The 57,671-nt window shown below is 58.2% G+C and carries 51 protein-coding genes and 2 riboswitches (2 of these 53 only partly in view); of the genes, 28 read left to right on the top strand and 23 right to left on the bottom strand.

The features are described from left to right. From HFD97_RS10360 to HFD97_RS10305, 12 genes are all read left to right on the top strand, one after another. Nucleotides 1-1,652, top strand: the 3' portion of a protein-coding gene (locus HFD97_RS10360; protein ID WP_167431443.1) for an MdtB/MuxB family multidrug efflux RND transporter permease subunit. The gene continues 1,471 nt to the left of window position 1, outside the view; only the last 1,652 of its 3,123 coding nucleotides appear in the window; the start codon falls outside the window, past its left edge; its stop codon occupies nt 1,650-1,652. Then, nucleotides 1,649-4,723, top strand: coding sequence for a multidrug efflux RND transporter permease subunit MdtC (mdtC, locus tag HFD97_RS10355; RefSeq protein WP_167431442.1), 3,075 nt, complete (start codon nt 1,649-1,651; stop codon nt 4,721-4,723). Before HFD97_RS10360 ends, mdtC begins: the two co-directional genes overlap by 4 nt. A gap of 52 nt (nt 4,724-4,775) precedes the next feature. Further along, nucleotides 4,776-6,182 (top strand): MFS transporter, encoded by a 1,407-nt coding sequence (locus HFD97_RS10350; RefSeq protein ID WP_167431441.1) that lies wholly within the window; start codon nt 4,776-4,778, stop codon nt 6,180-6,182. Further along, on the top strand, nt 6,179-7,564 hold the full coding sequence (baeS, locus tag HFD97_RS10345) for a two-component system sensor histidine kinase BaeS (RefSeq protein WP_167431440.1): 1,386 nt from the start codon (nt 6,179-6,181) through the stop codon (nt 7,562-7,564). The genes HFD97_RS10350 and baeS overlap by 4 nt, the downstream gene beginning before the upstream one ends. 6 nt (nt 7,565-7,570) lie before the next feature. Then, nucleotides 7,571-8,278, top strand: coding sequence for a two-component system response regulator BaeR (gene baeR / locus HFD97_RS10340; protein ID WP_009089220.1), 708 nt, complete (start codon nt 7,571-7,573; stop codon nt 8,276-8,278). A 123-nt stretch (nt 8,279-8,401) separates the two neighbouring features. Continuing rightward, nucleotides 8,402-9,781 (top strand): tRNA 5-hydroxyuridine modification protein YegQ, encoded by a 1,380-nt coding sequence (yegQ, locus tag HFD97_RS10335; RefSeq protein WP_167431439.1) that lies wholly within the window; start codon nt 8,402-8,404, stop codon nt 9,779-9,781. Nucleotides 9,782-10,003: 222 nt separating this feature from the next. Then, nucleotides 10,004-10,903 (top strand): lipid kinase YegS, encoded by a 900-nt coding sequence (yegS, locus tag HFD97_RS10330; protein ID WP_167431438.1) that lies wholly within the window; start codon nt 10,004-10,006, stop codon nt 10,901-10,903. Between the two features lie 201 nt (nt 10,904-11,104). After that, a complete protein-coding gene (gene manD / locus HFD97_RS10325; protein ID WP_009089214.1) occupies nt 11,105-12,319 on the top strand; it encodes a D-mannonate dehydratase ManD in 1,215 nt (404 codons plus the stop codon). A 10-nt stretch (nt 12,320-12,329) separates the two neighbouring features. Then, complete coding sequence (locus HFD97_RS10320) at nt 12,330-13,340, top strand: Zn-dependent oxidoreductase (protein ID WP_167431437.1); 1,011 nt, start codon at nt 12,330-12,332, stop codon at nt 13,338-13,340. 80 nt (nt 13,341-13,420) lie between these two features. Next, nucleotides 13,421-14,704 carry an MFS transporter gene (locus HFD97_RS10315; protein ID WP_167431436.1) on the top strand — a complete coding sequence of 428 codons (1,284 nt, stop codon included), beginning with the start codon at nt 13,421-13,423 and terminating at the stop codon, nt 14,702-14,704. A gap of 65 nt (nt 14,705-14,769) precedes the next feature. Then, entirely contained in the window at nt 14,770-16,236 is a 1,467-nt protein-coding gene (locus HFD97_RS10310) for a mannitol dehydrogenase family protein (RefSeq protein WP_167431435.1), read from the top strand. Nucleotides 16,237-16,336: 100 nt separating this feature from the next. Then, nucleotides 16,337-17,023, top strand: a complete 687-nt coding sequence (locus HFD97_RS10305) for a GntR family transcriptional regulator (protein ID WP_046102212.1) — start codon at nt 16,337-16,339, stop codon at nt 17,021-17,023. 57 nt (nt 17,024-17,080) lie between these two features. Here the strand turns inward: HFD97_RS10305 and thiD are convergent, their stop codons facing one another. From thiD to HFD97_RS10285, 4 genes are all read right to left on the bottom strand, one after another. Then, the gene (gene thiD / locus HFD97_RS10300; protein ID WP_167431434.1) at nt 17,081-17,881 is read right to left on the bottom strand and encodes a bifunctional hydroxymethylpyrimidine kinase/phosphomethylpyrimidine kinase; all 801 of its coding nucleotides are present in this window, start codon (nt 17,879-17,881) and stop codon (nt 17,081-17,083) included. Further along, on the bottom strand, nt 17,868-18,665 hold the full coding sequence (gene thiM / locus HFD97_RS10295; protein WP_185155347.1) for a hydroxyethylthiazole kinase: 798 nt from the start codon (nt 18,663-18,665) through the stop codon (nt 17,868-17,870). The genes thiD and thiM overlap by 14 nt, the downstream gene beginning before the upstream one ends. Nucleotides 18,666-18,699: 34 nt before the next feature. Then, nucleotides 18,700-18,796: riboswitch (TPP riboswitch) on the bottom strand. A gap of 225 nt (nt 18,797-19,021) precedes the next feature. After that, a complete protein-coding gene (locus tag HFD97_RS10290) occupies nt 19,022-19,351 on the bottom strand; it encodes a DUF1493 family protein (protein WP_167431432.1) in 330 nt (109 codons plus the stop codon). Then, nucleotides 19,345-19,803: an STM2901 family protein gene (locus HFD97_RS10285; RefSeq protein WP_167431431.1), complete on the bottom strand. Its 459-nt coding sequence runs from the start codon at nt 19,801-19,803 to the stop codon at nt 19,345-19,347. The genes HFD97_RS10290 and HFD97_RS10285 overlap by 7 nt, the downstream gene beginning before the upstream one ends. Nucleotides 19,804-19,981: 178 nt before the next feature. Then, nucleotides 19,982-20,078, bottom strand: a riboswitch (TPP riboswitch). Nucleotides 20,079-20,382: 304 nt separating this feature from the next. On the opposite strand from HFD97_RS10285, the gene HFD97_RS10280 reads away from it, so the two are divergent. After that, nucleotides 20,383-20,580, top strand: coding sequence for a hypothetical protein (locus HFD97_RS10280; RefSeq protein ID WP_072052741.1), 198 nt, complete (start codon nt 20,383-20,385; stop codon nt 20,578-20,580). Nucleotides 20,581-20,679: 99 nt separating this feature from the next. Continuing rightward, nucleotides 20,680-21,639 (top strand): AEC family transporter, encoded by a 960-nt coding sequence (locus HFD97_RS10275; RefSeq protein WP_167431430.1) that lies wholly within the window; start codon nt 20,680-20,682, stop codon nt 21,637-21,639. Nucleotides 21,640-21,702: 63 nt separating this feature from the next. On the opposite strand, the gene ahpF is transcribed toward HFD97_RS10275, so the two are convergent. Continuing rightward, complete coding sequence (ahpF, locus tag HFD97_RS10270; RefSeq protein WP_009089198.1) at nt 21,703-23,271, bottom strand: alkyl hydroperoxide reductase subunit F; 1,569 nt, start codon at nt 23,269-23,271, stop codon at nt 21,703-21,705. Between the two features lie 71 nt (nt 23,272-23,342). Beyond that, nucleotides 23,343-23,906 (bottom strand): alkyl hydroperoxide reductase subunit C, encoded by a 564-nt coding sequence (gene ahpC / locus HFD97_RS10265; protein ID WP_009089196.1) that lies wholly within the window; start codon nt 23,904-23,906, stop codon nt 23,343-23,345. 234 nt (nt 23,907-24,140) lie between these two features. Between ahpC and HFD97_RS10260 the strand changes: the two genes are divergently transcribed. After that, nucleotides 24,141-24,596: a GNAT family N-acetyltransferase gene (locus tag HFD97_RS10260; RefSeq protein WP_150028856.1), complete on the top strand. Its 456-nt coding sequence runs from the start codon at nt 24,141-24,143 to the stop codon at nt 24,594-24,596. Here the strand turns inward: HFD97_RS10260 and apbC are convergent. Then, nucleotides 24,593-25,705, bottom strand: coding sequence for an iron-sulfur cluster carrier protein ApbC (gene apbC, locus HFD97_RS10255; RefSeq protein ID WP_009089192.1), 1,113 nt, complete (start codon nt 25,703-25,705; stop codon nt 24,593-24,595). The genes HFD97_RS10260 and apbC overlap by 4 nt on opposite strands. Nucleotides 25,706-25,880: 175 nt before the next feature. On the opposite strand from apbC, the gene metG reads away from it, so the two are divergent. From metG to sanA, 6 genes are all read left to right on the top strand, one after another. Beyond that, nucleotides 25,881-27,914: a methionine--tRNA ligase gene (gene metG, locus HFD97_RS10250; protein WP_046102221.1), complete on the top strand. Its 2,034-nt coding sequence runs from the start codon at nt 25,881-25,883 to the stop codon at nt 27,912-27,914. 206 nt (nt 27,915-28,120) lie between these two features. Then, complete coding sequence (locus HFD97_RS10245) at nt 28,121-28,513, top strand: CidA/LrgA family protein (protein ID WP_046102222.1); 393 nt, start codon at nt 28,121-28,123, stop codon at nt 28,511-28,513. Next, nucleotides 28,506-29,198, top strand: a complete 693-nt coding sequence (locus HFD97_RS10240) for a CidB/LrgB family autolysis modulator (RefSeq protein WP_167431429.1) — start codon at nt 28,506-28,508, stop codon at nt 29,196-29,198. Before HFD97_RS10245 ends, HFD97_RS10240 begins: the two co-directional genes overlap by 8 nt. A 120-nt stretch (nt 29,199-29,318) precedes the next feature. Further along, a complete protein-coding gene (cdd, locus tag HFD97_RS10235; protein ID WP_140922987.1) occupies nt 29,319-30,209 on the top strand; it encodes a cytidine deaminase in 891 nt (296 codons plus the stop codon). A 268-nt stretch (nt 30,210-30,477) separates the two neighbouring features. Further along, nucleotides 30,478-32,175 (top strand): NAD-dependent malic enzyme, encoded by a 1,698-nt coding sequence (locus HFD97_RS10230; RefSeq protein WP_046102224.1) that lies wholly within the window; start codon nt 30,478-30,480, stop codon nt 32,173-32,175. A 135-nt stretch (nt 32,176-32,310) separates the two neighbouring features. Next, a complete protein-coding gene (gene sanA, locus HFD97_RS10225; RefSeq protein ID WP_058956707.1) occupies nt 32,311-33,030 on the top strand; it encodes an outer membrane permeability protein SanA in 720 nt (239 codons plus the stop codon). A 519-nt stretch (nt 33,031-33,549) separates the two neighbouring features. On the opposite strand, the gene mglC is transcribed toward sanA, so the two are convergent. The 7 genes from mglC to HFD97_RS10190 all read right to left on the bottom strand — a co-directional run bounded on the left by mglC (nt 33,550) and on the right by HFD97_RS10190 (nt 41,788). Next, nucleotides 33,550-34,560, bottom strand: a complete 1,011-nt coding sequence (mglC, locus tag HFD97_RS10220; RefSeq protein WP_009089178.1) for a galactose/methyl galactoside ABC transporter permease MglC — start codon at nt 34,558-34,560, stop codon at nt 33,550-33,552. Nucleotides 34,561-34,579: 19 nt separating this feature from the next. After that, complete coding sequence (gene mglA / locus HFD97_RS10215) at nt 34,580-36,100, bottom strand: galactose/methyl galactoside ABC transporter ATP-binding protein MglA (RefSeq protein ID WP_046102225.1); 1,521 nt, start codon at nt 36,098-36,100, stop codon at nt 34,580-34,582. A 68-nt stretch (nt 36,101-36,168) separates the two neighbouring features. Next, on the bottom strand, nt 36,169-37,164 hold the full coding sequence (gene mglB / locus HFD97_RS10210; RefSeq protein ID WP_009089175.1) for a galactose/glucose ABC transporter substrate-binding protein MglB: 996 nt from the start codon (nt 37,162-37,164) through the stop codon (nt 36,169-36,171). Nucleotides 37,165-37,471: 307 nt separating this feature from the next. Continuing rightward, a complete protein-coding gene (gene galS, locus HFD97_RS10205; protein ID WP_009089173.1) occupies nt 37,472-38,512 on the bottom strand; it encodes an HTH-type transcriptional regulator GalS in 1,041 nt (346 codons plus the stop codon). A 147-nt stretch (nt 38,513-38,659) separates the two neighbouring features. Further along, a complete protein-coding gene (gene yeiB, locus HFD97_RS10200; protein WP_167431428.1) occupies nt 38,660-39,820 on the bottom strand; it encodes a DUF418 domain-containing protein YeiB in 1,161 nt (386 codons plus the stop codon). A 50-nt stretch (nt 39,821-39,870) separates the two neighbouring features. Then, nucleotides 39,871-40,536: a GTP cyclohydrolase I FolE gene (gene folE / locus HFD97_RS10195; RefSeq protein WP_167431427.1), complete on the bottom strand. Its 666-nt coding sequence runs from the start codon at nt 40,534-40,536 to the stop codon at nt 39,871-39,873. A 124-nt stretch (nt 40,537-40,660) separates the two neighbouring features. Continuing rightward, nucleotides 40,661-41,788: a YbfB/YjiJ family MFS transporter gene (locus HFD97_RS10190; RefSeq protein WP_167431426.1), complete on the bottom strand. Its 1,128-nt coding sequence runs from the start codon at nt 41,786-41,788 to the stop codon at nt 40,661-40,663. A 117-nt stretch (nt 41,789-41,905) separates the two neighbouring features. On the opposite strand from HFD97_RS10190, the gene HFD97_RS10185 reads away from it, so the two are divergent. From HFD97_RS10185 to fghA, 3 genes are all read left to right on the top strand, one after another. Continuing rightward, nucleotides 41,906-42,817 carry a LysR family transcriptional regulator gene (locus HFD97_RS10185; RefSeq protein WP_033736177.1) on the top strand — a complete coding sequence of 304 codons (912 nt, stop codon included), beginning with the start codon at nt 41,906-41,908 and terminating at the stop codon, nt 42,815-42,817. A 91-nt stretch (nt 42,818-42,908) separates the two neighbouring features. Continuing rightward, nucleotides 42,909-44,033, top strand: a complete 1,125-nt coding sequence (locus HFD97_RS10180; RefSeq protein WP_009089162.1) for an S-(hydroxymethyl)glutathione dehydrogenase/class III alcohol dehydrogenase — start codon at nt 42,909-42,911, stop codon at nt 44,031-44,033. A 12-nt stretch (nt 44,034-44,045) separates the two neighbouring features. After that, nucleotides 44,046-44,888 carry an S-formylglutathione hydrolase gene (gene fghA, locus HFD97_RS10175; RefSeq protein ID WP_111208537.1) on the top strand — a complete coding sequence of 281 codons (843 nt, stop codon included), beginning with the start codon at nt 44,046-44,048 and terminating at the stop codon, nt 44,886-44,888. 71 nt (nt 44,889-44,959) lie between these two features. Here the strand turns inward: fghA and HFD97_RS10170 are convergent, their stop codons facing one another. The 5 genes from HFD97_RS10170 to HFD97_RS10150 form a co-directional block, all read right to left on the bottom strand. Further along, entirely contained in the window at nt 44,960-45,748 is a 789-nt protein-coding gene (locus tag HFD97_RS10170) for an ABC transporter ATP-binding protein (protein WP_046102230.1), read from the bottom strand. Next, nucleotides 45,748-46,824: an iron ABC transporter permease gene (locus HFD97_RS10165; protein ID WP_167431425.1), complete on the bottom strand. Its 1,077-nt coding sequence runs from the start codon at nt 46,822-46,824 to the stop codon at nt 45,748-45,750. Before HFD97_RS10165 ends, HFD97_RS10170 begins: the two co-directional genes overlap by 1 nt. A 306-nt stretch (nt 46,825-47,130) precedes the next feature. Then, the gene (locus tag HFD97_RS10160; RefSeq protein ID WP_167431424.1) at nt 47,131-48,597 is read right to left on the bottom strand and encodes an amino acid permease; all 1,467 of its coding nucleotides are present in this window, start codon (nt 48,595-48,597) and stop codon (nt 47,131-47,133) included. A 116-nt stretch (nt 48,598-48,713) separates the two neighbouring features. After that, the gene (yieE, locus tag HFD97_RS10155) at nt 48,714-49,580 is read right to left on the bottom strand and encodes a DNA-binding transcriptional regulator YeiE (RefSeq protein ID WP_009089154.1); all 867 of its coding nucleotides are present in this window, start codon (nt 49,578-49,580) and stop codon (nt 48,714-48,716) included. Nucleotides 49,581-49,598: 18 nt separating this feature from the next. Further along, nucleotides 49,599-49,964, bottom strand: a complete 366-nt coding sequence (locus HFD97_RS10150) for a YkvA family protein (protein WP_167431423.1) — start codon at nt 49,962-49,964, stop codon at nt 49,599-49,601. Nucleotides 49,965-50,070: 106 nt separating this feature from the next. On the opposite strand from HFD97_RS10150, the gene HFD97_RS10145 reads away from it, so the two are divergent. Together HFD97_RS10145 and nfo are read left to right on the top strand one after the other, a co-directional pair. Next, on the top strand, nt 50,071-51,123 hold the full coding sequence (locus HFD97_RS10145) for a YeiH family putative sulfate export transporter (RefSeq protein ID WP_167431422.1): 1,053 nt from the start codon (nt 50,071-50,073) through the stop codon (nt 51,121-51,123). Nucleotides 51,124-51,174: 51 nt separating this feature from the next. Next, nucleotides 51,175-52,020 carry a deoxyribonuclease IV gene (nfo, locus tag HFD97_RS10140; RefSeq protein ID WP_150028865.1) on the top strand — a complete coding sequence of 282 codons (846 nt, stop codon included), beginning with the start codon at nt 51,175-51,177 and terminating at the stop codon, nt 52,018-52,020. A 112-nt stretch (nt 52,021-52,132) separates the two neighbouring features. Here the strand turns inward: nfo and fruA are convergent, their stop codons facing one another. The 4 genes from fruA to HFD97_RS10120 form a co-directional block, all read right to left on the bottom strand. Further along, on the bottom strand, nt 52,133-53,851 hold the full coding sequence (gene fruA / locus HFD97_RS10135; RefSeq protein ID WP_046102236.1) for a PTS fructose transporter subunit IIBC: 1,719 nt from the start codon (nt 53,849-53,851) through the stop codon (nt 52,133-52,135). 16 nt (nt 53,852-53,867) lie between these two features. Then, nucleotides 53,868-54,806: a 1-phosphofructokinase gene (gene fruK, locus HFD97_RS10130; protein ID WP_167431421.1), complete on the bottom strand. Its 939-nt coding sequence runs from the start codon at nt 54,804-54,806 to the stop codon at nt 53,868-53,870. Continuing rightward, complete coding sequence (fruB, locus tag HFD97_RS10125; RefSeq protein ID WP_009089143.1) at nt 54,803-55,933, bottom strand: fused PTS fructose transporter subunit IIA/HPr protein; 1,131 nt, start codon at nt 55,931-55,933, stop codon at nt 54,803-54,805. Before fruB ends, fruK begins: the two co-directional genes overlap by 4 nt. Before the next feature lie 271 nt (nt 55,934-56,204). After that, the gene (locus tag HFD97_RS10120) at nt 56,205-56,459 is read right to left on the bottom strand and encodes a YkgJ family cysteine cluster protein (protein ID WP_009089140.1); all 255 of its coding nucleotides are present in this window, start codon (nt 56,457-56,459) and stop codon (nt 56,205-56,207) included. 163 nt (nt 56,460-56,622) lie between these two features. On the opposite strand from HFD97_RS10120, the gene yeiP reads away from it, so the two are divergent. Both yeiP and HFD97_RS10110 read left to right on the top strand, forming a co-directional pair. Next, a complete protein-coding gene (gene yeiP, locus HFD97_RS10115) occupies nt 56,623-57,195 on the top strand; it encodes an elongation factor P-like protein YeiP (RefSeq protein WP_009089138.1) in 573 nt (190 codons plus the stop codon). Nucleotides 57,196-57,268: 73 nt separating this feature from the next. Next, a protein-coding gene (locus HFD97_RS10110; RefSeq protein WP_167431420.1) for a GTP-binding protein crosses the window boundary here: on the top strand, nt 57,269-57,671 show its start. Its footprint extends 572 nt past the window's final position; only the first 403 of its 975 coding nucleotides appear in the window; its start codon is at nt 57,269-57,271; its stop codon lies beyond the right edge, outside the window.

Here is a 57,671-nt window from a genome sequence, read left to right as displayed (position 1 = left end):
CGCCGATGATGTGCGCCAGAATGCTGAGCGCAGAGTCGCTGCGCAAACAGAACCGTTTCTCCCGGGCCAGTGAAGCGATGTTTGACCGCATCGTGGCCGTTTACGGTCGCGGCCTGAGCCGGGTGCTGAATCATCCCTGGCTGACGCTGTCGGTGGCGCTGGGCACGCTGGTTCTGACCCTGGTGCTCTGGATGGTCATTCCCAAAGGCTTCTTCCCGCAGCAGGACAACAGCATTATTCAGGGTACGCTGCAGGCTCCCCAGTCCGTTTCCTACGCCAGCATGGCGCAGCGCACCCGCGACGTCGCCTCAGTCATCATGAAAGATCCGGCGGTGCAGAGCCTGACCTCCTTTGTCGGCGTGGATGGCACCAACGCCTCGCTGAACAGCGCGCGGCTGCAGATCAACCTGAAACCGCTGGATGAGCGCGACGACCGCATTCCTGAAATCGAGCAGCGCCTGCAACAGCAGGTCAGTCAGCTGCCGGGCGTCCAGCTGTGGCTGCAGGCGGTGCAGGATCTCACTATCGATACGCAGGCGAGCCGCACCCCCTATCAGTTCACGCTGCAGTCGGGTTCCCTGTCGTCGCTCAGCACCTGGGTGCCCGCCCTGCTGAACCGGCTCAGAACCCTGCCGCAGCTGCGCGATGTCAGCAGCGACTGGCAGGATCAGGGGCTGGAAGCCTACGTCAATGTCGATCGCGACAGCGCCAGCCGCCTCGGCATCAGCATGGCGGATGTCGATAATGCGCTCTATAACGCCTTCGGCCAGCGGCTGATCTCTACCATCTACACCCAGGCCAATCAGTATCGCGTGGTGCTGGAGCAGGACAATCACGCCACGCCGGGCCTGCAGAGCCTGGACGCTATTCGCCTGAACAGCACCGACGGCGGCAGCGTGCCGCTGAGCGCCATTGCCCGCATCGAACAGCGCCATGCGCCCCTCAGCATCAGCCATCTCGACCAGTTTCCTTCGGCGACCTTCTCTTTTAATGTCGCTGACGGCTACTCGCTGGAAGATGCGGTGAAAGCGGTGTCGCAGGCTGAAGCAGAGCTGGGGATGCCGGCTGAGATGATGACCCAGTTCCAGGGCAGCACCCTGGCGTTCGAAGCGGCGCTGAGCAGCACCGTCTGGCTGATTGTGGCGGCGATTGTCGCGATGTATATCGTGCTGGGTGTGCTCTATGAGAGCTTCATCCACCCCATCACCATCCTCTCCACCTTGCCCACGGCCGGTGTCGGCGCGCTGCTGGCACTGATGCTCAGCGGTAACGAGCTGGATATTGTGGCGATCATCGGCATCATCCTGCTGATCGGTATTGTGAAAAAGAACGCCATCATGATGATCGACTTTGCGCTGGCGGCCGAACGTGAACAGGGGATGAAACCCTATGACGCCATCTATCAGGCCTCACTGCTGCGCTTTCGTCCGATTCTGATGACCACGCTGGCGGCCCTGCTGGGTGCGCTGCCGCTGATGCTCAGCACCGGGGTCGGCGCGGAACTGCGTCATCCGCTGGGGATTGCGATGGTCGGCGGCCTGATTCTGAGTCAGGTGCTGACGCTGTTCACCACGCCGGTGATCTACCTGCTGTTTGATCGCCTGGCGCACGCCACCCGCCGCCGCTTCGGCCGCACGGAGGCCGCAGAGTGAAGTTCTTTGCCCTGTTTATTCACCGGCCCGTCGCCACCACCCTGCTGACGCTGGCCATTGCGCTGGCCGGAATTCTGGGGTTCCGGCTGCTGCCGGTTGCCCCGCTGCCGCAGGTCGATTTTCCGGTGATCGTCATCTCCGGCTCGCTGCCGGGGGCCTCACCCGAGATCATGGCGTCGTCGGTCGCCACGCCGCTGGAGCGGTCGCTGGGACGTATCGCGGGCGTCAGTGAAATGACCTCGATGAGCTCGCTGGGCAGTACCCGCATCATTCTGGTGTTCGATTTCGACCGCGACATCAACGGTGCCGCGCGCGACGTGCAGGCTGCGCTGAACGCGGCGCAAAGCCTGCTGCCGACCGGCATGCCCTCACGTCCGACTTACCGCAAAGTGAACCCCTCTGATGCGCCGATTATGATCATGACGCTGACCTCGGATACCTACAATCCGGGCCAGCTCTACGATTATGCCTCGACGCAGCTGGCGCAGAAGCTGTCACAGATTCAGGGGGTCGGCGACGTTACCGTGGGGGGCAGTTCGCTGCCCGCCGTGCGCGTGGCGCTGAATCCGCAGGCGCTGTTTAATCAGGGTGTCTCGCTGGATGCGGTGCGCACCGCCATTTCCGACGCCAACCAGCGCCGCCCGCAGGGCGCAGTGGATGATTCACAGCAGCGCTGGCAGTTGCGCACCAATGACGCGCTGCAGACCGCCCGCGAGTATCAGCCGCTAATCGTGCATTATAAAAATGGCGCGGCGGTGAAGCTGTCTGATGTGGCGACCGTGGAAGATTCCGTTCAGGACGTACGCAACGCCGGGATGTCACGCGGTAAACCGGCCGTGCTGCTGCTGATCCGCAAAACCCCTGACGCGAATGTCATTGAGACGGTTGACCGCATCCGTGCCGAGATGCCGCTGCTGCATGAGGTGATCCCGGCCGCCATCGACCTGCAGATTGCCCAGGATCGCTCCCCTACCATCCGCGCCTCGCTGCATGAAGTGGAGCAGCCGCTGTTAATCGCCGTCGGGCTGGTGATTCTGGTGGTGTTCGTGTTCCTGCGCTCCGGGCGCGCCACGCTGATCCCCGCCATCGCCGTGCCGGTCTCGCTGATTGGCACCTTCGCGGCCATGTACCTGTGCGGCTTCAGCCTCAACAACCTGTCGCTGATGGCGCTGACCATAGCTACCGGCTTTGTGGTGGACGATGCGATCGTGGTGCTGGAGAACATCGCCCGCCATGTGGAAGCGGGTATGAAACCGCTGGCCGCCGCGCTGAAGGGCGTGCGCGAAGTGGGCTTTACCGTGCTGTCGATGAGCCTGTCGCTGATTGCGGTTTTCCTGCCGCTGCTGATGATCGGCGGGCTGATTGGCCGGTTCTTCTCGGAATTTGCCATTACCCTGTCGGTGGCGATCGCCATCTCGCTGGTTATTTCGATCACCCTGACGCCGATGATGTGTGCGTATCTGCTGAAGCCTCACGCGCCACGCAGCCAGCCGCGCCGGCGCGGTGCAGGTCGGCTGCTGATGGCGATTCAGCAGGGCTATGGCCGATCGTTAAGCGTGGTGCTGAATCATGCGCGCTGGGTGCTGCTGCTCTTTTTCGCCACGATTGCCCTGACCGGCTGGCTGTTTGTCTCTATCCCGAAAACCTTTATGCCGGAACAGGATACCGGGCGACTCGCCGGGTTTATCTCCGCCGACCAGAGCATCTCGTTTCAGGCGATGCGCAGTAAGCTGCAGGATTTCATGGAGATCGTCGGGGCCGACCCGGCGGTGGACAGCGTGGTGGGCTTTACCGGCGGCATGCGCACCAACAGCGGCTCCATGTTTATCTCCCTGAAACCGCTCTCTGAGCGGAAAGAGAACGCCCAGGCGGTTATTGCCCGGCTGCGCGACAAGCTGGCGAAAGAGCCGGGTGCCAGCCTCTATCTGAATGCGGTGCAGGATCTGCGCGTCGGCGGCCGGGAGTCGAACGCCGGATACCAGTATTCGCTTCTGTCGGACGATCTCGACGCGCTGCGCACCTGGGAGCCGAAAATCCGTCAGGCGTTCTCTGCCCTGCCGCAGCTGGCGGATGTGAACTCCGATCAGCAGGATAAAGGCAGCGAGATGGCGCTGACCTACGATCGAGAAAGCATGGCCCGTCTGGGTATCGATGTTTCCGAAGCCAATGCGCTGTTAAATAACGCTTTTGGCCAGCGGCAGATCTCCACCATCTACCAGCCGCTTAACCAGTACAAAGTGGTGATGGAGGTGGATCCGCGCTATACCCAGGATATCAGTGCCCTGTCACAGATGTTTGTGATAAACAGCGAAGGCAAAGCGATTCCGCTGTCGTGGTTCGCCCACTGGCAGCCCGCCAATGCCCCACTGTCGGTGAACCATGAAGGGCTGTCGGCCGCCTCGACCATCTCGTTCAATCTGCCGGAAGGGGTTTCGCTGTCACAGGCCTCTGACGCGATTGAGCGCACCATGACCGCGCTGGGCGTGCCTTCCAGCGTACGCGGCAGCTTTGCCGGCACGGCGCAGGTGTTTCAGCAGTCGCAAAGCAGCCAGCTGTGGCTGATGCTGGCGGCGATTGCCGCGGTCTATATCGTGCTGGGGATCCTCTATGAGAGCTATGTGCATCCGCTGACGATCCTTTCCACACTGCCTTCGGCGGGCGTGGGCGCGCTGCTGGCGCTGGAACTGTTTGATACGCCCTTCAGCCTGATTGCCCTGATTGGTATCCTGCTGCTGATCGGTATCGTGAAAAAGAACGCCATCATGATGGTCGATTTTGCGCTGGAAGCTGAGCGCAACGGCCAGCTCAGCGCACGGGATGCCATTTTCCAGGCGTGTCTGCTGCGCTTCCGGCCGATCATGATGACCACACTGGCGGCGCTGTTTGGCGCGCTGCCGCTGGTGTTATCCAGTGGCGACGGGGCGGAACTGCGTCAGCCGCTGGGGATTACCATTGCAGGGGGTCTGGTGATGAGCCAGTTACTGACGCTCTACACCACGCCGGTGATCTACCTGATGATGGATAAGCTGCGGCGCAGAAAGCGGTCGCGGTCAGCCGCACCGCAGACGTAACGCCTGGGGCTGCGGCAGGCCACCGGGCAGATCGGCTGAATCGGGGGAAGGGATGAGTACGCAAAGCACTAACGTCCGCTGGCAGCTGTGGATTGTCGCCATCGGCTTTTTTATGCAGACGCTGGACACCACCATCGTGAATACGGCTATTCCGGCGATGGCGCACGATCTGGGCGTCAGTCCGCTGCACATGCATGCGGTGATCGTCTATTACGTCCTCACCGTGGCGGTGATGCTGCCGGTCAGCGGCTGGCTGGCGGATCGCTTTGGCGTGCGCAACATCTTCTTCAGCGCGATCCTGCTGTTCAGTCTGGGATCGCTGCTGTGTGCCCTCTCCGGCACGCTGAATCAGCTGGTGCTGGCGCGGGTGGTTCAGGGGATTGGTGGTGCCATGATGGTGCCGGTGGGGCGACTGACGGTGATGAAAATCGTTCCGCGTGAGCAGTATATGGCCGCCATGACCTTTGTCACCCTGCCCGGCCAGATTGGCCCGCTGCTGGGCCCGGCGCTGGGCGGGGTGCTGGTCGAATATGCCAGCTGGCACTGGATCTTCCTGATCAATATCCCGGTCGGCATCGCCGGCGCGATTGCCACCCTGATGCTGATGCCCAACTACAGCATGCAGACCCGCCGCTTCGATTTTGCCGGTTTTTTTCTGCTGGCCGCCGGGATGGCGACCCTGACGCTGGCGCTGGACGGTCAGCGCAGCAGCGGCGGCTCCGCCCTGCTGCTGGGTGCGATGATCCTCGCGGGCCTGTTCTCGCTGCTGTTCTACCTGATGCACGCGCGCGGCAATGATAACGCGCTGTTCAGCCTGAAGCTGTTTGATAACCGCCTCTACGCTATCGGCCTGCTGGGCAGTTTTACCGGCCGTATCGGCAGCGGCATGCTGCCCTTTATGACGCCCATCTTCCTGCAGCTCGGCATGGGCTACAGCCCGTTCCACGCCGGTCTGATGATGATCCCGATGGTGCTGGGCAACATGGGGATGAAGCGTATTGTGGTGCGCATCGTTAATCGCTATGGCTACCGCAACGTGCTGGTGATGTCGACCGTGGCGCTGGCGCTGGTGGTGCTGCTGTTTCCGCTGGTGGCGATCCTGGGCTGGGTCTGGCTGCTGCCGCTGGTGCTGTTTCTTCAGGGCATGGTCAACGCCATTCGCTTCTCCTCGATGAACACGCTGACGCTGAAAGAACTACCGGACACGCTGGCGTCGAGCGGAAACAGCCTGCTGTCGATGATTATGCAGCTGTCGATGAGTATTGGCGTCACCGTCGCCGGGCTGCTGCTGGGCGCCTTTGCTCAGGAGGGCGCAGCCAACAGCGCAGCAGAACATCAGATGTTTATTTACACCTACCTGTGCATGTCACTGATTATTATCCTGCCCGCGCTGATCTTCTGGCGCGTTCCGCCGCAGGTGAGCAGTAACGTCGATTTGCGACGCCGGAGAAAACAATGAGAGTTAACCTGCGCCTGGGGATCGGGGCCAAACTGTTTATGGCGATTTTCGCCACCTGCATGCTGGTACTGATTACCATGCACTGGGGAGTCCGCCTCAGCTTTGAGCATGGCTTTGTCGACTATATCAAGCGCGGCAATCAGCAGCGCCTGAGCCTGCTCGGCGATGCGCTGGCCGATCAGTATGAGCAGCACGGCAACTGGGATTTTCTGCGCCAAAACGACCGCCTGGTGTTCACCATGCTGCGTTCGCTGGAGCAGAATCCGGGCAACAGTCAGCTGCCGCCGCATGGCTGGCGCACCCAGTTCTGGATCCTCGACCAGCAGTACAGGGTGCTGGTCGGGCCGCCCACGCCGGTGCCGCCCGAGGGCACGCGACGCAACATCACCACCAGCAACGGTAAGGTGGTCGGCTGGGTTATCGGCTCCCCGCCGGAGCGGCTGACGCGCAGCACCGACATTAACTTCGATCAGCAGCAGCGCCGCACCAGCTGGATTATCGTTGGCCTCTCGACGCTGCTGGCGGCGCTGGCCACCTGGCTGATGGCGCGCGGGCTGCTGGCCCCGGTCAAACGGCTGGTCGACGGCACCCATCATCTGGCCGCGGGCAACTTTGCCACCCGCGTCGAAGTCAGCAGCCGGGATGAACTGGGCCAGCTGGCCGGTGACTTTAACCTTCTCGCCAGCTCGCTGGAGAAAAACGAAAGCATGCGCCGCGCCTTTATGGCGGATATCTCCCATGAGTTACGCACGCCGCTGGCCATTCTGCGCGGTGAACTGGAAGCGATGCAGGATGGCGTGCGCAAACTGACGCCGGAAGCGATCGCATCGCTGCAGAGTGAAGTGGTGGTGCTGACCAAGCTGGTGGATGACCTGCATCAGCTGTCGCTGTCGGATGAGGGTGCCCTGGCCTACCGCAAACAGGCGACCGACCTGGTGCAGCTGCTGGAAGTCACGGCGGGCAGCTTTGCCGAACGCTACCGCGCGCATGGCCTGACGTTAAAGCTGAACCTGCCCGATGATGCTCCCTTCTTCGGCGATCCCGATCGCCTGATACAGCTCTTCACTAACCTGCTGGAGAACAGCCTGCGCTACACCGACAGCGGAGGCCGGGTTGAGGTGACGCTGAAGTATCAGGCTCCGCACTGGCGGGTAGAGTTTGATGACAGCGCGCCGGGCGTGGATCGTGAACATCAGGCGCAGATTTTTGAACGCTTCTTCCGCACCGAAGGCTCCCGTAATCGGGCCAGCGGCGGATCGGGACTCGGCCTCGCCATCTGTAAGAACATTGCCGACGCGCACGGCGGTGATATCTCTGCGTCGCACTCTGATTTAGGTGGACTGAAAATCGCGCTACACTTGCGCTATGTTCCCCTTGCGTAGACGCTTATGAGCCTGGAAAACCACGACCCGCTGATTCTGGTGGTCGAAGATGAGCCCAAACTGGCGCAGCTGATGATCGACTATCTGCACGCCTCCAATTACCGCACCCATCACATCGCCGACGGCAACGGCGTGCTGGATTATGTGCGCCAGACCCCACCCGACCTGATGCTGCTGGACCTGATGCTGCCGGGCACCGACGGTTTAACGCTGTGCCGGGAAATCCGCCGTCATTCGGAGCTGCCGATTATTATGGTCACCGCCCGCACCGAGGAGATCGATCGGCTGCTGGGGCTGGAGCTGGGTGCCGATGACTATATCTGCAAACCCTTCAGCCCGCGGGAAGTTGTCGCGCGGGTTAAGACCATTCTGCGCCGGGTAAAACGTTCGGCGGAAGAGCCGCAGAGCAGTTCACTGCTCAGAGTCGATGAGAGCCGCTTTTCGGCCAGCTGGCGTGATAAACCGCTCGATTTAACCCCGGCCGAGTTTCGTCTGCTGAAAACCCTGTCGCTGGAACCGGGCAAGGTCTTTTCGCGCGAGCAACTGCTCAACCATCTCTATGATGATTACCGCGTGGTAACCGATCGCACCATCGACAGCCATATCAAGAATCTGCGGCGCAAGCTGGAGAATCTCGACAGCGAGCAACCCTTTATCCGTGCCGTCTACGGCATGGGCTATCGCTGGGAAGCGGATGCCTGTCATTTGATCTAGTTTGATCCCGATCAATTTACTTCCCTTTTCTCACTGCCTACAATTCCGCACCTTTTGCAGGGCTTCACGGCCCTGCCTCTGCCGCCTCTGGCGGCATACTGACCTGACATCAGTGAGAACCCCATGAAACCTGAACTGCTCTCCCCCGCCGGGACGCTGAAAAACATGCGTTACGCCTTCGCCTTTGGTGCCGATGCCGTCTATGCCGGTCAGCCGCGCTACAGCCTGCGGGTGCGTAATAATGAATTTACCCACGAAAATCTCGCGCTGGGCATCAACGAAGCGCACGCGCTGGGCAAAAAATTCTACGTGGTGGTCAACATCGCGCCGCACAACGCCAAGCTGAAAACCTTTATTCGTGACTTAACGCCGGTGGTGGCGATGCAGCCTGATGCGCTGATTATGTCCGATCCGGGTCTGATTATGCTGGTGCGTGAGGCCTTCCCGGCGATGCCGATCCACCTCTCAGTGCAGGCCAATGCGGTCAACTGGGCCACGGTGAAGTTCTGGCAGCAGATGGGGCTGAGCCGGGTGATTCTGTCGCGCGAGCTGTCGCTGGAGGAGATCGCCGAAATCCGTCAGCAGGTGCCGGAGATGGAGCTGGAAGTCTTTGTTCATGGTGCGCTCTGTATGGCCTATTCCGGTCGCTGTCTGCTCTCCGGCTATATGAACAAACGCGATCCGAACCAGGGCACCTGCACCAACGCCTGCCGCTGGGAATACAAAGTGGCGGAAGGCCAGCAGGATGAGGTGGGCAACATTGTCGGCATCCACCAGCCGGTGACGGTGCAGGAGGTGATGCCAGCGCTGGGCATCGGTCAGCCGACCGACAAGGTGTTCCTGCTGGAAGAGAAGATGAAACCTGGCGAAGTGATGAGCGCGTTCGAAGATGAGCACGGCACCTATATCATGAACTCGCGGGATCTGCGTGCGGTGGCACATGTGGAGCGGCTCAGCGAGATGGGCGTCCATTCGCTGAAGATTGAGGGGCGCACCAAGTCCTACTACTACTGCGCGCGCACCGCCCAGGTGTATCGCCGCGCGATTGACGATGCCGCCGCGGGAAAACCCTTTGATGCGTCACTGCTGCTCACCCTGGAGGGTCTGGCACATCGCGGTTATACCGAAGGCTTTCTGCGTCGTCACACTCACGACAGCTACCAGAACTATGAGCAGGGCTTTTCCGTCTCCGATCGTCAGCAGTTTGTGGGCGAGTTTACTGGCGAACGCCGGGGCGAATGGGCCGAAGTGGCAGTAAAAAATAAGTTCATGCTGCACGACAGCGTGGAGATCATGACGCCCGACGGCAACCTGCAGTGCCAGCTCGATGCGCTGCAGGACAGCCGTGGCGAACCCGCCGACGTGGCACCGGGTGACGGTCATCGCGTCTGGCTGCGGGTGCCTGAGGCGGTGGATCTGCACTTTGCGCTGCTGCTCCGTAACTTCGATCACGGCGAAGATACCCGGGCGCCTCATAATCGTTTACCAACGGAAACAAATTGATGAAATCAGAACAGGATCACAGACCCCTGCGCCGGGCTGCTTTATAGTCCCGCCTGCTGCTAACGAGTAACAACAAACGGCAGATTTACCAGGAACCACCTCATTTACCCGCCCGGCTCCCCCGTGCGGGTTTTCTTTTTTCATGCTTTCGCCAATAATCTGGTGCTGGAAGCTGTGTTATACCTTCCCCCTCCTACTCTGTAGATCATCAAGGAACGCACAATGGACAATAAACCGCTTACGCTGCTCATCCTGAATGGGAAAGGCGCCGGTAATGACGATCTGCGCGATGCTATCACGACCCTGCGGGAAGAAGGCTTTGAGATTGCGGTGCGCGTCACCTTTGAGAAAGGCGACGGCGATCGCTATGTCAAAGAGGCGATTACGCTGCGGGCTGCTACCGTCGTTGCCGGTGGCGGCGATGGCACCATCAACGAAGTTGCGACGGCGCTGGCGGCTTCGGAAGCGGAACATCGCCCGGTGCTGGGCATTCTGCCGCTGGGCACCGCCAACGACTTTGCCACCAGCGTCGGCATCCCGGAAGAGATGGAGCCGGCACTGCGGCTGGCGATTCAGGGCAAAGCGAGTGCCATCGATCTGGCCCGGGTCAACCAGAGTCACTACTTCATTAATATGGCGACTGGCGGCTTCGGCACCCGGATCACCACAGAAACCCCGGAAAAGCTGAAATCGGCGCTGGGGGGTGTCTCCTACTTTATTCACGGCCTGATGCGCATGGACACGCTGAAACCCGATACCTGTGAGATCAGCGGTCCCGATTTTGCCTGGCAGGGTGATGCGCTGGTGATCGGCATCGGAAACGGGCGTCAGGCAGGCGGCGGACAGCGACTGTGTCCCTCTGCCCTGATTGACGACGGGCGGCTTGATGTCAGCATCGTCACCGCGCAGGAGCTGCTGCCGACCCTGTTCCATTCCCTGACCGGCGATGATGACAATCCCGGCATCGTCACCACGCAGCTGAAATCGCTGACGATCCGCTCGCCTCATGAGATGACCTTTAACCTGGATGGTGAACCGCTCTCCGGACGCGAATTTGTGATTGAGGTAATGGCAGGCGCGCTAAGCTGCCGTCTGCCTCCGCAGTGTGCCTTACTCTCCTGATGCTGAGGGGGCAGTGCCCCCTTTTTGTTTCTCCCTCCCCTCCTGATGTTACCTTTATTAACATACGCCCCTGTTTTCACACGCTTTTTCTGGCAATAAAAACAGCATGTGACTGGCTTCACAACTCTTTCCTTTTAACTTGTATGGTAGTATTAATGCGCGTACGTTTTCATCATCGAAGGCTGACTCAAGGCAAACAGGATGAAGATTGTAAAGGCAGAAGTATTTGTAACCTGCGCAGGCAGAAACTTTGTCACCGTCAAAATCACCACCGATCAGGGTCTGACCGGCATTGGTGATGCAACCCTCAATGGCCGGGAACTGCCGGTCGCCTCCTACCTGAAAGATCATGTCTGCCCGCAGCTGATCGGCCGCGATGCGCATCAGATCGAAGACATCTGGCAATACTTCTACAAAGGGGCCTACTGGCGTCGTGGCCCGGTCACCATGTCTGCGATCTCGGCGGTCGATATGGCTCTGTGGGATATCAAAGGCAAAGCGGCCAACATGCCGGTTTATCAGCTGCTGGGCGGCGCCTCCCGCACGGGCGTGATGGTCTATTGCCACACCACCGGTCACTCCATCGATGAAGTGATGGATGACTACGCGAAGCACAAAGAGCTGGGCTTTAAGGCGATTCGCGCCCAGTGCGGCGTTCCGGGCATGAAGACCACCTACGGCATGGCGAAAGGGAAAGGACTGGCCTATGAACCGGCGACCAAAGGTAACTGGCCGGAAGAGCAGCTCTGGTCAACGGAAAAATACCTCGATTTCACCCCGAAACTGTTCGCCGCGATCCGCGATAAGTTCGGTTTCGATGAGCATCTGCTGCATGACATGCATCATCGTCTGACGCCGATTGAAGCGGCGCGCTTTGGCAAAAGCGTGGAAGATTATCGTCTGTTCTGGATGGAAGATCCGACGCCGGCTGAGAATCAGGAATGCTTCCGCCTGATTCGCCAGCACACCGTCACACCGATTGCGGTGGGCGAAGTGTTCAACAGCATCTGGGATTGTAAGCAGCTGATTGAAGAGCAACTGATCGACTATATCCGCACGACCATTACCCACGCGGGCGGCATTACCGGCATGCGGCGTATCGCTGATTTTGCATCGCTCTATCAGGTGCGCACCGGCTCACACGGCCCCTCTGACCTCTCCCCGATCTGCATGGCCGCGGCGCTGCACTTCGACCTCTGGGTGCCCAATTTCGGCGTGCAGGAATATATGGGCTTCTCTGAGCAGATGATGGAGCTGTTTGACGCCAGCTGGACCTTTGACCAGGGCTATATGCATCCTGGCGACAAGCCGGGCCTCGGCATCGACTTCAACGAAAAACTGGCGGCGAAATATCCCTATGAACCCGCCTATCTGCCGGTCGCCCGTCTTGAAGATGGCACCCTCTGGAACTGGTAAGGAGACCGTTATGAAAAGCGTTGTGATTGAAGAACCGGGCAGGCTGGTCGTCGCTGAACGTCCCCTGCCGCAGCCTGCGCCAGGGGAAGTCCGGGTGAAGGTGGCCTATGCCAGCATCTGCGGCTCTGATGTGCATATCTGGCATGGCCATAATCCCTTTGCGAAATACCCGCGGGTGATTGGTCACGAATTTTTCGGCGTGATCGATGCGGTCGGTGACGGTGTTGATACTGGCCGACTGGGTGAACGCGTTGCCGTCGATCCGGTGGTGAGCTGCGGCAGCTGCTATCCCTGCTCGGTGGGCCGCCCCAACGTCTGCACCACGCTGCAGGTGACGGGCGTGCATCGTGACGGCGGTTTCAGTGAGTATGCGCTGACACCGGCAAACAATGCCTGGCGCCTGCCGGACACCATTCCCGGCCAGCTCGCCAGTCTGGTCGAGCCGTTTACCATCGCGGCCAATATCACGGCCTTTCTCAGGCCGCAGCCGGACGACGTGGCGCTGATTTATGGTGCTGGCCCGATGGGACTGACCGCGATTCAGGTGCTGAAAGGCGTCTATAAGGTGAAAAAGATGATGGTGGTGGATCGGCTGCCGGAACGTCTGGCGCTGGCTGAACAGAGTGGTGCCGACCAGCTGTTCGACAACAGCGCGATCCCGCTGGCAGCGCAGCTGGAGGGCGTGCAGCCCACGCTGATTATTGATGCGGCCTGCCATCCCGCCATTCTGGCGGAAGCCGTCGCACTCGCCTCACCGGCGGCGCGTATCGGCCTGCTCGGCTTCTCCGGTGAACCCTGCAGCCTGACCCAGCAGAGCCTGACCAGTAAAGAGCTGTCGCTGTTTACCTCACGTCTGAACAGCAACCGCTTTCCGCAGGTGATCGACTGGATAGAAAAAGGGTTAATCCAGCCGGAAAAACTGGTCACACACACTTTCCCCCTGCAGGAGATTGAGCGCGCGATGACCCTGTTCGAAAAAGATCCGCGCACCTGCTGCAAAGTGATCCTGCAGATGGGGTAATGCGTTGCTGAACACCAGGTGTCCTGAGCCAGCGTTCGCGCTGGCACACTTAAAAAGAGAAAACAGATCACGGAGTTTTTATGTTCAAGAATCTGCGCTGGACCCTCGTTTTACTGCTGTTTCTGGTTTACATGATCAATTACCTCGATCGTGTCGCGCTCTCCCTGACGGTTCCGCTGGTTGAAAAAGATCTGGCAATCAATGCAGAGCAGTTCGGCATGATTTTCGGCAGCTTTTTCTTTGGCTACGCCCTGTTCAACTTTGTCGGCGGCCTCGCCACCGACCGCTTTGGCCCTAAGATTGTGCTGGCCGTAGCGGTGGCCGCGTGGTCCATCTTCTGTGGTATGACCGCGCTGGCCTCCGGCTTCTGGTCGCTGCTGATCCTGCGCGTGCTGTTCGGCATGGCAGAAGGCCCCATCTGCTCCTCCGCTAACAAAGCGATTAACGGCTGGTTCCCGAAAAAACAGGCCGCAACGGCCATGGGCTTACTGAGTGCCGGGTCGCCGCTGGGCGGTGCCGTCGCCGGTCCGATTATTGGCTATCTGGCCCTGGCTTACGGCTGGCGTCCGGCGTTTGTGATTGTCTGCTGCATCGGGCTGGTCTGGATGACATTCTGGCTCTTCTTCGCGGCGGACAATCCGGCGAAGAGCAAGCGCGTCACTGAAGAAGAGCGGCTGCTGATCGAACGCCTCAAGGCGACCAGCCCGAACGATGAGGTAGACCTGTCAGAAACGGCTCATCCGTTTGGTTACTACCTGCGCCAGCCGATTATCCTGGTCACGGCATTTGCCTTCTTCTGCTACAACTACATCCTGTTCTTCTTCCTGAGCTGGTTCCCGGCCTATCTGGTGCAGGCACACGGCCTGGATATTAAATCGATGAGTATCACCACCATGATCCCGTGGATCGTTGGTTTCGTCGGCCTGGCGCTGGGCGGCTGGATCTCCGATAAAATCTTTAACATCACCGGCAAGCTGTTGTTGTCACGCAAAATTGTGCTGGTGGTCTCACTGCTGGCCGCGGCAATTTGCGTGGCGCTGGCGGGTACGATAAAAGAGGTCGTGCCTGCCGTGATTATGATGTCGGTATCGATTTTCTTTCTCTACATCACCGGCGCGATCTACTGGGCCATCATTCAGGATGTGGTACATAAGAGTCGCATCGGCAGCATCAGCGGCTTCATCCATCTGACAGGCAGCCTCTCCGGCATCATCGGGCCGATTGTCACCGGCTTTATTGTTCAGCACACCGGCAAATTCGACAGCGCCTTCGTGCTGGCCGGTTGTGTCGCCGCGCTGGGCGCCTTCCTGGTCTTGTTTGTGATTCGCAGTCCGAAAACCCAGGACAAACCGGTTTCGGTCTGAGTGTTGTTCCGCTAACAGAACGCTGACTGGGGCGCTGAGCGCCCCGCTTTTCAAAAGGACGGATTATGTTACAGATTGATCGCCTGCCTGCTGAGGTTAAACGCCCCTCCTACGACCGCAGCAAACTGAAGACACGCATGGTACACATCGGTTTTGGTGCCTTTCACCGCGCACATCAGGCGATGTGCAGCGACAGGCTGGCCGAAGAACAGGGCAGCGACTGGGGCTACTGTGAGGTCAATCTCATGAACAGCACCGGACTGATTACGGCGCTGCGCCAGCAGGACCTGCTCTACACCCTCACTGAGCTGGCGGATGGGTCTCAGCAGACCCGGGTGATCGGCGTCATCACCAGTGCCCTGAAAGGCGACAAAGACGGTATCGAAGCTGTGATCAACGCCATGAGCCAGCCGGATATCGCCATCGTCTCCATGACCGTGACCGAAAAGGGTTACTGCCATCTGCCCGCCAGCGGCAATTTAAACAGCGATCATCCTGATATCGTCCATGACCTGCAGAATCCGCAAGCCCCCCGCACGGTGCCCGGTGTGATTCTGGCGGCGATCCGCCGTCGCCGCGAGCAGGGATTACCGCCCTTCACCGTGATGTCCTGCGACAACATGCCGGAGAATGGGCATGTGACCCGCAATGTAGTGACCCAGCTGGCGGAGCGTCAGGATCCTGCGCTGGCAGAGTACATTCAGCAGCACATCACCTTCCCCTCCACCATGGTGGACCGCATCGTTCCGGCCATGACCGACACCGCACTGGCCGCGCTGTACAAGCGTCTGGGATGTGAAGATCCGGTCGCGATTGAAGCAGAACCCTTCTTTCAGTGGGTGATAGAAGATAACTTCGTTAATGGTCGCCCGGCGTGGGAGAAAGCGGGTGCGGAACTGGTCAGTGATGTACTGCCCTATGAAGAGATGAAACTGCGCATGCTGAATGGCAGTCACTCTTTCCTGGCCTACCTCGGCTTTCTGGCGGGGTATGAGTACATCAGCGACTGTGTGGCCGATCCCCATTTCCGCGCCGCCGCCCGTTCACTGATGATTGATGAACAGGCCCCGACGCTGCGCACCCAGAGCGTGGATCTGAATGCCTATGCCGATTCGCTGATCGCCCGCTATGAAAACCGTGCGATTAAACATCGCACAGGGCAGATCGCCACTGACGGCACACAAAAACTGCCGCAGCGCCTGCTCGACAGTCTGCGCTGGCACCTGCAGCGTGGCAGCCGCTGCGACCTGCTGCTGCTTGGCGTCGCGGGCTGGATGCGCTATGTGGGCGGCGTTGATGAACAGGGCCAGCCGATTGAGATCCGTGATCCGATGCAGAAAAAACTGGCGGAGTGTGTTGCCGCCAGCGAAGAGGGTGAAGCGCGCGTGCGGGCGCTGCTCGCCCTGCGCGAAGTGTTTGGCGATGATTTGCTGCAGAACGACGACGTGGTCGCCCGACTGACGGCCTGGTATCAGCAACTGACCAGCCAGGGCGCGCGTGCCACAGTGCATCAGTGCCTGAATCGCGGCTGAAGGCGGGACAATAAAGCGCTGGCGCAGACGCAGCGTGCTGATTAGACTGACACTTTGCCAACGCGCTGGCGTCTGCCAGCCGTAATAGGGATATTGCTGCATGTCGAGCGCCTATACCATTACCACCAGCGAACCGGTTAATCAGCAGATTTACCGTTATCTGCGCAAAGATATTGTCACCTGCGCGATTCAGCCAGGTTCGCTGCTCTCTGAAAAAGAGGTCTCCGCACGCTTCAGCGTCTCACGTCAGCCGGTGCGCGAAGCGTTTATCAAGCTGGCGGAAGCCGGACTGGTACAGGTATTGCCGCAGCGCGGCACGTTCGTGCGTAAAATCTCCGCTAAGCGGGTTGCGGATGGCCGTTTTATCCGTGAGGCGGTGGAAGTGTCGGTGGTTCGTCGTGCCGCGCTGGAGATTGGTGATTCGGCGCTGATGACGCTGGAGCACAATCTGCAACTGCAGCGGATGGCGGCGGAGCGGCATGACAGCCAGGCGTTCCTCACGCTTGACGATGAGTTTCATCGTCTGATCGCGGAAAGCATTGACTGCAAGCTGGCCTGGGAAACGGTCGAGAATATCAAAGCGACGATGGATCGGGTGCGCTTCCTGACGCTGAGTGAAGTCTCACCGCCGGAAAAGGTCATTGAGCAGCATGAAGAGATTTATGCCGCGCTGAAACAGCACGATGCCGATGCCGCCGAAGCGGCCATGCGTCATCACCTGCAGGAGATGATCTTCTCCATCACCCCGATTGCTGAGCGCAACAGCGCCTGGTTTGAAGCCCCCTGAATCCCTCGCGAGGGTTCCCGCCTCGCCTGATTATCCGGGCGAGACGGGCAGTCTCTCTTACCACCATTGATGAAAATGGTGAACCGGCCCGATGCCCTTGCCGACCTCCAGCGAATCCGCCTGCATCAGCGCCTGCTGCAGCCAGTTTTTCGCTTCCTCAATCGTCGTCTCCCATCCGCCATGACGCGGACGCAAGGCGGCCAGTGCCGCCGACAGTGTGCAGCCGGTGCCATGCGTATGACGGGTCTTCACGCGCGTTGTACTGAACCGCTGCTCTGCCGATGGCGTAATCAGCCAGTCGGGACTCTCCGCCGCTGTAAGATGCCCTCCTTTCATCAGCACAGCCTGACAGCCCAGCGCCAGCAACGCCCGCCCCTGTTCGCGCATCTCTGTCTCATCGGTGGCAATGGCGCAACCCAGCAGGGCCGCTGCCTCTGGCAGGTTCGGAGTGATCAGCGAAACCTGCGGCAGCAACCGCTCACGAACGCTGGCAACGGCGTCCGGTGAGAGCAGCGCATCACCACTTTTCGCCACCATCACGGTATCCAGTACCACAAAAGGGATCGCCGCCTGCTTCAGCCGCGCCGCCACCTGCTCCACGATAGCCGTTTCTGACAGCATGCCGATTTTCGCGCTGTCGATACGCACGTCATTCAGCACAGAATCGAGCTGGGCGGCGACAAAGTCCGGTTCGATGCGATAAACAGCCTGCACGCCCTGCGTATTTTGTGCCACCAGCGCAGTGATGACGCTGGTGCCGTAAGCGCCCAGCGCCGAGAACGTTTTCAGATCGGCCTGGATGCCTGCGCCACCACTGGGGTCGGTGCCGGCAATGGTCAGGGCATTAATGCGTTTCATGATCGCCCTCCAGGGTCCAGAGTGCATCCAGAAAAGCCGTAGCAAAGCTGCCCGGCCCATTCGCCTGCCCCGCAGCCTTTTCACCGGCTGTCGCCATCACCTGACAGGCCGCGGCAATATTCAGCAGGCCATCGCCGGGCAGCGCGCTGAACCCGGCCACCACCGCCGAGAGCGCACAGCCGGTTCCCACGACCCGCGTCAGCATGGGAGAGCCGCCACGAATGGCAAAAGTGCGCTGACCATCGGTTGCGTAGTCCACTTCACCGGTGACGATGACCCGCGTGTTCCACTCTTTCGCCAGCTGCCGCGCCGCGTCGAGCGCCGCATCTGCCGGGTGCAGCGTATCCACGCCGCGTCCGCCACTGGCCTGCTGCGCCAGCGCCAGAATCTCTGACGCATTGCCGCGTATCACCGCCGGTTGCTGACTTAATAATTGCTGGCAGAAGTCGCTGCGCAGCGTCAGGGCACCGACAGCGACCGGATCGAGCGTCCAGGGCGTGCCCGCCTCCCGCGCCGCGTTAACCGCTGCCTGCATCGCCCGCTGACGCTCGCGCGTCAGCGTCCCGACGTTAATCAGCAGGGCATCCGCAAAGCCGCTGAACTGTGCCGCTTCGTCAGCATCGATCACCATCGCGGGTGACGCATTGAGTGCCAGCAGGACGTTGGCGGTAAAGTTCTGCACCACGTCATTCGTCATGCAGTGCACCAGCGGTGACTGACGGCGAAAGGTGTGCAGAAGGTGCGCGAACTGCGCGGCAGAAAGGTGTTGAGATGGCTGTATCATCGTAGCTCCCAACCGGCGGACAAGAAGGCGAATGCGGTCAGGCATCAGACTTCCCTACGCTGGCATTATCCAGATCAGGTAATACGGGTATTTCTCAGCCTTCACAAAGAAGGGCACCCCGAGTCATGAAGAGTGAATCTCTATACTTTTTGCAAGATTAGGGGAAGTTACTCGCAGACGCAAGCGCGCCCTTCCGGTTACCACTTCTTCGCACGGTACCCCAGCTTTACCCCACCACCGAAAAGAAAAAAGAGCCGTTAAGCTCCTTTGTGATATACCCCACGCCCACCGGAATTCACTTTTGTGTTCTGCTTATACCTGCGCTGAAGTGAAGAAAAGGGAGGCGTTTTATCCTCCTATTCGTACAACCATCTTCCAGCTTTAGCTGACTGGATAAACATATTAATGGTGAAGTCTGGTACATCAACAGGCTCAGGCTTTTTAAACGGGTTCCATGAGAAATTCACCTCGGGGTAGTAGGCTTCGAGATGGAAATCCGACATATCAACGTTAAACTCTTTCGAATACTCTTCCACCAACTCTTCAACATCATCCAGATCAAGCTGCACATCAAAATGAATATTCGATTCTGGCGTGTAAGTATCGTGTTTCTTTTTTCTGAACAGGTAAGTACCACTACGGATAGTGAACATCTCGATCACACGTTTCTCGATATCATCTACCATAACTTATCATCACCTCGGACAATGGTGTTGTATTCAGTGATCGAGTAGTAGATGATCTGCGACATATCAGCTACAAGAATCACCTCACCTAATAGAGGAATTGTTCGCCCTACCCACGTTCCAATCTTCCTCACCATCCTTCGCTTTACAGTCCATGGAGTATAACCGCCAATCCACGTAGGCATCTCCAAACCAAACGGGAACATTCTGTTTCCAAATACCCGCCGTACACCTTTCGATAGTCTGGAGGTGCCAGGGATAGCCGTACCCGGTTTAGTCCGTGTAGTCTGGTCATTCATACCAGCATAGAGCGCATAGACAGCAGCGATATCCTTGATACCGAACTGATCAGCAGTATTGAAAACAAACACCATAAAAAAGAGTTCGGTGGCGGTAAGGTTTGAACGCCCCGCATAAAAGTATGTTCCATTCACTTCCTCAACCGTGTCCATGTCTCAATCCTTATGACCCTGCATGTATTGCAATCACAACGGCTGATTTATATACCGCTGAATGAATCGTTACTGCGCCTTTTTTAAGGTGTGCAGAAGTGATTTTACCTCATGAAAAAACCCTTTATGTACCGTAAGTGCATTACGTATGGACAATAAGAGAGTCAATCTCATAATAAGCAGGCTGAACACAGATGCCTACGCTGGCATTATCCAGAGCAGGTAATACGGGTACTTCTCAGCCTTCACAATGAAGGGCACCCCAGTCGAATTACGGTTTGCAGCATAGGCAAGCTGTCCTCTGAAAGCAGGCAACAGCCGCCAGCGAAATGACCGGAACGGAACCTTACGCATGATCCCGATCAACGTTCCATAGTGCAAAAAAAGGCTTAATGCTGCGGGCCTCAGGGATACCTCTTAAGAGGTACTCCTGCTGTCAGGCCTGATGGGTCCTGGCCATCGCTCGGACTCTGACCATTTCATAATAATTAACCTGCGCGAAACACCGTTGTAAAAAACACTTTATTTCATGGAGTTATCGACTCCTGAAGCGGAACTTCATACTACTCAGGATGTATGATGCGATTGTCAGCGCTTATTCCTCACCGCCATCGATGGCAGGATGTTCAGATCGAACGTCAGGGTGCCATCGCCCCTAATGGCCGGCATTACCTTTCCACCTATATTTCAGCCCGTTGTGCGGGCTGCGGCGAAACCATCCATCGTGTTTATTACCGGGACATCAGTGACCAGCAGGCGCGTCGCTGGTTAGGCTGACAGCCCGCCCGACGGCCGGTTCCAAAGCAGGGAGGAGTTAACAGTTAGTTAGCGATTTGTTAGTCTGGTAACTATCCATGATTTACCCAGACGCCTCTTATGCCACTGCTGTTTGAAAGCCTGAGCCATCAGATTTACCTGTCAGCCCCGCTGTTTATCCTGATCCTGCTGGGATATGGTCTGACACGCTTCGGAAAATGGCCTGCCAGCATCAGCGAAGGCATGAACCGCTTTGTGTTTAACGTTGCGCTGCCCTGCATGCTGTTTCGGGTGATGAGTACCTTCTCGCAAAGCCCGCCGGTGGATGCTCGCCTGCTGCTGGCCTTTTTTGGCAGTTGCCTGCTGGTGTTTATCGTGGGACGCCTGCTGGCGACACGGCTGTTTCAGCTTGACGGCGTGGCCGCCTCGGTCTTTGCGCTGGGGGGGATCTTCTCCAACAACGTGATGCTGGGGATCCCGGTGGCTACCGTCCTGCTCGGGCCAGAAGCGCTGCCACCGGTGGCGCTGGTGCTGGTGTTTAACAGCCTCATCCTCTGGACCCTGCTGACCGTTTCGGTCGAGTGGGCAAAACAGGGCAGCTTTTCCCTGACAGGTCTCTGGCGCACCCTGATCGGCGTGCTGAAGAATCCGCTCATCGTCGGCATTCTCAGCGGCACGGCCTGGAGCTTTCTGCAGCGCCCCTTGCCGCAGATCGCCGCTGAACCGCTGCGGATGCTGGCCTCGCTGGCGGCCCCCCTGTCGCTGGTCACGCTGGGCATGAGCCTGGCACATTATCGGGTGCGGGATGGCTTAAAAGAGAGTTATACGATCTGTCTGCTGAAGCTGGTTCTGCAACCGATGACGGTATGGGCTATCGCGTGGCTGACCGGTCTACCCCCGCTGGAGAGTAAAGTGGTGGTGTTACTGGGGTCGATGGCGGTCGGGGTTAACGTCTATCTGATGTCGCAGAAATTCAATGTCATTACCGGCCCGGCGGCGGCCAGTATGCTTTTCTCTACGGTGTTTGCGGCTGTGACGACGCCGGTATGGATGATGCTGATGACGCTGGCGGGCTATTAACAGGCGAATAAAAAAAGCCCCTCAGCACAGGGGCTGAAGGGCTTATTGCCTGGCTGATTAAACTTACTCAGCCGTTTTGGTACGGATCAGATAGTCAAAAGCACTCAGTGACGCTTTCGCACCTTCGCCGCTGGCAATGATGATCTGCTTGTACGGCACGGTGGTGCAGTCGCCTGCTGCGAAGACGCCTTTCAGGCTGGTTTCGCATTTCGCATCGATGATGATTTCGCCCATTTTGTTGCGCTCAACCGCGCCTTCCAGCCATGGGGTGTTCGGCAACAGACCGATCTGGACAAAGATACCGGAGAGCGGCAGCTCATGGGTGGTCTGCGTCGTACGATCAATGTAGTGCAGGCCGGTCACTTTGCTGCCGTCGCCTTTCACTTCCGTGGTCTGCGCGTTCAGGATCACATCAACGTTCTTCAGGCTGCGCAGTTTATCCTGCAGCACGCGGTCAGCACGCATCTCACCAGCAAACTCCAGCAGCGTCACGTGTTCCACGATACCGGCCAGATCAATTGCCGCTTCCACGCCAGAGTTACCGCCGCCGATGACCGCGGTGCGCTTGCCTTTAAACAGCGGGCCATCACAGTGCGGGCAGTAGGTAACACCTTTGGTGCGATACTCTTCTTCACCCGGCACGCCCATGTTACGCCAGCGTGCGCCGGTCGCCAGGATGATGCTGCGTGATTTCAGTACGGCGCCAGAGGCGGTTTCGATGGCGTGCAGTCCGCCCTCTTTCGCCGCCGGGATCAGTTTAATGGCGCTCTGGCTGTCGATGACATCCACATTGTAATCATCAACGTGTGCACGCAGTGAACCCGCCAGTTTTGCACCTTCGGTTTTAGGTACAGAGATATAGTTTTCGATATCGACCGTATCCAGCACCTGCCCGCCGAAACGCTCGCCCATCAGGCCGGTACGGATACCTTTACGCGCGGAGTAGATGGCTGCTGCTGCGCCCGCCGGGCCGCTGCCGATAATCAGAACTTCATACGCGTCACGCTTGTTCAGCTCTTCCGCTGCGCGTTTGTCCGCGTTGGTATCCACTTTGCTGACGATTTCCGCCAGGCTCATGCGACCCTGACCAAACTCTTTACCGTTAAGGTAAACCGCTGGCACGCCCATCACGTTGCGTTCCTGAATCTCATTCTGGAACAGGCCACCGTCGATTGCGGTGTGGCTGATGCGCGGGTTAATCACCGCCATCAGGTTCAGCGCCTGCACCACATCAGGACAGTTGTGGCAGGAGAGTGAATAGTAGGTCTCGAAATGGAGATCGCTGTCCAGCTCAGCAACCTGATCCAGCAGGCTCTGTGCTTCTTTAGACGGATGCCCACCGGTCTGTAACAGTGCCAGCACCAGTGAGGTGAATTCGTGGCCCAGAGGTGAACCGGCAAAACGCGGGCCGCTGTTCGAACCTGGGTTAGTGATCAGAAACGAGGGCTTACGCACCTGACGATCGTTCTCTTCGCGGAAGCTGACTTTGTCAGACAAACCGGCGATATCAACCAACAGTTCACGAATCTCGGTTGATTTTGCCCCCTCATCCAGGGTGGCGATCAACTCAACAGGTTTGGTTAATTTCTCAAGGTAAGCCTTGAGCTGCGTTTTCAAATTTGTGTCGAGCATAGTGATATCCTGGTCAAAAAATCGGGTGCCGTGGCACCCGATTGGAGAATGGTCGAAAGGCCGAAGCGGGATTAGATTTTGCCAACCAGGTCCAGAGATGGAGCCAGCGTTGCATCACCTTCTTTCCATTTCGCCGGGCAGACTTCACCTGGGTGAGAAGCAACGTACTGAGCCGCTTTCACTTTGCGCAGCAGGTCAGAGGCGTCACGGCCAATGCCTTCAGCGGTGATTTCGATAGCCTGGATAACGCCTTCCGGGTCAACGATGAAAGTACCACGGTCAGCCAGACCTTCTGCTTCACGCATGATTTCGAAGTTGCGGGTCAGCGCGCCAGTCGGGTCGCCGATCATCGCATACTGGATCTTCGCGATGGTGTCAGAAGAACCGTGCCAGGCTTTGTGGGTAAAGTGGGTGTCGGTAGAAACAGAGTAGATATCTACGCCCAGTTTCTGGAACTCTTCGTAGTGATCAGCCACGTCACCCAGCTCGGTCGGGCAGACGAAGGTGAAGTCAGCAGGATAGAAGAAGAACACACTCCATTTACCTTCAACGTCTTTCTCGGTTACGTCGATGAATTCGCCGTTTTTGAATGCTGCGTTTTTGAACGGCTTGATTTTGGTATTGATAATAGACATCTGTGGCCTCCGTTAAAATATGTGATGCAGGTTACATAATTTTCGGGCCAACATCTAATATGCAGACGTTATCAATCTGATTAACGAAAGCTATCAAACGCTGAGAGCCTGATGCTCTCTGGCCCGCCGGGCAGTGTACAGCGATTTTCATGACATTAAACCCGCTTTGTCTTTCCCCCTCTCTTCCCGAATCGCTGCTAGTTTTGTAAGACCGGATAAAAAGGGAGCAGAGCTGTGGAGATACGTCCGTTTACTGAAGCCGATCGTCCTTTCCTGCGAACGCTGTTTCTGGCGGCGCGTCGGCATAACTGGCGCTGGCTGGATGGCAGCGAGTGGCAGCTTGAAGATTTTGATGGGGTGATCCTGGGGGAGACGGTGCTGGTCGCCGAGGCTGAGGGGCAGCGCGTCGGATTTGCCGGACTGCTGGAGAACGACAATTTTCTGCACAGTCTCTATGTCGATCCCGACTGGCAGGGGCGCGGCGCGGGCAGTGCCCTGCTGGAGGCGGTCCAGGCGCGCTTCACCTCAACCGGGGCGCTGAAGTGTCTGCAGATGAACAAAGCAGCCCAGGCGTTTTACCTGAAACATGGCTGGAAGATGATTTCGGAAGGTGAAGGGGAGCATGGCGGCTACGTGCTGATGCACTACCCGCTGGCCTCGGCCTATGCCAGCGGGTCGGGTCGGGCTTAGAGTGCGCGGAAGGCGATCTCGCCAGGGATCACCTCACCCTGCCAGTAGAGCTGGGCGGCGACGCGTCCGGCCAGCTGGCGATAAAGCGCGGTAAAATCGCTGTCGGGCCGGCGGATCACCGTCGGTTCGCCTTCATCGAGATCTTCGCGCAGGTCGATGTGCAGCGGCAGCTGGGCCAGCAGCTGCGTCTGGTAATCCTCAACCAGTTTCTGCGCCCCGCCGGTGCCGAAAATCGGCTCGTGATAGCCGCACTGACTGCAGATATGCAGGCTCATATTTTCCACCACGCCCAGCACCGGAACATTGACCTTCTCAAACATCACCAGCCCTTTGCGGGCATCAATCAGGGCAATATCCTGCGGCGTGGTGACCACCAGCGCCCCGGTGACCGGCACGTTCTGCGCCAGCGTGAGCTGAATGTCGCCGGTACCCGGAGGCATATCGAGCACCAGATAATCCAGTTCCGGCCAGAGCGTCTCGTTCAGCAGCTGCATCAGCGCTTTACTGGCCATCGGGCCGCGCCACACCATCGCGTTATCATCGGTGACCAGATAGCCAATCGAGTTCGTTGCCAGCCCGTGCGCCATAATCGGGGCCATATGGGTGCCATCCGGCGAAGTCGGCCGCTGGTCCTGCGTGCCGAGCATGTTCGGCACTGACGGGCCATAGATGTCGGCGTCGAGGATCCCGACGCGCGCGCCTTCGGCGGCCAGTGCCAGCGCCATATTCACGGCAGTGCTCGATTTGCCGACGCCCCCTTTGCCGGAGCTGACCGCGATGATATTTTTTACACCGTTCACGCCCGGCTGATTTTTCACCCGCTTCAGGGTGGCAATATCATGACTGAGCCGCCAGTCGATCGCACGCGCGCCGGTCTGGCGCAGCAGTTCGGCGCTGACCTGCTCTTTCAGGGCGTCGAACCCGCTGGCCCAGGCAAAAGGCATCATCACTTCAATGTGCAGCGTACCGTCAAGCTGCGCCACATGATGCAGCGCCTTCAGCGCGGTCAGGTTCTGGTGCAGGGTCGGATGCTCAAAGCGTTTCAGTACGCCAGCCACAATGGCGCGCAGCCCTTCTGGCGTATGCGGTTCCCGGGATTGTGCTGTCATCCCTCACTCCTTATTTCTGCTCTGCTTACGCTGTTTTCAGCGAGGTAACCTCAATGATATCAGAAGCACATGGATTCGCGGCGACTGGCGGGATGAATCCCTTGTGTTTACGCAGGAGAAGCCTTCAGTTACCATCTAAGCCCGTTTTTTCAATCAACAGAAAGCTACGCAAACTATGACTCAAGTCGCTAAAAAAATTCTGGTAACGTGCGCCCTGCCCTACGCGAACGGATCAATCCATCTCGGCCACATGCTCGAGCATATCCAGGCAGACATTTGGGTGCGTTATCAGCGAATGCGTGGCAATCAGGTTTATTTCATCTGCGCCGACGATGCGCACGGTACTCCTATCATGCTGAAAGCGCAGCAGCTGGGGATTGCACCGGAGCAGATGATTGCAGAAATGAAACAGGAGCATGAAACGGACTTTGCCGGTTTCAATATCAGCTATGACAACTATCACTCAACGCATGGCGACGAAAACCGTGAGCTGGCCGGGCTGATCTACGGTCGCCTGAAAGAGAACGGTTTCATCAAGAACCGCACGATTTCGCAGCTGTATGACCCGGAAAAAGGGATGTTCCTGCCGGATCGCTTTGTGAAAGGCACCTGCCCGAAATGTAAGTCACCTGACCAGTATGGCGACAACTGCGAAGTCTGCAGCGCGACCTACAGCCCGACAGAGCTGATCGATCCGAAATCCGTGGTGTCCGGTGCGACGCCGGTGCTGCGTGATTCCGAACACTTCTTCTTTGATCTGCCCTCCTTCAGCGAGATGCTGCGTGCCTGGACCCGTTCTGGCGCACTGCAGGATCAGGTTGCGAACAAAATGCAGGAGTGGTTTGAGTCGGGCCTGCAGCAGTGGGATATCTCCCGCGATGCGCCTTACTTCGGCTTTGAAATTCCGGGTGCGCCGGGCAAATATTTCTACGTCTGGCTGGATGCGCCTATCGGCTATATGGGCTCGTTCAAAAACCTGTGCGATAAGCGCGGCGACATCGACTTCGACGAGTTCTGGCGTAAAGACTCCACTACCGAGCTGTACCACTTCATCGGTAAAGATATCGTCTATTTCCACAGCCTGTTCTGGCCCGCGATGCTGGAAGGCAGCAACTTCCGCAAGCCAAACAACCTGTTTGTGCACGGCTATGTCACCGTTAACGGTGCAAAAATGTCGAAGTCGCGTGGCACCTTTATTAAGGCCAGCACCTGGCTGCAGCATCTGGATGCCGACAGCCTGCGCTATTACTATGCGGCGAAACTCTCTTCACGCATCGACGATATCGACCTGAACATGGAAGATTTTGTTCAGCGCGTAAACGCCGACATTGTCAATAAAGTGGTTAACCTGGCGTCACGTAACGCGGGCTTTATCACCAAACGCTTTGACGGCAAGCTAGCGGCTGAGCTGGCCGATCCGGCTCTTTATCAGACATTCGTGGATGCCTCAGAGAAGATTGGTGAAGCCTGGGCCAGCCGTGAGTTCAGCCGTGCGATTCGTGAGATCATGGCGCTGGCCGATCTGGCTAACCGCTATGTCGATGAGCAGGCACCGTGGGTGGTGGCGAAGCAGGAAGGCCGCGATGCCGACCTGCAGGCTATCTGCTCAATGGGGATTAACCTGTTCCGCATCCTGATGACCTGGCTGAAGCCGGTGCTGCCTTCCCTGAGCGCACGCGCCGAAGATTTCCTGAAGTGCGAGCTGAGCTGGGATGCTATCGCCCAGCCGCTGCTGGATCACCAGGTCGCGCCGTTTAAAGCGCTCTACAGCCGCATTGAAATGGCGAAGGTTGAGGGACTGATTGCGGCCTCAAAAGAGGATGCCGCTGCCGCAGCTGCACCGGCCGCAAGCGGTCCGCTGGCAGAGTCACCTGTCGGTGAGCCCATCACCATCGACGATTTCGCCAAAGTGGATATGCGCGTGGCGCTGATTGAGCAGGCGGAACTGGTTGAGGGCTCAGACAAGCTGCTGCGTCTGCAACTTGACCTGGGCGGGGAAAAGCGTCAGATCTTCTCCGGCATCCGCGCCGCTTATCCTGATCCGTCAGTGCTGGTCGGTAAAATGACCATCATCGTCGCCAACCTCGCACCACGTAAGATGCGCTTCGGCATCTCTGAAGGCATGGTGCTGTCAGCAGGACCGGGCGGCAAAGATCTCTTCGTGCTCTCCGTGGATAGCGGTGCGGTACCGGGTATGCCGGTTAAGTAACCCGCTGCTGACGGAATCCGTTCCGGACTGAAACCCTTTGCGCCTCTGCGGGTGCGAAGGGTTTTTTTATATCGGTCAAGCACGCTCTCTTCCTGCACAGGTGAACGCAGCCTCCTCTCCTGCCGCTTTCCGGCGCATAAATGTGATCGCTAGCACGCTAAGCGGTTAATGCGTATGATGAAGCTCAGTAAAAACAGGAGCCTGCCATGCTCACCGTGCTGTCTGTCTGCGGGCGCTATCTGCGCGCCTTTATCATCATTTATCTCTGCCTGTATGCCGGAATCGGCATCGCCTCGCTGCTGCCCATTACCCTGCCCGGCAGCATTATCGGCATGTTAATTCTGTTTGCCCTGCTCGCGTCGCAAATCCTGCCGGTAAGCTGGGTGAAACCGGGCTGTCATCTGCTGATTCGCTATATGGCCCTGCTGTTTGTGCCGATCAGCGTCGGGGTGATGAGCTACACCGATGTGCTGACCGCGCAGTTTGGCCCTATCGTGATCTCCTGTGTCGTCAGTACCCTGCTGGTGCTCTCGATTGTCGGCGTGAGCGCCCACAAGCTGCACAGCCGGAAGCCGGCCGGGGAGTCGGGCGATGAGTGAAATCTGGTGGTCACTGCCGCTGACGCTGGCGGCCTTTTTCCTGGCACGCAAACTGGCAATACGGCTGAAGCTCCCGCTGCTCAATCCGCTGCTGGTCGCGATGGCGATAATTATTCCGATACTGCTGCTGTTGCAGCTGCCCTACTCGCGCTATTTCGCCGGCAGCCAGATTCTTAATCAGCTGCTGCAACCGGCGGTAGTGGCGCTGGCACTGCCGCTCTATGAACAGATCCATCAGATTCGCGCCCGCTGGAAATCCATTATCGGCGTCTGCTTTATCGGCAGCCTGACCGCCATGACCTCGGGCACGGCCATTGCGCTCTGGCTGGGAGCGACGCCCGAAATTGCGGCCACTATCGTGCCGAAATCGGTGACCACACCGATTGCCATGGCCGTCTCCGGTTCATTGCACGGTATTCCGGCCATCAGCGCCATCTGTGTGCTGATCGCCGGGGTGCTGGGTGCGGTCTTCGGTCATATGGTGCTGAACCTGCTCGGCGTGAAGTCTAAAGCCGCACGCGGTCTGGCGATTGGCAATGCGTCACATGCACTCGGCACGGCGCGTGCAGCCGAGCTCGATTTTCAGGAGGGCGCCTTCAGCTCGCTGGCCCTAGTGATCTGCGGCATCATCACCTCACTGCTGGCCCCCTTTATTTTTCCGCTGCTGCTGCACTGGTTTGGCTAAAACTTTGCGAGAGATCTCGCAAAGTTGAAACATCCAACACAGGTTACATTGTCAGAGCGACCTGGATCACATATAAACCCGTGACCGGCACGTCGCCCTGCTGAATTTAATGAGGCTCTCATGCAATCCCGTTTCCTCTCCGCTTTTGAGGCATTGCCATCAACGCTGCAAACGGCGCTGGCTCCCCTGCTGGACGATCCTGACTTTGAGGCGCGACTGAGCGCCAGCCAGGTCGCTGCACTGCAGCAACAGACGCAGATGGATGCCGATACGCTGGCGCTGGCGCTGCTGCCCCTGGCAGCGGCCTGCGCTGTCGCCACCGTCTCCCACTTCAACGTCGGCGCGATTGCCCGTGGCGTCAGCGGTGCCTGGTACTTCGGGGCCAACATGGAGTTTGTCGGCGCCCCCCTGCAGCAGACGGTTCACGCCGAGCAGAGCGCGATTACCCACGCCTGGCTGTGCGGCGAGCCGCAGCTGGAGAGCATCACCGTCAACTACACGCCGTGCGGTCACTGCCGCCAGTTTATGAACGAGCTGAACAGCGGCACCGCTATTCGTATCAGCCTGCCGCAGCGCGCAGTGAGTACCCTGGCTGACTATCTGCCGGATGCATTTGGCCCGCGCGACCTCGACATCAGCACTTTCCTGATGGACCACGTTGACCACGGCTACGTCGCTGCGGGTGACGAACTGGTGCAGGCTGCCGTTGCCGCCGCCAATGCCAGTCACGCCCCCTACAGCCAGTCGCACGCCGGGGTTGCGCTGCTGACCGTGAGCGGTTCGATTGTCACCGGCCGCTATGCGGAAAACGCCGCGTTTAATCCCAGCTTCCCGCCCCTTCAGGCGGCGCTGGTGCGGCTGAACATGCAGGGCGGCGATGTCCGTCAGATAAAAAGAGCGGTATTAGCGGAAGCAGAAAATGCCACGCTGAGCCAGTTTGCCGCCACGCAAGCCACGCTGCAGACATTTGGCTGCAGTGAGCTGCTGCATGTGACGCTGAACAAAGCATAACCGGCTGTCAGAAAGGCCACAGTTTTGTGAGCTTTTATGAACAAACGCTGTACTTCTGCGGGAAATTTCATAGGATCTGGCGCCAGAATTCACGTCATGACAAATTACTCTGAATAATTCAGGTTGCAGGATGGCAGCACGGTCGTGAATTTTCCCGCAGCGGTGACCCTGCCGCTACAGGCCTGCAGTCTGAGCTATAACGGGTAAGAAAACTGGCGCTACCTTTCCGGCGTGACGCCAGACAACACTGCAACCGGAGCATCACCGCATGGAACTCGACTACGAAAGTAAACGCCCGCTTTATATCCCATATGCTGGCCCGATTTTGCTTGAATTTCCCCTGCTGAACAAAGGCAGCGCCTTTACCCTCGAAGAACGTAACGAATTTAACCTCAATGGTCTGCTGCCTGAAGCGGTGGAGTCGATTGAAGAGCAGGCAAAGCGCGCCTGGCGTCAGTTCCAGGACTTCAAAAACAATAACGATAAGCACGTCTACCTGCGAAACATCCAGGACACGAACGAAACGCTGTTCTACCGCCTGCTGGATAACCATCTCGAAGAGATGATGCCCATCATCTACACCCCGACCGTCGGCGCAGCCTGTGAACACTTCTCTGAAATCTACCGTCGTGCGCGTGGCGTTTTCATCTCCTACCCGAACCGCGATCGCATCGAAGATATGCTGCAGAACGCCACCAAACAGAATGTGAAGGTGATTGTGGTGACCGATGGCGAGCGTATCCTGGGTCTGGGCGACCAGGGCATCGGTGGAATGGGGATTCCGATTGGTAAGCTTTCACTCTATACCGCCTGCGGCGGCATCAGCCCGGCTTACACCCTGCCGGTCGTGCTGGATGTCGGCACCAATAACCAGCAGCTGCTGAACGACCCGCTCTATATGGGCTGGCGTCATCCGCGCATCACCGGCGAAGAGTATGACGCTTTCGTCAATGAGTTCATTCAGGCCGTTAAGCGCCGCTGGCCGAAGGTGCTGTTGCAGTTCGAAGATTTCGCCCAGAAGAACGCGATGCCGCTGCTGAACCGCTATCGCGAAGAGGTCTGCTGCTTTAATGATGATATCCAGGGCACTGCTGCCGTCACCGTCGGCACGCTGATCGCCGCCAGCCGCGCAGCCGGCAGCCGTCTGTGCGAGCAGAAAGTGGTCTTCCTGGGAGCCGGTTCCGCGGGTTGTGGTATCGCTGAGCAGATCATCGCGCAGATGAAATCTGAAGGTCTGAGCGACGACGAAGCGCGTAGCCGGGTGATGATGGTGGATCGCTTTGGTCTGCTCACTGACAAACTGCCTAACCTGCTCGATTTCCAGAGCAAGCTGGTGCAGAAGAGCGAAAACCTGCAGAACTGGGATGTCGCCAGCGACGCAATCTCGCTGCTGGACGTAGTGCGCAATGCCCAGCCCGATATCCTGATTGGTGTCTCCGGTCAGCCGGGTCTGTTCACCGAAGAGATCATCCGTGAGATGCACAAGCACTGTAAGCGCCCTATCGTGATGCCACTGTCGAACCCGACATCACGCGTGGAAGCGACGCCAGCCGATATCATCGCCTGGACTGACGGTGCAGCACTGGTCGCCACCGGCAGCCCGTTCTCCCCAGTAAGCTGGAACGGTAAAACCTATCCGATCGCGCAGTGCAACAACTCCTACATTTTCCCGGGAATTGGTCTGGGTGTGATTGCCTCAGGCGCCAGCCGCGTCACCGACAGCATGCTGATGACCGCCAGCCGCGCACTGGCTGACTGCTCTCCGCTGGTCAACGAAGGCGAAGGCCCGGTACTGCCTGAGATCAAAGATATTCAGGGCGTGTCGAAGATCATTGCGATGGAAGTGGGCAAAGCCGCTCAGCTGGCGGGCGTTGCCGTGGTGACCTCAGAAGATGTGTTGTCACAGGCTATTGCCAACAACTTCTGGCTGCCGCAGTACCGTCACTATCGCCGTACCTCGATTTAATCCTCAGCCTGCCGGACCTGATGGGGTCCGGCAGTGTTCAAAAAGCGCACAGCCAGCCGGCAGTAACTTGCTTCGCTGCGACGCCTCAAGTAGCCTTGTGCCATCTCAACATTCTGACACCGAGTCTCCAGGCGCATGCTGAAACGCGTTTTCATTGGTCTGCTTTTCATCATCTTAGTGATGGTGGCAACTGCGCTCGGCCTCGATCGCTGGATCAGCTGGAAAACGGCGCCTTTCATCTACGAAAATGTCTCTTCTCTGCCGCATCGTCAGGTGGGCGTGGTACTGGGAACGGCAAAATATTACCGCACCGGCGTAATTAATCAGTATTACCTCTATCGTATGCAGGGTGCGCTAAACGCTTACAACAGCGGTAAAGTCAATTATCTGCTGCTGAGCGGGGATAACGCGCTGCAGAGTTATAACGAGCCGATGACAATGCGCCGTGATTTAATCAAAGCGGGTGTCGATCCGGCCGATATCGTGCTCGACTACGCCGGATTCCGCACGCTGGATTCGATCGTGCGCACCCGTAAGGTCTTTGATACCAACGACTTCATTATCATCACGCAGCGTTTTCATTGTGAGCGCGCGCTCTTCATCGCCCTGCAGCTGGGCATTCAGGCGCAGTGTTATGCCGTGCCCTCGCCGAAGAACATGCTTAGCGTGCGCTTCCGTGAAGTGGGGGCCCGGCTGGGTGCGCTGGCAGACCTCTTCCTGCTCAAGCGTGAACCCCGTTTTCTCGGCCCGCTGGTGCCGATTCCCGCCGTGCGAACCGTTCCGGAGGATGCGCAGAGTTATCCTGCTGTGACGCCGGAACAGCTGCTGGAGCTGGAACAGAAGTTACGGAAATAAATCTTCGATTAAGAGGGGGCTGGTGCAGCGCCAGACAGGCATGCGCTAGCTCAGGGAGCATACGCCTTCCGCAAAGATGCAAAGGGAATTCTGACAGCAACGAATAAGCCCAACGCGCAGGGAATTGGGTCAGAAGAGGAAAGCGTCCCGCGCCAGGGACGGCGCGGGCCGAGCGTGTCATGGATGACGGCTTTTGCGTCTTTCCGATCTGACCCTGTTTCCTGCGCAGGCTCCGTCTCAAAGCAATGACCTCAGCCTTTAAGCAGGCCGAGCGTGTCATGGATGACGGCCTTTGCGTCTTTCCGATCTGACCCTGTTCCCTGCGCAGACTCCTTCTCAAAGCAATGACTTACAGTCCTCTTCCATAAACAAAGCAGGCCGGGTGTGTCACGGACAACAGCTTTTGCGCCTTTCCGATCTGACCCTGTTCCCTTCGCATACTCCATCTCACATCAACCGCCCAGCGCCATCCTCATAAAAAAAGCGACCCGAAGGTCGCTTTTTTCGCAGCAGAGAACGTTACTTCTTACGCGAATACTTCAGTGAATCCAGCGCCACGGCGAAGATGATGATGCCGCCTTTAATAATGTACTGCCAGTAAGGGTTAACACCGATATAGGTCAGACCGTAGTTGATAACGGTGAAGATCAACACACCGGTTACCACACCCGCCACGCTGCCCACACCCCCGGCGAACGAGACGCCGCCGACCACACAGGCTGCAATCGCATCCAGCTCATACATAAAGCCGAGGTTGTTAGTCGCCGAACCGATACGACCTGCTTCCAGCATCCCGCCAAAGGCGTAGAACACACCAGACAGCGCATAAATCAGGATCAGGTTCAGCGGCACGTTCACGCCTGACACTTTCGCCGCTTCCGGGTTACCCCCGATAGCGAAAATGTTTTTGCCGAAACGGGTTTTGTTCCACAGCACCCAGACGAACACAATCGCAATCACCGCGTAGAACGTGATGAACGACAGTTTAAAATCACCAAACCGCAAAAAGCCCTGAGCGAATTTCGAGAAGCCTGCATCAAAACCGGCAATCGGTGACGCACCCACATAGTCGTAATAGAGTGAGTTAATACCGTAAACGATAATCATGGTGCCCAGCGTGGTGATAAAAGGCGTCACCTTCAGATAGGCAATGATCACACCGTTCACCAGACCAATCACTCCCCCGATCACACACACGGTCAGGATAACCAGCGGAATTGGCACCGTATCCAGCGTCGGGAACACTTTGTTCGCGTTGTCCATCGACTGCAGCAGCGTCGCTGCCACAACCGCCGCCAGACCAACCTGACGTCCGGCTGACAGGTCAGTACCCTGGGTCACAATCAGGCCCGCTACACCCAGTGCAATAATAATGCGCACTGAAGACTGGGTCAGGATATTACTCAGGTTCATTAAACTTAAAAATGTCGGGTCCTGGAAAATAATAATAGCCAGCAATACCAGCAGCACGACATAAATGCCGCCCTCTTTTAACCAGGTTAGCGCATTCTTTTTTGTAGTCGCTTTCATGTTAACAGCCCTTGCTTCATTAAAGGTGTAATGACGCTAAACGCAATATTTCGTTCTGCGTGGTCGTTTTGGTATCAACTATGCCTGCTACCAGACCATTACTCATTACCAGAATACGATCGGTAATGCCTAACAGCTCCGGCATTTCGGATGAGATAATAATGATGCCCTTCTCTCTTTTCGCCAGCTCAGCAATCAGCTGGTAAATTTCGAATTTTGCACCAACATCAATACCGCGTGTTGGTTCATCAAGCATCAGGATTTCAGGCTGGGTCAATAACCAGCGGCCAATAATCACCTTTTGCTGATTACCGCCCGAAAGCGAACCAATCTGCGTATGGTGGCCCGGCGTTTTTACGCGCATGGAATCGATCACCCACTGGGTGTCACTTTTCATGCGTTTATTATCCAGCAGCCCCATACTGCTTTTATATTTTTTAATATTCGAGATAAGGGAGTTAAATCCGATATCCAGATAAGCATAAATACCGGTTGAGCGACGCTCTTCCGTCACCAGTGCGAAACCGTGATTAATCGCTTCATTCGCACTGTGGTTATTAATCGGTTTACCATGCAGTTTGATGGTGCCGCCCGATTTTTCGCGAATGCCAAACAGCGTTTCGACGATATCGGTACGTTTGGCGCCCACCAGCCCGGCGATGCCGAGGATCTCCCCTTTACGCAGATCAAATGAGATGTCGCGAATCGAAGGCTGACGCAGAGAGGTCAGATTCCGCACCTCAAGAATGGTTTCCCCCGGCACGTTAGTACGGTCAGGGAAACGCTGGTTCAGTGAACGGCCGACCATCATCGCGATGATCTTATCCATATCCAGCCCTTCCAGCGGCTGAGTCGCAATCCACTGTCCGTCACGCAGAATCGTAATCTCATCACACAACTGGAAAATCTCTTCCATTTTATGAGAGATATAGACAATGCCGCAGCCACGATCTTTCAGCTTACGAATAATCGTGAACAGGTGATTAACCTCTTTCTCCGTTAATGAGGAGGTCGGCTCATCCATAATCACAATTTTTGCGTCATAAGAGAACGCTTTGGCAATTTCAATCATCTGCATCTGCGATACAGACAAATTCGCCACTTTGTCGCGCGGATCGATATCGATATCCAGCTCGTCAAAAATAGCTTTGGTATCCTGATACATCTTATCCTGATCGACAAAGAAGCCTTTGCGCGGATAACGCCCCAGCCACATGTTGTCCATCACGGTGCGCTGCAGGACCAGGTTTAATTCCTGATGCACCATCGACACGCCATTTTCCAGCGCCTCTTTGGAGCTTTTATAGTCGATCTCTTTACCCTGAAACAGGATACTGCCGGAATCTTTTTTATAAATACCAAACAGGCATTTTAATAACGTGGATTTACCGGCACCGTTCTCGCCCATTAACGCATGAACAGAGTGAGGCCGCACTTTTAAATTCACATTATCTAACGCTTTAACGCCGGGAAATGATTTTGAGACATCCTTCATCTCCAGCAGATATTCTCGCTGCGCGGTCGTATTATCACTGGCCATATTTTACCTGGCTAAAAAACGGTGGTGACATAAAAAAGGCGCGACAGGGGTCGCGCCCGGAATCGAACTTATTTCTGGAACTGAGCCAGATTCTCTTTATCAACCGGAACGTAAGGTACGCGGACGATCTTATCCACCATCTTGAAGTTCGTACCTTCGGTCGCGGCTTTGCCGTTAGCCAGGTTGTTGGCGATATCCAGCGTGGCTTTCGCCTGGTTTTCCGCATCGTTCAGCACGGTACCGGCCAGCGCACCCGATTTCACCAGCGCCATCGCTTCCGGCAGGGCATCGACGCCGAAGACCGGGATAGAGGTCATGTTGTGCGCTTTCAGCGCTTCAACGGCACCCATCGCCATCGCATCGTTGTTGGCAATCACCACTTCGATTTTCTTCGCGTTCGGGCCTGACAGCCACGCATCCATCTTATCTTTAGCCTGTGCGGTATCCCACATCGCCGTATCCATCGCTAACTGCTGGGTTTTCAGACCATCTTTGTTCAGCGTATCGATCACATATTTGGTACGGGCTTCCGCATCAGGATGGCCTGGCTCACCTTTCAGCAGCACAAACTGGATGGTGCCATCTTTGTTCAGATCCCAGGCCGGGGTCGCTTTCCAGTGTTTCTCAATCAGCTGACCCTGAATGATGCCGGACTCTTTAGAGTCGGTCCCGACATAGTAGGCTTTGTCATAACCGGCCAGCACTTTCGCGTTAGGCTCTTTGTTGAAGAAGACCACCGGCACATCATTCGCGCGCGCTTTGTCGACCACCACGGCCGCGGCAGCCGGGTCAACCAGGTTGATGGCCAGCGCTTTCACGCCTTTTGCCATCAGTACGTCAACCTGGTCGTTCTGTTTGGACTGGTCGTTCTGCGAGTCATTCATCAGCAGCTGAATGCCGCCAAGGGTTTTCGCTTCTTTCTCAATGTCTTTGCGCACCATTGACATGAAGTTGTCATCATATTTGTAAATGGTCACGCCGATACGGGTGTCAGCTGCGTGAGCGGTTGCACCAAACATCATGCTGGCAACCAGTGCGGTAAGCGTGAAAACCTTCTTATTCATGGTATCTCCGGTTTTATTATGCAGGGTCTTTTTAGCGCTGCCGCGCGACGTGGCGCGAAAGCAATCGGTAAAACAGATCGGCGGGGCAGTCTGCGCAATTTGCCGCTTACCGCTGACGCCGTCTAAAACCTGACTTCCCTGTGCCTGAACACGTCCGTGAAGAGGGGATGAACCCGTTAACCGGCTACTGAGACCACAACTGATGCCGTTACACTGGCGTTACATAATGTTTCAGTCCGGTAAGACGCTGCCATCATAGTGAGAGCAATGTTAATTAACTGTGAATGTAATCACAGATTGAAAGCGGTTACATGGCTGAATCGCCTGAATTAGTGACGGACTCCACATTTTGCCGCTGCGCGACTGAATGACGCCGCACCAGCGTCGGCATAAAGATGTGCGTGGCGGTGTCATCCAGCAGGCCGGCAGCCCCCTGCAGTGCCAGCTCTGTCGCAATTTTTGCCATAGAAACAATAGGATAACGCACAGTGGTAAGCTGGGGGTCGGTGTAACGCGAGATGGGGATGTCATCAAAGCCAATGACAGAAAAATGTTGTGGCACCTGAATGCCGTTGTCTTTCAGCGCCGTGAGTGCGCCCGCTGCCATACCGTCGTTGTAAGCAAACACCGCGCTGAGATTGAGATTGCGCCCCAGCAGCTCCACCATCGCCGCTTCGCCGCCCTGCATGTCGGGCTCTGCGCTGGCAATCCAGCTCTCATGCGGCCGGATGCCCTGCTCTGCCATCGCCTGCATCCACCCTTCGCGGCGCTGGGCGACATCTTCGATAGGATGACTGGAACAGAGATAGCCGATGCGGCTATGCCCCTGTTGTATCAGGGTCCGGGAGGCCATCAGCGCACCGGCGACGTTATCCAGACTGACGCTGCGCTGCTCAAATCCCGGTATGACGCGATTGATGACAACCATGCCCGGCACATGCTGCATAAAGTCTGCCAGCTCCGCGTCTGAAAGCGTTTTCGCGTGCACCACCAGGGCGCTGCAACGCTGGCGGATCAGCACTTCAATGGCATGACGCTCTTTCTCTTCCTGATGCCAGGAGTTGCTGATGAGGACATGCTTATGGACGCGCTGCGCCACGGTATCCACCGCTTTAACCAGCGCGCCAAAAAAGGGATCGGAAACATCCATCACCACCACCCCGATGGTGTCGCTGACCTGAGTCGCCAGCGCCTGCGCGTTGGCATTAGGACGATACCCCAGCGCCTCAACCGCCTGTAACACAGCGTCGCGGGTATCAGAGGTGACGGCGCTGCTCTGATTGAGGACGCGCGATACGGTCGCCACTGAGACGCCAGCCTGACGGGCAACATCACGAATTGTTATCATGCAGCAGTTCCAGGAAGGAAAAAGAGGGCATCACGCCGGGTTGAACACCGGCGCTATTTTGTCAGGGGCGGGCGATGTGCAGCGTGAATTGCGTCACATCAATGAAAGCGGTTACATACAATTCTGTAACCTTTGTGATGGCGGTCATTATCTGGCGTGGTCGGAAAGGCGGGGTTTTCCGGCTGAGAGCTGGGTAAGCCGCCGCCACAGCCACTCCAGCGGGCCCTGTGCGAAGAAATGTAACCAGATGAGTGAAAAGAGGATATTGATAAGCCAGACCGCAGGCACCATCAGCACCAGCTCCAGCCGGGTAAAGTGCATGTAGAAGCCAAAGCGGTAGAACAGCGTGGTACAGATCAGCGACTGCATCAGGTAGTTGGTCAGCGCCATGCGCCCGACACACTGAATGGCATAACTGAACCGCCAGCGTGAAATCTGCGGCCACCAGGCCAGACAGAGCGCCGCATAGCCCAGGCTGATCAGCGGGCTGGCGAGGTCGCGCGGGGTCTGCAGATAAAAGCCGCTCCAGCGGAACTCCCAGTGTAACAGCCACTGCGCAGCGACACCGGCCACCGCGATCGAGAATCCCGCCGTCAGCAGCACGACGGCGGCCTGACGGTAGTGCCGCAGGGGAAACTGGCCCGTCAGCCAGCCACTGCGCAGCAGCGCACCACCGATCATCATCAGGCCTGCCAGCTGCCAGCCATACTGCGCCGCCAGCGCCATCAGTCCCGATGAGAGGTGATCAAGCCGGTTCTGAATCGCTTCCCAGCCGCCGGCCAGTTTCCAGTAGCGCTCATATTGCAGATCGGCCGCGCCGGGCAGCCAGGAGCGGGTCGGCTCAGGATCGGAGATCGAGCCGAATACCAGCAGCACACCGCAGCCCACCAGGTAAAGCAGAATACCGGTGTTCATCAGGCTGCGGGTGGAAGGAACATCGCGTACGACCCGCCACACCACCAGCCCGATGATGCCGTAATCCAGCAGGATGTCCCCCTCCCAGAGAAACACCCCGTGCAGGAAACCGATCAGCACCAGCAGTGACAGCCGGGCAGTCAGCCAGCGACTGCCGCGCGGCAGTTGCATCTGCAGACCGGCACCAAACAGCAGCGCAAACAGCGTAAGGAATTTGAGCTGGGCAAAGGTATCGGAGAGGGCCCATGTCCAGGCGTCAGCGAGGGTGACACTCCCCTGCCAGGCCGGATTCAGGTAGGCCGCAGAGGGCAGACCAAAGCCGACGATATTGAGCAGCAGAATGCCGAGAATGGCACAGCCTCGAATAAAATCCAGCGCGTGATAGCGTTGCATGCGGCACCCTGCCCCATTGAGGCGGGCAGCATTATGCGCCCGCCGTTAACTCAACTATGACGTACCGCGCGCAAAAATTCCTGGCGGGTATTCTGACTGGACTTGAACAGGCCGCCCAGTGAGGTGGTGGTGGTCGCGCTGGTGGCATCCTTCACGCCGCGCGCTTTCACGCAGTAATGCACCGCATCAATGGAAACGGCCACGTTGTTGGTGCCAAGCAGGGTCTGCAGGGCAACCAGTACCTGCTGTGTCAGACGCTCCTGCACCTGCGGGCGCTGTGCAAAGAACTGCACGATGCGGTTGATTTTCGACAGGCCAATCACCTTATCTTTGGGAATATAGGCGACGGTCGCTTTACCATCGATAATCACAAAGTGGTGTTCACAGGTGCTGGTCAGGGTGATGTCACGCACGGTCACCATCTCATCCACCTTCATCTTGTTTTCAATGACGGTGATTTTCGGGAAGTTGGTGTAATCGAGACCGGAAAAGACCTCATCCACATACATCTTCGCGATGCGATGCGGGGTTTCCATCAGGCTGTCATCTTCAAGATCCAGATTCAGCAGCTGCATGATTTCGGTCATGTGCCCGGCAATCAGGCTCTTGCGCGTGTTGTCATCAATGTCGCGTGTTGGTGCGCGTAATGGCGTTTCCAGGCCACGCGCCAGCAGCGCTTCATGAACCAGGGCAGCTTCCTGACTTAGGGTGCTCATCGTACTCTTCTCCGGCTGGGTGTTGCGCCCGTCGGCTGTTGCGGCGGGCCCTGTAATCAGGCGCGTATTGTGAAACTTTCTTTGCGGGGAATCCAGCAATCAATCAGATTGGTGAAGAAAGCGTTTATCGGCTCCGCCGCCACACCAGCAGGCCCGCCCAGATGAGGCTCGCGCCGGCCACCCACAGGGCGGGTTCCAGCCGGTGTAAAAAGGCGGTGGAGAGAAACGAGAGCAGCGGGCCCACCAGTTGTCCCACGGCATAGCCGGTGGTCAGCAGGCCAGCCATATAGCGCAGATGACTGGGGGCCAGCTCACGCGCGCAGAGCAGCGACAGCTGCACCACGCTGAGAAAGCCGCCGCCGACCAGCAATGCGCCCACCAGCAGGCCGCTGAAGCCCGGCAGCAGCGCCGCCGCAAAGACCCCCAGCGCCTGCGCCCAGAGCACCAGCGCCAGACGGACGTGGCTGCGCCCCAGGTGGCGCGTGAGGATGCCCAGCAGGATCCCCACCATCGCTGCGCCACCAAAAATCGGCCAGACAAACTGGGCGAATGCGCCATCCGGAAAACGTGCGGCAGCCATCTGCGACAGGAAAGTCGCAGGCAGGATGTAGCCAAAGCCCGCCAGACTGTAGCTCAGCACCAGCCGTTTAAGGTTGCAGTCCAGCACCAGCGGCTCCGGGGCCTGATCGGGGCGATGCAGCTCGCCACGCCGGGGCAGATTACGGGCAATCAGCGCCACCAGCAGCAGCGCCAGTGCGCCATAGGCGGCCCAGGCCAGCCCCGCAGAGACCTGCAGCGTGTGCAGCGCCACCCCCAGCAGGCCGCTGACAAAGATGCCGCAGCCTGGCCCGGCAAACACGGCCGCCGACAGCCCCGCCCGGCCATGACGATGCAGCTGTTCATTACTCCAGGCGGCCACCAGCACCATCGCCCAGCCGCTGGCCCAGCCGATCAGGAAACGAATGGCACCGTGCAGCCACGGCCCGCTGGCCCAGGCCGAGAGCAGCGTCAGGATCACCGCGCCCCATATGCCCGCCGTCAGGCGCAGCTCAACCCGCTTGTGCGCCCGCATGGCATCGAACGAGCCACAGAGATAGCCAAGATAGTTGAGTGCGGCCACCAGGCTGGCGCTGGTGAGGGTCAGCTGGTGCGCCTGAATCATCAGTGGCACCTGCGGCGTAAAGGCAAACCGGCCAATACCCATCGCGACAAACAAAGTTAAAAACGCGCTGAGCGCGACGCGTAACGCCATGGCTGAACTCCTGTGGTTTCGGGCTGGGATCTTTTCTGACTTGCTAACAGCTTGCAGGATGTTTACACTCACGAAAAGTGAATAATCATGACCAACTTGTTTACAGGAAGAGAAGATATGGATTTAGTACAACTACGTATGTTCTGTTCCGTCGCCGAAACGGGTTCCCTGGCACGCGCCGCCGAACAGCTGCATCGCGTACCCTCTAATCTCACCACGCGGCTGCGTCAGCTGGAAGAAGAATTGGGTGTGGACCTCTTTATTCGTGAGAAGCAGCGCATTCGCCTGTCACCGATGGGCCATAACTTCCTCAACTATGCGCAGCGCATTCTGGCCCTGAGTGAAGAAGCGCTGAGCATGACCCGCACCGGTGAACCGGCGGGTAACTTTGCGCTCGGCTCGATGGAGAGCACCGCCGCCACCCGCCTGCCTGGTTTACTGGCTGCCTATCACCAGCGCTTTCCCGGTGTTGCCCTCTCGCTGATTACCGGCACCTCGGGCGAAATTATCGATCGGGTGCGTGAAGGCACCCTGGCGGCGGCGCTGGTGGATGGCCCGGTGGCGCATGATGACCTGAACGGCTGCATCGCGTTTCGTGAGGAGATGGTGCTGATTACCGGGCTGGATCATGCCCCTATCACCACCGCCCGCGACGTGCAGGACGATACCCTGTTTGCTTTCCGCAACAGCTGCTCCTACCGCGTTAAGCTGGAGAGCTGGTATCGCGACAGCCAGACCGCGCCGGACAATGTGATGGAGATTCAGTCCTATCACGCCATGCTGGCCTGCGTGGCGGGCGGTGCGGGCGTCGCCATGATCCCGGCCTCGGTGCTGAAACAGATGCCGGACCGTTCACGGGTGCAGGCGCACACCCTCCCCCCTGCTTATCGCAATACGGCCACCTGGCTGATGTGGCGACGGGACGCCTTTACTCCCAACGTGGAGGCGCTGAAGTACCTGATTATCGAAAAATTTGACGATCGGCCGCTCAATGATGAGCTGATCTACCCCTTACAGGCGGCGGAATAAGCGTTCCGCGCTATGTTTAAGAGCCTGGCTCTGATTAATCACGACCACCTGGCGCCACCGTGCGTCACAATCTGACTGGAAGAGGGATTGCATGAAAATGATCAAAACCCGTGCCGCCGTTGCCTGGGCTGCTGGCGAACCGCTGAAAATTGAAGAAGTGGATTTGATGCCACCGCAGAAAGGCGAAGTCCTGGTGCGTATCGTCGCGACCGGCGTCTGCCATACCGACGCCTACACCCTCTCCGGCACCGATCCGGAAGGCGTCTTCCCGGCGATCCTGGGCCATGAAGGCGGCGGCATCGTGGAAGCCGTAGGCGAAGGCGTGACCAGCGTGGAAGTGGGTGACCATGTTATCCCGCTTTACACTCCGGAGTGCGGCAAGTGTAAGTACTGTCTGTCGGGTAAAACCAACCTCTGTCAGGCGATCCGTGCGACCCAGGGCAAAGGTCTGATGCCGGATGGCACCACCCGCTTCTTTAAAGATGGCAAACCGATTTTCCACTATATGGGCACCTCGACCTTCTCGGAGTACACCGTCGTTCCGGAGATCTCACTGGCTAAAATCAGTAAAGAAGCGCCGCTGGAAGAAGTGTGCCTGCTGGGTTGTGGCGTCACCACCGGTATGGGCGCGGTCATGAACACCGCCAAAGTGAAAGAAGGCGACACCGTGGCGATTTTCGGCCTCGGCGGCATTGGCCTGTCGGCCGTTATCGGTGCCAAAATGGCGAAAGCCGGCCGCATCATCGCCATCGACATCAATACCAGTAAATTCGACCTGGCGCGCAAGCTGGGCGCCACTGACCTGATCAACCCGAAAGATTACGATAAGCCGATTCAGGAGGTGATTGTTGAGCTGACCGATGGCGGCGTGGATTTCTCCTTTGAATGTATCGGCAACGTCAACGTCATGCGTTCCGCGCTGGAGTGCTGCCACAAAGGCTGGGGCGAGTCCGTGATTATCGGTGTGGCCGGTGCCGGTGAAGAGATCTCTACCCGTCCGTTCCAGCTGGTGACCGGGCGCGTCTGGCGTGGCTCCGCCTTCGGTGGCGTGAAAGGCCGCTCACAGCTGCCGGGTATCGTGCAGGATTACCTCGACGGTAAATTTGCCCTGAACGACTTCATCACCCACACCATGCCGCTGGAAGAGATCAACGACGCCTTTGATTTAATGCACGAAGGAAAATCGATCCGCTCGGTTGTGCATTTCAACAGGTAATCAGGAGGCGTTATGGCATCCACTCTGGAGCTACTGGAAGAACACCGTATTTTTGGCGGCTGGCAGCAGCGCTGGCGTCATGCGTCGGCCGTGCTGAACTGCCCGATGACCTTCAGCATCTATCTGCCTGAACCGCAGGGCGATGCGCCGCCACCGGTGGTCTGGTTTCTGGCCGGGCTGACCTGCAACGACGAGAACTTTACCACCAAAGCGGGCGCGCAGCGGGTGGCGGCGGAACTGGGTCTGGTGCTGATTATGCCGGACACCAGCCCGCGCGGCGATGAGGTGGCCAACGATGAGGGCTACGATCTGGGTCAGGGAGCGGGATTCTATCTCAATGCCACCCAGCAGCCCTGGGCCGCGCATTTCCGCATGTTCGACTACCTGAGCAGCGAGTTACCTGCGCTGATTGCGGATAACTTTAAGGTCAGCGAACGTCAGTCGATCATGGGTCACTCCATGGGCGGACACGGCGCGCTCATGCTGGCGCTGCGTCTGGGCAACCGCTTTGCTTCGGCGTCGGCTTTCGCACCGATTGTAAACCCGATGCAGGTGCCGTGGGGTCAGAAAGCGTTTCAGGCCTATCTGGGCGATGACCCGGCGGCCTGGCGGGAATATGACAGCTGTCAGCTGATGGCGGAGGTGGCGCATCGTCTGCCGATCCTGATCGACCAGGGCGACAGCGATCAGTTCCTGGCCGACCAGCTGCAACCGGAGCGGCTGGAAAGCGTGGCCAGTGAGGTGGGATTCCCGCTGACGCTGCGCATTCAGCCGGGCTATGACCATAGCTACTTCTTTATCGCCAGTTTTGTGGAAGATCATCTGCGCTTCCACGCGCAGCATCTTCTGGCGTAAAAAATCAGGGCCGCAACTGCGGCCCTGAACTTTTTTGCACGATGCCGGGCCGGTAACGACCCGCCGTTGTGTCAGACCAGCGCCGGACCGGTCAGGCCATCAATCATCACCTGCGGAATGCCGCGCGAGCAGTGCTCGATTCGTCCATCGACGCCATAGACTTTCGCCAGGGTCGCGGGCGTAATCACCTTATCCGGCTGCCCCTGCGCCACCAGTGCCCCCTGTTTCAGCATCAGCGCATGCTGCGCATGACGCAGCGCAATATTGATATCATGCACCACCACCACCGTGACGATATTGCGCAGGGCGGTTTCGCGCCGCACCAGATCCATCACATGAAACTGGTAGTTGAGATCCAGCGCGCTCAGCGGTTCATCCAGCAGCAGCAGCTCAGGGCGACGGATCAGCGACTGTGCCAGCCCGACTAACTGCTTCTGTCCGCCGGAGAGCTGGTCGAGATAGCGCATCGCCAGATGGGCAATGCCCAGCTGCTCCAGCAGGTGCATGATTTCGGCTTCGCTGCTGGCGCTGTGCAGGCCGCCGGAGGCGCGCTGTGCCACAATGATCGACTCCAGCACATGCAGATGCACGCCTGCAGGCAGGGACTGCGGCAGATAGACCACGTTCTTCGCCCGGCGGGCAAATGGCTGAGTCATGAGATCCTCGCCGTTGAGCCACATTTCGCCCTGCCCTTTGTTCAGTCCGGCCAGGGCCCGCAGCAGCGTCGATTTGCCGCAGCCGTTGGGCCCCAGCAGCACGGTGATCTCCCCACGCGGCAGCGGCGCAACGTTGAGATTCTCAATCACCTTATGTTTTGGGTAACCGGCACTGAAGCCGCGTAACGTCAGACCCTGTTCCATCACACTGTCCCCCGGTGACGCAGAATAATACTCAGGAAGAACGGCACGCCAATCAGTGAGGTGACGATGCCGACCGGGATGATCACGCCCGGAAGCAGGTTTTTCGACGCGACCGAGGCCAGCGACAGCACCAGCGCTCCGACCAGCGCGCTGGCTGGCAGATAGAAGCGGTGATCTTCACCAAACATCATGCGGGCAATATGGGGAGCGACCAGGCCGATAAAGCCAATCGGGCCGACAAAGGCCACGGCCAGCGCCGAGAGAATACTGATGCGCAGCAGCGTCGCCAGACGCAGACGACGCACGTCAATGCCAAAGCTGACCGCCCGATCCTCACCCAGCCGCAGCGCCGTCAGCTTCCAGCTGCTCATCATGGAGAACGGCACCAGGATCGCCAGCGCCACGGTCAGGACGCCCAGCTTCTCCCAGGAGGCGCGCGCCAGGCTGCCCATGGTCCAGAAAACCAGCCCCTGCAGGGTATCTTCGCTGGCGATGAACTGCATCATGGAGACCAGCGCGTTGAAGGTAAAGACCAGTGCAATGCCGAAGAGCACCACGCCCGCCGAGGAGACCTGGGTCCAGCGGGTGATGCCGTCCAGCATCAGGGCGGCGAACAGCGCAAAGACGAAGGCGTTAGCGGAGATCAACCACTGGTCAGGAATGCCGGGGATGCCGACGCCGAGGATGATGGCCAGCGCGGCACCAAATGCCGCCGCCGAGGAGACACCGAGGGTAAAGGGGCTGGCCAGCGGGTTATTCAGAATGGTCTGCATTTCTGCGCCCGCGAGGCCGAGCGACAGGCCCACCACAATCGCCATCAGGGCATAGGGCAGACGGATGTCCCAGACGATGACGCGGGTTCCGGCGTCGACACTGTCGGGACTGAGCAGCGTATTCCACAGCGTCTCCAGCGAGAGTCCGGCCGGACCCAGCGTGAAGTCGAGGACCAGCGAGGCGATGATGGCCAGCAGCAGCACGCCGATCCAGATGACGCGGCGACGCAGCACCAGTTGGTAGCTATGCATGCTGTGCTGACGCGTCTCTTCTCCCGCCAGCAGCGAAGTTTCGGTAGTCATGTTTTAACCCTGTGTGGCTATCCTGTCAGAAAACGCAGCCACAATAGTGCAGGTGATAATAATTATCAATTCGTGAAGATAAGCGAGACGTGAAAAAAGGGTAAAAAACGGTGTTGCAGGCGGGAGAATGGCTCAGGGAGCCTGTGCCTTTCGCAAAGACGCAAAACCCGCCATCCCTGGCGGGCTCAGCGCGGACCATCCCTGGCCCGCTATGCTTTGCTACAGGCACAGGCTCCCATCGCTTCACGATTCCTGCGGCCTGCCAGAACTGCGGCAGGCACCGTGCGCAGGAGTCAGCGCACAGAACTAATCTTTATGAACCGGGAAATCCATCTCGCTGTACTTCACGAAACGGCTGCCGCGCGTCAGCTTGTAGCCGAACCAGATGATCAGGAACAGCGGAAGGCCGATGTAGGTGGCCGCTACGCTGTACCAGTCGATGGTGTCGTTGAGAAACGCCTGATAGTTCTGACCCAGCGTGATGATCAGGCAGAGCACAAAGGCGAAAATCGGACCCAGCGGGAAAAAGCCGGAGCGGTAAGGCAGCGCGTTCAGGTCATGTCCCTGAGCGACATAGCCGCGACGGAAGCGGTAGTGACTGATCGCGATACCGAGCCAGGCGATAAAACCGGTCATGCCTGAGGTATTCAGCAGCCAGAGGTAAACCTCCTGATTGCCAAATTTCGAGGTCAGGAAGCAGAGTCCCGCCACCACCGTCGTCGCCCAGAGTGCATTACGCGGCACGCCGCCTTTAGAGAGTCTGGCGAAAATCCGCGGCGCTTTGCCTTCACAGGCCAGGTTGTAAAGCATACGGGTTGAGGCGTACATGCCGGAGTTACCCGCTGACAGCACGGCCGTCAGGATCACCGCATTCATCACCGCCGCCGCTGACAGCAGACCGGCATTCTGGAACACCAGGGTGAATGGACTGACGCTGATATCGTTGATGTCATTGTGCAGCAGCTTGGGATCGGTGTACGGCAGGATCAGGCTGATAATCAGAATCGCGAAGACGTAAAACAGCAGGATACGCCAGAAGATCTGCCGCACCGCACGCGGGATATTTTTTGCCGGATCTTCAGATTCGCCCGCCGCGATACCGATCAGCTCGGTGCCCTGGAAGGAGAATCCCACAATCATCGCCACACCGATCATCGCCGCAAAACCACCCGCAAATGGCGCTTCGCCCACCTGCCAGTTATGCCAGCCCGCGTGTTCTGCACCGCGCATAATGCCGGTGATCATCAGCACGCCAACCACGATAAAAATCACCACGGTGGCCACTTTGATCAGCGAGAACCAGTATTCCGCTTCACCAAAGCCTTTGACGGAGATGTAGTTGAGCAGGAACATCAGGCCCAGGAACAGCGCGCTCCAGATCCAGCCTGGCGTGTCGGGGAACCAGTAATTCATCACCAGCTGTGACGCCACCAGATCAACCGCGATGGTCACCGCCCAGTTGTACCAGTAGTTCCAGCCGAGTGCAAAACCAAAGCCCTCTTCGACATATTTTGCGCCGTAGGTGGCAAACGAACCGGACACGGGCATAAATGCCGCCAGTTCACCCAGGCTGGTCATCAGGAAATAGACCATCAGACCGATGAGCATATAGGAGAGAAGTGCTCCGCCGGGTCCGGCCTGAGCAATAGTGGCACCCGATGCGACAAACAGGCCGGTTCCGATGGAGCCGCCGATGGCGATCATGGTGAGATGACGTGCTTTTAGTGCACGCTGTAACGCAGGTTGTTGTGTTGTTTTTGAGTCATTATGCATGTGTAAACGCTACGAAGGGTAAAAATGAGGCGAGATTGTAGCAGCCAGCTCGCCTCTGTATAGCGGAGCCACGCTGTTATTAGTTAAGTTCATGATCGCGCCCGAATTATTAGCGGTCACTCACGGCAGTAGGATAAAAAGCGCGTCAGCGCTTTGGAAATATGCTTCTGCCGGTGATGGATGCGGTACAGCGTCCGGGTCAGGCGCGGCAGCGGAATCGCCAGTTCGATCAGCGTTCCCGCCTCCAGCAGATCGGCGATCACCCGGCGCGACAGGCAGCTGATCCCCATGCCGTGGCGCACCGCATGTTTAATCGCTTCAGAGTTGCCGAGCTCCATTCCCAGCTGAAAGCTCGGCAGGTGAGACAGCAGCAGATAATCGACGATTTCACGGGTGCCGGAGCCGCGTTCGCGCAGGATCCAGGGGGCGTCCGCCAGCGTTTTCAGGGTGACCGGCTGCTGCAGAACAGGCGCATCCGGCGCGGCAAACACCACCAGCTCATCCTCCAGCCAGGGTTCACTGACCAGTTCGGTCATATGGCACGGTCCCTCAATCAGGCCGACATCGACGCGGAAGTCGGAGACCGCCTGAATCGCATCCTGACTGTTGCCTACGCTCAGCTCCAGCGGCAGGCCGGGAAAATCGCGTCGCCAGGCCGCCATCATGCCCGGCAGCAGATAGTTACCGATGGTGCTGCTGGCGAAGATGCGGATGGCCCCGTTGTCCTCTTTGAACAGCTGCTCAATCTCCCCCGCCTGCTCCAGCAGACCCACGGCGCGGGGATAAAGCAGGCGGCCATGTTCGTTCAGCACCAGCCGTTTACCGACCCGATCAAAGAGCTGAACCCCAAGCTGACTCTCCAGATCGGCCAGCGCCGCGCTGACCGCCGACTGCGACAGCGCCAGCAGCTGCGACGCCTGGGTCGTCGAGCCACTCTTGAGCACTTCGGTAAAGACTTCGATTTGCCGCAGGGTAATGTGCATCGTCGATCCTTAAGTCTGTTAATGTCTGACGAGATAGATGATCAGCGCCAGCCAGATCAGCCCCACCACCACCAGCCAGCCTGCGATTTTTTTGCCACGGGAACGCCGGGATGCGGCCCTTTCGCTGCTGCTGATGCGTACCTCACGTGGCAGCAGGCGCAGCAGCAGCATAACACCGGTCGGGATGATGACCGCGTCATCCAGCAGTCCCACAAACGGAATCACATCCGGGATGAAATCGATCGGGCTGATGCCATAGGCGACCAGGCCCAGCATGCCCAGCTTGTTCCACCAGGGCGTGCGCGGGTCGCGAAAGGCGAACCAGAGTACCAGCACATCCCTCTTGATCAGCGTTGCCCAGCGGCGCAGGCGCAAAACGCTCATAATGTCGGCCTTATCGTTTATTCCGGTTGATTATAAATATATTATCAATTTCACTTTTAAGCCAGTGCGCTCCATGATCGACACTCACTGAAGAGGAGTGACCCTTATGGCCGAACTGAGCATCGTTAAAACGCACTATCCCGTTGTGCGCCTGTTTCCCGGTCTGCTGCTGACCGCCGCGCTCGCCGCAGCGGCGAGCTGGCTGGGGCAACAGCCGTTGATCGCGGGGCTGGGACTGGGTTCACTGACGCTGGCGATCATGCTGGGCATCGTGCTCGGGAATAGCGTCTATTCCCCTCTCTCATCACACTGCGACAGCGGCGTCGCGCTGGCGAAGCAGAAGCTGCTGCGGCTCGGGATTATCCTGTTTGGCTTTCGTATTACTTTACAGCAGATTGCCGATGTCGGCGTCAGCGGCATCCTGATCGATGCGCTGACGCTGAGCAGCACCTTCTTTATCACCTGCCTGCTGGGTATCCGGTTACTGAAGCTGGATCGCGAAACCGTCTGGCTGATTGGCGCAGGCAGCAGTATCTGCGGTGCGGCAGCGGTGCTGGCGACCGAGCCGGTGGTCAAAGCCGCGCCATCGAAAGTCGCGGTGGCCATCGCGACCGTGGTGCTGTTCGGCACGCTGGCGATCTTCATCTATCCCCTGCTCTGGCCGCTGGCGCATCATCTGTTTCCGGCTCTGAGTGCTGCACAGTTTGGCGTTTTCACCGGCTCCTCGATTCATGAAGTGGCGCAGGTGGTAGCAGCCGGACACAGTATCAGCCCGGAAGCCGAAAACAGCGCGGTCATTGCCAAGATGCTGCGGGTGATGATGCTGGCCCCGTTCCTGCTCTGCCTGGGGACGATGCTGCGCGGCGGACGTCAGGGCCGCGCCCGTCAGCCGGTGACCTTTCCCTGGTTTGCCTTACTGTTTATTGCGGTCGCGCTGTTTAACTCGCTGCAGCTGCTGCCTGCGGCGCTGGTGGCCTCACTGAATCGGCTGGCTGGCCTGCTGCTGGCGATGGCGATGGCCGCGCTGGGCTTAACCACCCGTTTCAGCGCGCTGCGTGAAGCGGGCGTTAAACCCCTGCTGCTGGGTGCGCTGGTCTTTGGCTGGTTAATCGCAGGCGGTGGCACGATCAATCTGCTGGTGCAACATTTCATGGGCTAAGCGCATCGGGTATCATGCCGTTTCATTCGTGCATAGCCCCAGGAGAAAGGCATGAAATATATTGGCGCACACGTCAGTGCGGCAGGGGGAGTGGATCAGGCCGTGATCCGCGCCCATGAATTAGAAGCCACCGCCTTCGCCCTCTTTACTAAAAATCAGCGTCAGTGGAAGGCCGCCCCGCTGACCACTGAGGTCATTGATGCTTTTCGCGCCGCCTGCGAGACTTATCACTTCACATCACAGCAGATCCTGCCGCACGACAGTTTTCTGATTAACCTGGGCCATCCGGTTGAGGAGGCGCTGGAGAAATCCCGCGCGGCCTTCATTGATGAACTGCGGCGTGCTGACCAGCTGGGGCTGACGCTGCTGAACTTCCACCCCGGCAGCCATCTGCATCAGATCGATGAGGAGAGCTGCCTGAAGCGCATCGCCGAGTCGATCAATATCGCGCTCGACCAGACGCAGAACGTTACCGCCGTCATCGAAAATACGGCCGGTCAGGGCAGTAATCTGGGCTTCCGCTTCGAGCATCTCGCCACCATTATTGAGCATGTCGAAGACAAATCGCGTGTCGGGGTCTGCATTGATACCTGCCATGCGTTTGCCGGCGGGTATGATCTGCGTACCGAGGCAGACTGCGAAGCGACCTTTGCCAGCTTTGAGCGCATCGTCGGTTTTCAGTATCTGCGTGGCATGCACCTGAACGACGCCAAGAGCGCCTTCGACAGCCGCGTTGACCGCCATCACAGTCTGGGAGAAGGAAACATCGGCAGGACGGTGTTCAGCTGGCTGATGAAAGATCCCCGCTTCGATGGCATCCCGCTGATTCTGGAAACCATCAATCCCGATATCTGGAAAGATGAGATTGCGTGGCTGAAAGCCGAACAGCAGGCTTAAAAAAAGGAGCCTGAAGGCTTTTCCAGACGGTGATGACATGATGCCGAGGGAAGCAGCCTTATCAAAGCAAACAGGGAGCCATCTGGCTCCCTGTTTATTTCACTTCCGCGTATCAGGCTTTCGCCAGCTGCTCTTCCGGACGTTTCAGTACCGCGTAGCTCAGACCCGCAATCGCGGTGCCGATGACGATCGCCATCAGATAACCGAGTACCGGGGTAATCGCACCAGGGATCAGCAGAACGAACAGCCCACCGTGCGGCGCCATCAGTTTTGCGCCAATCGCCATGGAGATGGCACCGGTCACCGCGCCACCCACGATGCAGCAAGGCAGAACACGCATCGGGTCGCGGGCCGCAAACGGAATCGCACCTTCAGAGATAAAGCAGAGACCCAGAACCAGCGCCGCTTTGCCCCCTTCCTGCTGACCTTTGTTGAACTTACGACGCGCAACCAGCGTAGCCACACCCATCGCCAGCGGTGGCACCATGCCGGCGGCCATGATGGCGGCCATCGGGGCATACGTCTGCGAGCTCAGTAAGCCAACGCCAAACGCGTAAGCCACCTTATTCACCGGACCACCCATGTCAGTACACATCATGCCGCCCAGAATTGCGCCCAGCAGAACCGCGTTCGCGGTGCCCATGTTCGCCAGCCAGTGGGTCAGACCATTCATGATGCCCGCAACCGGTTTGCCTACCACGTAGATCATCAACAGGCCGGTAATCAGACTGGCAAACAGCGGAATGATCAGTATCGGTTTCAGCGCTTCCATACTCTGCGGCAGTTTAACTTTGCCGCTGATCAGCTTCGCCGCATAACCGGCAATGAAGCCCGCGATAATGCCGCCTAAGAAACCGGCGTTGATGCTGGTAGCGATCATCCCGCCAATCAGACCCGGGGTCAGACCCGGACGGTCAGCGATGGAGAAGGCGATAAAGCCCGCCAGTACCGGCACCATCAGGGCAAAGGCGCTGCCACCACCGATTTGCATCAGGGCAGCCGCCAGCGTGCCCGGCTCTTTAAATGCGGTGATACCAAAGGCAAATGAGAGTGCGATGCTCAGACCGCCTGCGACCACCATCGGCAGCATATAGGAGACACCGGTCAGGAGATGACGATACGCCCCTGCGCCGCCCTGCTTTTTCTCCTCTTCTGCGCTGGCGTTACTCTGTCCGCTGGCAGCTGCTTTATAAGGCTTCGCTTCGGCTACCGCTTTATCCAGTTCCTGGGCGGTTTTCTTCAGCGCCAGTCCGGTTGAGGTGCGGTACATCGGCTTACCGGCAAATTTCGCCAGGTCGACTTCGATATCGGCGGCCACGATCACCAGATCGGCTGCCGCTACTTCTTCCGGGGTAATCGCGTTACCGGCCCCGACTGAGCCGCGGGTTTCAACTTTCACCCACCAGCCGCGACGGGTTGCTTCGGCCTGAATCGCCTCCGCCGCCATAAAGGTGTGCGCCACGCCGGTCGGACAGGCGGTAACGGCAACCACACGTTTCTGCGCGCCAGCCTGAGCCGGTGCCGCAGCAGATGCGCCCGCCGGTGTCGCCACCGCAGCCTGCGACTGCCAGGTTCTGGCTTCTGCTTTCGCGCGGTTCAGGAAGGTTTCCGGCTCACGGACGGCCAGCTGGACATCGCCCTGCCAGAGCGCTTTGCCGTTCAGTGCCGCGTCGTCCGGCACGTTTTTACCCAGCACAATCACCAGTTCAGCATCGGCAGGGTTTTCAGTCAGGGTCAGGCCCGCAGCAGCTGCCGCAGCAGCCAGGCGCTGTTGCGCCATGTAAGCGGAAGCCAGTCCCAGTGTAGGGTCTTTTATCAGCAGCGTTTTCATTATCGCTCTCCTGCTGTCAGTTAACGGGTTGTAAGTCGACACGCGCCATCATGGCGGCCAACTGAGTTCGATCGGATACACCAACATTACTCTGGCTGACGGCCATCGCCGCCACGGCAGTGGCAAGACGCAGCGTATGCTCGCTGGACTCGCGCATCAGCAGACCATAAATCAGGCCGCCCACCATCGAGTCGCCGGCACCCACGGTGCTGACCACATCGCAGACCGGGGGTTTGGCAATCCATTCGCCGGAGGCGTTGACCCACAGCGCCCCATCTGCGCCCAGTGAAATCACCACATGGGCGATGCCCTGCTCACGCAGTTCATGCGCGGCACCAATCACATCCTGCAGCGTCGGCAGTTTGCGACCGGCCCAGATCTCCAGCTCACGGCGGTTAGGCTTCACCAGCCACGGAGCGGCTTTCAGTCCTGCCACCAGCGCCTCACGGCTGCTGTCAAAGATGATGCACGGGCAGTGGGTGCGCAGTTCGGTCATCCAGCGGGTAAAGGCGTCGTGATCGACCCCTTCCGGCAGGCTGCCGCTGACGCAGACCATATCGAACTGGCCCAGCCAGGTCAGGGAGTCGGTGGTGAAGCGATCCCAGTCCTGACCCGTCACCTGAAAACCGGAGAAATTCAGATCGGTCACATCGCCGGTCTGTTCGGTGAGTTTCACGTTGATGCGGGTGCGGCCTGGCACCACCTGAAAACGGTTAGCAATACCCAGCTCGCTGAACAGCTGCTGGAAGCCATCCTGATTCTCTTTGCCCAGGAAACCGCCGACAGTCACGTCAATGCCCAGATCTTTCAGGACTTTGGCGACGTTAATGCCCTTGCCCGCCGCATGCAGTCCGGTGGTTTTCACCAGATTGACTTCGCCGCGTTCAATTTCAGGGGTATAGCCCACCAGGTCATACGCCGGATTCAGCGTAATGGTGGCGACACGTCTGCTCATGCTGCCCCCTCGCCCAGACCACTGCTGATCGCCTCTTCAATGGCGTTCAGCGCCTGCTGAGCATCGTCGCCGCTGGCGGTAAAGCGCAGGCGATGCCCTTTCTTCACGCCCAGCGCCACCACTTTCATCAGGCTGCGACCATTGGCAGGCTTACCGCTGCCGTCGAGGTTGGTCACGGTGATCTCGCTGTTGAACTGCTTGATGACGCTGACCAGCGCCGTGCCCGGACGGGCATGCAGGCCATGTTCGTTGCGGATGGTGAATTCAGCGGTCAGGACGTCAGCCTGCTCATCCACTTCGCTGGTCAGCAGCGCATAAACGCCTGCGGCATCCGCTTTCAGCAGACGATCGGCTTTCCCCTGCTGCAGTAAGGCGCTCAGGTAACCCAGCACCTCCAGCGGACGTTCATCGGTTGCCGATACGCTGATTAGCATCGCAGCCGATTCGCCCTGATGGTCGAAGGGATGCGCAGCACGGCTGATCGCCACGCCACTGCGCAGGTTACCCAGGCTGCTGTCGCTGAGCCAGATGCCCTGCCCCAGATTCAGCGGGGAGGCTGAAACCACATCCGCCACATAGCTGGCATCCACAACGCCAGCGGATTGCAGACGACCGGCGTTCATGGCCTGTAAGGTGATCAGGTCGCTGGCCGCGACATCAAGGGTAATTAATGCGGTGTCGAAGCTGAATTCGGCGGCTTGTTTCTCGCCCATCAGCAACGCACGAAGATCTTCAGCAGAGGCGGTTTTCAGCTGTTCGGCAACGGAGTCATCGCTCAGAACGTGGGTCAACTGACGCAGCAGCGCCAGATGCTCATCAGACTTCGCGGCAATGCCGATGGCGACATAGGCGGTCTGATCGTCACCCCAGGCAATGCCCTGCGGGAACTGAAACACCTGAACGCCGGTTTTCAGCACCAGATCGCGGGTGTCTGTGGTGCCATGAGGGATAGCGATGCCGTTACCGAGAAAGGTGGAGGTTTGCTGTTCGCGCGCCAGCATGCCGTTGACATACCCTTCAGTCACATTGCCCGCCGCGGTTAACGCGGCAGCGACCTGACGAATGGCCTCTTCTTTATTCTGGGCGCTGGCTCCGGTATGGATAGCCTGCAATTCGAGCTGGAACATAATTCTCCTCGCTTGCTGAGATTGAATCGTTTCAGCCGGTGGGGAGATTTTTGCGTCGCACTGTCAGGGACAGGTTGCCGGACCACCGCTGAAACGTTTCAGGGATTGTGGTACAGCGCGATTCTGCAGGCAAGAAAATGCGCAAACGGCGTAGCAGATTTTTGATGTTACGCACATTTCATGACGGTTGTAAGGCAGAAAGGTCGATCCGGCTGAAGCTGTTGCTGTAAGGCAACCACGCCATCAGAAAAACGTCAGCTGCGTCAGCGCCTCAGGGGGCCGTATCCGCTTCCAGCTGCAGCAACCAGGTCATCGCCTGCTCGCGCGAGTCGCCGCACATGCTCGCTTGCGGCTGCAGCCCAGAACAGACGGCGGGACGCAGGGGCGAACCAAAGAGTTTGCAGCGCAGCAGCGCATCAAGCTGAATGCAGGGGGTATTGGCGGGCTTGCCGTCGGGCATACCGGGGATGGGGGATGAGATAGAGGGTGCCGTGCAACAGGCACCGCACTGGCTACGGCATTGCATGCTGAGCTCCGGCAAAGAAAGTCGCGGCGACAATAGCAGTCCGGCGCGACAATTACCATGAATGCGGCGGCCTGACGCAAAATTTCGCACCCACGATATTGCCAGTTTTCACCGGCGCGAGTAACGTTGCGCGCACTTCACTCTCAAGATAGCGAGAACAGCAATGCCAAAAGCCAACGAAATCAAAAAAGGGATGGCCGTCACGCACAACGGTAAACTGCTGCTGGTTAAGGACATTGATGTCCAGAGCCCCAGCGCACGCGGTGCCGCCACCCTCTATAAGATGCGCTTTACCGATGTCCGCACCGGTTTAAAAGTTGAAGAGCGCTTCAAGGGCGACGAGATTATTGATGCGATTTCGCTCAGCCGTCGCAGCGTGACCTTCTCTTATATAGATGGTGACGAATATATCTTTATGGATGACGAAGACTACACCCCCTACACCTTCAAACGCGATCAGATCGAAGAAGAGCTGCTGTTTATTCCGGAAGGAGGCATTCCGGGTATCCATGTGCTGACGATGGAAGGCCAGGTGCTGGCACTGGAACTGCCTCAGACGGTCGATATGGAGATCGTTGAAACTTCGCCGGGCATCAAAGGTGCTTCAGCCAGCGCCCGCACCAAACCCGCCGGAATGAGCACCGGCCTCTCGATTCAGGTGCCGGAATATCTGAGCAACGGTGACCGCATCCGCATCCATATTGCCGAACGTCGCTATATGGGGCGCGCTGAGTAAGCGAGGGCGGGAAACCGATCGTGATAATGTTATAGTATTACATTATCACGCTATCCCGGCAGGAGCCTTTCCCATGACGCGCGTTAATCTCATCACCGGTTTTTTAGGCAGCGGAAAAACCACCCTGCTCTGCCATCTGCTGGCCGCCAGGCCCGCAGGCGAACAGTGGGCCGTGCTGGTCAATGAATTTGGCGAAATCGGCATCGATGGCGCGCTGCTGGCGGATCGCGGCGCGACGCTGAAAGAGATCCCTGGCGGCTGTCTCTGCTGCGTCAATGGCCTGCCCATGCAGGTCGGGCTGAATATGCTGCTGAAGAGCAGGCCCGACCGGTTACTGATAGAGCCGACCGGCCTGGGGCATCCGCGCCAGGTGCTGGAGATGCTCAGCGCACCGGTCTATCAGTCGTGGCTGCAACTCAATGCCACCCTGACGCTACTCGATGCGCGCCAGCTTGCCGACCCGCGCGTGGTCGCCG

Source organism: Pantoea sp. EKM103V, from assembly GCF_011800365.1.
GTDB lineage: Bacteria > Pseudomonadota > Gammaproteobacteria > Enterobacterales > Enterobacteriaceae > Pantoea > Pantoea anthophila.
This window is presented reverse-complemented; position numbering and strand designations above follow the sequence as displayed.

Coding starts and splice junctions, on each gene's coding strand:
- HFD97_RS10120 (WP_009089140.1), bottom strand. CDS start 56,459: ATGCAATGCCGTAGCCAGTGCGGTGCCTGTTGCACGGCACCCTCTATC.
- HFD97_RS10315 (WP_167431436.1), top strand. CDS start 13,421: ATGTTCAAGAATCTGCGCTGGACCCTCGTTTTACTGCTGTTTCTGGTT.
- HFD97_RS10180 (WP_009089162.1), top strand. CDS start 42,909: ATGAAAATGATCAAAACCCGTGCCGCCGTTGCCTGGGCTGCTGGCGAA.
- HFD97_RS10190 (WP_167431426.1), bottom strand. CDS start 41,788: ATGGCGTTACGCGTCGCGCTCAGCGCGTTTTTAACTTTGTTTGTCGCG.
- HFD97_RS10160 (WP_167431424.1), bottom strand. CDS start 48,597: ATGCATAATGACTCAAAAACAACACAACAACCTGCGTTACAGCGTGCA.
- apbC (WP_009089192.1), bottom strand. CDS start 25,705: ATGACAGCACAATCCCGGGAACCGCATACGCCAGAAGGGCTGCGCGCC.
- fghA (WP_111208537.1), top strand. CDS start 44,046: ATGGCATCCACTCTGGAGCTACTGGAAGAACACCGTATTTTTGGCGGC.
- fruB (WP_009089143.1), bottom strand. CDS start 55,933: ATGTTCCAGCTCGAATTGCAGGCTATCCATACCGGAGCCAGCGCCCAG.
- fruA (WP_046102236.1), bottom strand. CDS start 53,851: ATGAAAACGCTGCTGATAAAAGACCCTACACTGGGACTGGCTTCCGCT.
- ahpF (WP_009089198.1), bottom strand. CDS start 23,271: ATGCTCGACACAAATTTGAAAACGCAGCTCAAGGCTTACCTTGAGAAA.
- yeiP (WP_009089138.1), top strand. CDS start 56,623: ATGCCAAAAGCCAACGAAATCAAAAAAGGGATGGCCGTCACGCACAAC.
- yeiB (WP_167431428.1), bottom strand. CDS start 39,820: ATGCAACGCTATCACGCGCTGGATTTTATTCGAGGCTGTGCCATTCTC.
- baeS (WP_167431440.1), top strand. CDS start 6,179: ATGAGAGTTAACCTGCGCCTGGGGATCGGGGCCAAACTGTTTATGGCG.
- folE (WP_167431427.1), bottom strand. CDS start 40,536: ATGAGCACCCTAAGTCAGGAAGCTGCCCTGGTTCATGAAGCGCTGCTG.
- HFD97_RS10170 (WP_046102230.1), bottom strand. CDS start 45,748: ATGGAACAGGGTCTGACGTTACGCGGCTTCAGTGCCGGTTACCCAAAA.
- HFD97_RS10165 (WP_167431425.1), bottom strand. CDS start 46,824: ATGACTACCGAAACTTCGCTGCTGGCGGGAGAAGAGACGCGTCAGCAC.
- HFD97_RS10320 (WP_167431437.1), top strand. CDS start 12,330: ATGAAAAGCGTTGTGATTGAAGAACCGGGCAGGCTGGTCGTCGCTGAA.
- yegQ (WP_167431439.1), top strand. CDS start 8,402: ATGAAACCTGAACTGCTCTCCCCCGCCGGGACGCTGAAAAACATGCGT.
- HFD97_RS10310 (WP_167431435.1), top strand. CDS start 14,770: ATGTTACAGATTGATCGCCTGCCTGCTGAGGTTAAACGCCCCTCCTAC.
- mglB (WP_009089175.1), bottom strand. CDS start 37,164: ATGAATAAGAAGGTTTTCACGCTTACCGCACTGGTTGCCAGCATGATG.
- sanA (WP_058956707.1), top strand. CDS start 32,311: ATGCTGAAACGCGTTTTCATTGGTCTGCTTTTCATCATCTTAGTGATG.
- HFD97_RS10145 (WP_167431422.1), top strand. CDS start 50,071: ATGGCCGAACTGAGCATCGTTAAAACGCACTATCCCGTTGTGCGCCTG.
- fruK (WP_167431421.1), bottom strand. CDS start 54,806: ATGAGCAGACGTGTCGCCACCATTACGCTGAATCCGGCGTATGACCTG.
- HFD97_RS10245 (WP_046102222.1), top strand. CDS start 28,121: ATGCTCACCGTGCTGTCTGTCTGCGGGCGCTATCTGCGCGCCTTTATC.
- HFD97_RS10240 (WP_167431429.1), top strand. CDS start 28,506: ATGAGTGAAATCTGGTGGTCACTGCCGCTGACGCTGGCGGCCTTTTTC.
- mglA (WP_046102225.1), bottom strand. CDS start 36,100: ATGGCCAGTGATAATACGACCGCGCAGCGAGAATATCTGCTGGAGATG.
- manD (WP_009089214.1), top strand. CDS start 11,105: ATGAAGATTGTAAAGGCAGAAGTATTTGTAACCTGCGCAGGCAGAAAC.
- HFD97_RS10275 (WP_167431430.1), top strand. CDS start 20,680: ATGCCACTGCTGTTTGAAAGCCTGAGCCATCAGATTTACCTGTCAGCC.
- HFD97_RS10185 (WP_033736177.1), top strand. CDS start 41,906: ATGGATTTAGTACAACTACGTATGTTCTGTTCCGTCGCCGAAACGGGT.
- HFD97_RS10305 (WP_046102212.1), top strand. CDS start 16,337: ATGTCGAGCGCCTATACCATTACCACCAGCGAACCGGTTAATCAGCAG.
- galS (WP_009089173.1), bottom strand. CDS start 38,512: ATGATAACAATTCGTGATGTTGCCCGTCAGGCTGGCGTCTCAGTGGCG.
- HFD97_RS10285 (WP_167431431.1), bottom strand. CDS start 19,803: ATGGACACGGTTGAGGAAGTGAATGGAACATACTTTTATGCGGGGCGT.
- thiM (WP_185155347.1), bottom strand. CDS start 18,665: ATGATACAGCCATCTCAACACCTTTCTGCCGCGCAGTTCGCGCACCTT.
- HFD97_RS10280 (WP_072052741.1), top strand. CDS start 20,383: ATGCGATTGTCAGCGCTTATTCCTCACCGCCATCGATGGCAGGATGTT.
- yieE (WP_009089154.1), bottom strand. CDS start 49,580: ATGCACATTACCCTGCGGCAAATCGAAGTCTTTACCGAAGTGCTCAAG.
- HFD97_RS10150 (WP_167431423.1), bottom strand. CDS start 49,964: ATGAGCGTTTTGCGCCTGCGCCGCTGGGCAACGCTGATCAAGAGGGAT.
- cdd (WP_140922987.1), top strand. CDS start 29,319: ATGCAATCCCGTTTCCTCTCCGCTTTTGAGGCATTGCCATCAACGCTG.
- nfo (WP_150028865.1), top strand. CDS start 51,175: ATGAAATATATTGGCGCACACGTCAGTGCGGCAGGGGGAGTGGATCAG.
- HFD97_RS10350 (WP_167431441.1), top strand. CDS start 4,776: ATGAGTACGCAAAGCACTAACGTCCGCTGGCAGCTGTGGATTGTCGCC.
- ahpC (WP_009089196.1), bottom strand. CDS start 23,906: ATGTCTATTATCAATACCAAAATCAAGCCGTTCAAAAACGCAGCATTC.
- baeR (WP_009089220.1), top strand. CDS start 7,571: ATGAGCCTGGAAAACCACGACCCGCTGATTCTGGTGGTCGAAGATGAG.
- yegS (WP_167431438.1), top strand. CDS start 10,004: ATGGACAATAAACCGCTTACGCTGCTCATCCTGAATGGGAAAGGCGCC.
- HFD97_RS10290 (WP_167431432.1), bottom strand. CDS start 19,351: ATGGTAGATGATATCGAGAAACGTGTGATCGAGATGTTCACTATCCGT.
- HFD97_RS10230 (WP_046102224.1), top strand. CDS start 30,478: ATGGAACTCGACTACGAAAGTAAACGCCCGCTTTATATCCCATATGCT.
- mglC (WP_009089178.1), bottom strand. CDS start 34,560: ATGAAAGCGACTACAAAAAAGAATGCGCTAACCTGGTTAAAAGAGGGC.
- metG (WP_046102221.1), top strand. CDS start 25,881: ATGACTCAAGTCGCTAAAAAAATTCTGGTAACGTGCGCCCTGCCCTAC.
- thiD (WP_167431434.1), bottom strand. CDS start 17,881: ATGAAACGCATTAATGCCCTGACCATTGCCGGCACCGACCCCAGTGGT.